This is a genomic window from Microbacterium marmarense (assembly GCF_037204165.1).
Taxonomy (GTDB): Bacteria; Actinomycetota; Actinomycetes; order Actinomycetales; family Microbacteriaceae; genus Microbacterium; species Microbacterium marmarense.
This window is the reverse complement of record NZ_JBBDGL010000003.1, coordinates 230,012-287,682: the sequence shown is the minus strand read 5'-3', so window position 1 is coordinate 287,682 and position 57,671 is coordinate 230,012. Positions and strand designations below refer to the sequence as shown.

General features: G+C 63.6%; 53 protein-coding genes and 1 riboswitch (2 of these 54 running past the window's edge). Of the genes, 35 read left to right on the top strand and 18 right to left on the bottom strand.

Going from position 1 to position 57,671, the window contains the following annotated elements; translation table 11 throughout:
• Positions 1-747 carry the 5' portion of a biotin--[acetyl-CoA-carboxylase] ligase gene (locus tag WDU96_RS11600; protein WP_337338673.1) on the bottom strand. 51 nt of this gene lie to the left of the window's left edge, so only the first 747 of its 798 coding nucleotides appear in the window; the start codon lies at positions 745-747; the stop codon falls past the left edge of the window.
• Between the two features lie 104 nt (positions 748-851).
• On the opposite strand from WDU96_RS11600, the gene WDU96_RS11595 reads away from it, so the two are divergent.
• Both WDU96_RS11595 and WDU96_RS11590 read left to right on the top strand, forming a co-directional pair.
• Complete coding sequence (locus WDU96_RS11595) at positions 852-2,441, top strand: acyl-CoA carboxylase subunit beta (RefSeq protein WP_337338672.1); 1,590 nt, start codon at positions 852-854, stop codon at positions 2,439-2,441.
• Positions 2,438-2,665 carry an acyl-CoA carboxylase subunit epsilon gene (locus WDU96_RS11590; protein WP_337338671.1) on the top strand — a complete coding sequence of 76 codons (228 nt, stop codon included), beginning with the start codon at positions 2,438-2,440 and terminating at the stop codon, positions 2,663-2,665. The genes WDU96_RS11595 and WDU96_RS11590 overlap by 4 nt, the downstream gene beginning before the upstream one ends.
• Before the next feature lie 240 nt (positions 2,666-2,905).
• Here WDU96_RS11590 and WDU96_RS11585 read toward each other — a convergent pair whose 3' ends face one another.
• Genes WDU96_RS11585 through WDU96_RS11570 form a run of 4 tightly spaced genes read right to left on the bottom strand, consistent with a single transcriptional unit; the run spans position 2,906 to position 7,195 of the window.
• Complete coding sequence (locus WDU96_RS11585) at positions 2,906-3,952, bottom strand: hypothetical protein (RefSeq protein WP_337338670.1); 1,047 nt, start codon at positions 3,950-3,952, stop codon at positions 2,906-2,908.
• Entirely contained in the window at positions 3,949-5,196 is a 1,248-nt protein-coding gene (locus tag WDU96_RS11580; protein ID WP_337338669.1) for a sensor histidine kinase, read from the bottom strand. The genes WDU96_RS11585 and WDU96_RS11580 overlap by 4 nt, the downstream gene beginning before the upstream one ends.
• The gene (locus tag WDU96_RS11575; protein ID WP_337338668.1) at positions 5,186-5,848 is read right to left on the bottom strand and encodes a response regulator transcription factor; all 663 of its coding nucleotides are present in this window, start codon (positions 5,846-5,848) and stop codon (positions 5,186-5,188) included. Before WDU96_RS11575 ends, WDU96_RS11580 begins: the two co-directional genes overlap by 11 nt.
• A gap of 9 nt (positions 5,849-5,857) precedes the next feature.
• Entirely contained in the window at positions 5,858-7,195 is a 1,338-nt protein-coding gene (locus WDU96_RS11570; RefSeq protein ID WP_337338667.1) for a class I SAM-dependent RNA methyltransferase, read from the bottom strand.
• A 23-nt stretch (positions 7,196-7,218) separates the two neighbouring features.
• Here WDU96_RS11570 and WDU96_RS11565 point away from each other — a divergent pair, with 23 nt between their 5' ends.
• Together WDU96_RS11565 and WDU96_RS11560 are read left to right on the top strand one after the other, a co-directional pair.
• Positions 7,219-7,899 carry a Maf family protein gene (locus tag WDU96_RS11565; RefSeq protein WP_337338666.1) on the top strand — a complete coding sequence of 227 codons (681 nt, stop codon included), beginning with the start codon at positions 7,219-7,221 and terminating at the stop codon, positions 7,897-7,899.
• Positions 7,900-7,977: 78 nt separating this feature from the next.
• Positions 7,978-9,744 (top strand): acetyl-CoA carboxylase biotin carboxylase subunit, encoded by a 1,767-nt coding sequence (locus WDU96_RS11560; protein WP_337338665.1) that lies wholly within the window; start codon positions 7,978-7,980, stop codon positions 9,742-9,744.
• A gap of 34 nt (positions 9,745-9,778) precedes the next feature.
• Here the strand turns inward: WDU96_RS11560 and WDU96_RS11555 are convergent, their stop codons facing one another.
• The gene (locus WDU96_RS11555) at positions 9,779-11,227 is read right to left on the bottom strand and encodes an NAD(P)H-quinone dehydrogenase (RefSeq protein ID WP_337338664.1); all 1,449 of its coding nucleotides are present in this window, start codon (positions 11,225-11,227) and stop codon (positions 9,779-9,781) included.
• Between the two features lie 101 nt (positions 11,228-11,328).
• Between WDU96_RS11555 and WDU96_RS11550 the strand changes: the two genes are divergently transcribed.
• The 3 genes from WDU96_RS11550 to WDU96_RS11540 all read left to right on the top strand — a co-directional run bounded on the left by WDU96_RS11550 (position 11,329) and on the right by WDU96_RS11540 (position 15,382).
• Entirely contained in the window at positions 11,329-12,162 is an 834-nt protein-coding gene (locus tag WDU96_RS11550) for a purine-nucleoside phosphorylase (RefSeq protein WP_337338663.1), read from the top strand.
• A complete protein-coding gene (locus WDU96_RS11545; protein WP_337338662.1) occupies positions 12,159-13,880 on the top strand; it encodes a phospho-sugar mutase in 1,722 nt (573 codons plus the stop codon). Before WDU96_RS11550 ends, WDU96_RS11545 begins: the two co-directional genes overlap by 4 nt.
• A 107-nt stretch (positions 13,881-13,987) precedes the next feature.
• Entirely contained in the window at positions 13,988-15,382 is a 1,395-nt protein-coding gene (locus WDU96_RS11540) for an MFS transporter (RefSeq protein WP_337338661.1), read from the top strand.
• Between the two features lie 17 nt (positions 15,383-15,399).
• Here the strand turns inward: WDU96_RS11540 and WDU96_RS11535 are convergent, their stop codons facing one another.
• Positions 15,400-17,319: a BglG family transcription antiterminator gene (locus tag WDU96_RS11535; RefSeq protein WP_337338660.1), complete on the bottom strand. Its 1,920-nt coding sequence runs from the start codon at positions 17,317-17,319 to the stop codon at positions 15,400-15,402.
• Between the two features lie 158 nt (positions 17,320-17,477).
• Between WDU96_RS11535 and WDU96_RS11530 the strand changes: the two genes are divergently transcribed.
• From WDU96_RS11530 to WDU96_RS11480, 11 genes are all read left to right on the top strand, one after another.
• Entirely contained in the window at positions 17,478-17,843 is a 366-nt protein-coding gene (locus WDU96_RS11530) for a PTS sugar transporter subunit IIB (RefSeq protein WP_337338659.1), read from the top strand.
• A 35-nt stretch (positions 17,844-17,878) separates the two neighbouring features.
• Positions 17,879-18,154, top strand: a complete 276-nt coding sequence (locus tag WDU96_RS11525; protein ID WP_337338658.1) for an HPr family phosphocarrier protein — start codon at positions 17,879-17,881, stop codon at positions 18,152-18,154.
• 5 nt (positions 18,155-18,159) lie between these two features.
• Positions 18,160-19,833 (top strand): phosphoenolpyruvate--protein phosphotransferase, encoded by a 1,674-nt coding sequence (ptsP, locus tag WDU96_RS11520; RefSeq protein ID WP_337338687.1) that lies wholly within the window; start codon positions 18,160-18,162, stop codon positions 19,831-19,833.
• Entirely contained in the window at positions 19,830-21,512 is a 1,683-nt protein-coding gene (locus tag WDU96_RS11515; RefSeq protein WP_337338657.1) for a PTS mannitol transporter subunit IIBC, read from the top strand. Before ptsP ends, WDU96_RS11515 begins: the two co-directional genes overlap by 4 nt.
• Before the next feature lie 85 nt (positions 21,513-21,597).
• A complete protein-coding gene (locus WDU96_RS11510; RefSeq protein ID WP_337338656.1) occupies positions 21,598-22,035 on the top strand; it encodes a PTS mannitol transporter subunit IIA in 438 nt (145 codons plus the stop codon).
• Positions 22,035-23,189, top strand: a complete 1,155-nt coding sequence (locus tag WDU96_RS11505; protein WP_337338655.1) for a mannitol-1-phosphate 5-dehydrogenase — start codon at positions 22,035-22,037, stop codon at positions 23,187-23,189. The genes WDU96_RS11510 and WDU96_RS11505 overlap by 1 nt, the downstream gene beginning before the upstream one ends.
• Positions 23,190-23,210: 21 nt before the next feature.
• The gene (locus tag WDU96_RS11500; RefSeq protein ID WP_337338654.1) at positions 23,211-24,002 is read left to right on the top strand and encodes an alpha/beta hydrolase; all 792 of its coding nucleotides are present in this window, start codon (positions 23,211-23,213) and stop codon (positions 24,000-24,002) included.
• 60 nt (positions 24,003-24,062) lie between these two features.
• Positions 24,063-24,785 carry a TSUP family transporter gene (locus tag WDU96_RS11495; RefSeq protein WP_337338653.1) on the top strand — a complete coding sequence of 241 codons (723 nt, stop codon included), beginning with the start codon at positions 24,063-24,065 and terminating at the stop codon, positions 24,783-24,785.
• Positions 24,786-24,890: 105 nt separating this feature from the next.
• Positions 24,891-26,243: a flavin-containing monooxygenase gene (locus WDU96_RS11490; protein ID WP_337338652.1), complete on the top strand. Its 1,353-nt coding sequence runs from the start codon at positions 24,891-24,893 to the stop codon at positions 26,241-26,243.
• Positions 26,240-27,217, top strand: coding sequence for a bile acid:sodium symporter family protein (locus WDU96_RS11485; protein WP_337338651.1), 978 nt, complete (start codon positions 26,240-26,242; stop codon positions 27,215-27,217). The genes WDU96_RS11490 and WDU96_RS11485 overlap by 4 nt, the downstream gene beginning before the upstream one ends.
• Positions 27,214-28,173 (top strand): SDR family oxidoreductase, encoded by a 960-nt coding sequence (locus WDU96_RS11480; RefSeq protein WP_337338650.1) that lies wholly within the window; start codon positions 27,214-27,216, stop codon positions 28,171-28,173. Before WDU96_RS11485 ends, WDU96_RS11480 begins: the two co-directional genes overlap by 4 nt.
• 1 nt (position 28,174) lies before the next feature.
• On the opposite strand, the gene WDU96_RS11475 is transcribed toward WDU96_RS11480, so the two are convergent.
• The 8 genes from WDU96_RS11475 to WDU96_RS11440 all read right to left on the bottom strand — a co-directional run bounded on the left by WDU96_RS11475 (position 28,175) and on the right by WDU96_RS11440 (position 37,646).
• A complete protein-coding gene (locus WDU96_RS11475; protein WP_337338649.1) occupies positions 28,175-29,290 on the bottom strand; it encodes an adenosine deaminase in 1,116 nt (371 codons plus the stop codon).
• Positions 29,291-29,334: 44 nt separating this feature from the next.
• Positions 29,335-30,627 (bottom strand): thymidine phosphorylase, encoded by a 1,293-nt coding sequence (locus tag WDU96_RS11470; RefSeq protein WP_337338648.1) that lies wholly within the window; start codon positions 30,625-30,627, stop codon positions 29,335-29,337.
• Positions 30,624-31,025, bottom strand: a complete 402-nt coding sequence (locus WDU96_RS11465; RefSeq protein WP_337338647.1) for a cytidine deaminase — start codon at positions 31,023-31,025, stop codon at positions 30,624-30,626. Before WDU96_RS11465 ends, WDU96_RS11470 begins: the two co-directional genes overlap by 4 nt.
• A 3-nt stretch (positions 31,026-31,028) precedes the next feature.
• Positions 31,029-32,285, bottom strand: a complete 1,257-nt coding sequence (locus tag WDU96_RS11460) for an ABC transporter permease (protein ID WP_337338646.1) — start codon at positions 32,283-32,285, stop codon at positions 31,029-31,031.
• A 20-nt stretch (positions 32,286-32,305) separates the two neighbouring features.
• Positions 32,306-33,616 carry an ABC transporter permease gene (locus tag WDU96_RS11455; RefSeq protein ID WP_337338645.1) on the bottom strand — a complete coding sequence of 437 codons (1,311 nt, stop codon included), beginning with the start codon at positions 33,614-33,616 and terminating at the stop codon, positions 32,306-32,308.
• Complete coding sequence (locus tag WDU96_RS11450; protein WP_337338644.1) at positions 33,613-35,130, bottom strand: ABC transporter ATP-binding protein; 1,518 nt, start codon at positions 35,128-35,130, stop codon at positions 33,613-33,615. The genes WDU96_RS11455 and WDU96_RS11450 overlap by 4 nt, the downstream gene beginning before the upstream one ends.
• Before the next feature lie 130 nt (positions 35,131-35,260).
• Positions 35,261-36,316, bottom strand: coding sequence for a BMP family lipoprotein (locus tag WDU96_RS11445; RefSeq protein ID WP_337338686.1), 1,056 nt, complete (start codon positions 36,314-36,316; stop codon positions 35,261-35,263).
• A 214-nt stretch (positions 36,317-36,530) separates the two neighbouring features.
• Positions 36,531-37,646 (bottom strand): mannose-1-phosphate guanylyltransferase, encoded by a 1,116-nt coding sequence (locus WDU96_RS11440; RefSeq protein ID WP_337338643.1) that lies wholly within the window; start codon positions 37,644-37,646, stop codon positions 36,531-36,533.
• A gap of 227 nt (positions 37,647-37,873) precedes the next feature.
• Here WDU96_RS11440 and sdhC point away from each other — a divergent pair, with 227 nt between their 5' ends.
• The 9 genes from sdhC to WDU96_RS11395 all read left to right on the top strand — a co-directional run bounded on the left by sdhC (position 37,874) and on the right by WDU96_RS11395 (position 46,193).
• Positions 37,874-38,308 carry a succinate dehydrogenase, cytochrome b556 subunit gene (sdhC, locus tag WDU96_RS11435; protein ID WP_337338642.1) on the top strand — a complete coding sequence of 145 codons (435 nt, stop codon included), beginning with the start codon at positions 37,874-37,876 and terminating at the stop codon, positions 38,306-38,308.
• A complete protein-coding gene (locus WDU96_RS11430) occupies positions 38,308-38,757 on the top strand; it encodes a succinate dehydrogenase hydrophobic membrane anchor subunit (protein WP_337338641.1) in 450 nt (149 codons plus the stop codon). Before sdhC ends, WDU96_RS11430 begins: the two co-directional genes overlap by 1 nt.
• Positions 38,758-38,803: 46 nt before the next feature.
• Positions 38,804-40,609: a succinate dehydrogenase flavoprotein subunit gene (gene sdhA / locus WDU96_RS11425; protein WP_337338640.1), complete on the top strand. Its 1,806-nt coding sequence runs from the start codon at positions 38,804-38,806 to the stop codon at positions 40,607-40,609.
• A complete protein-coding gene (locus tag WDU96_RS11420; RefSeq protein WP_337338639.1) occupies positions 40,609-41,397 on the top strand; it encodes a succinate dehydrogenase iron-sulfur subunit in 789 nt (262 codons plus the stop codon). The genes sdhA and WDU96_RS11420 overlap by 1 nt, the downstream gene beginning before the upstream one ends.
• Positions 41,398-41,465: 68 nt before the next feature.
• Positions 41,466-42,707 (top strand): YihY/virulence factor BrkB family protein, encoded by a 1,242-nt coding sequence (locus WDU96_RS11415; RefSeq protein WP_337338638.1) that lies wholly within the window; start codon positions 41,466-41,468, stop codon positions 42,705-42,707.
• Between the two features lie 43 nt (positions 42,708-42,750).
• Positions 42,751-43,608 carry an exodeoxyribonuclease III gene (locus tag WDU96_RS11410; protein ID WP_337338637.1) on the top strand — a complete coding sequence of 286 codons (858 nt, stop codon included), beginning with the start codon at positions 42,751-42,753 and terminating at the stop codon, positions 43,606-43,608.
• Between the two features lie 72 nt (positions 43,609-43,680).
• Entirely contained in the window at positions 43,681-44,685 is a 1,005-nt protein-coding gene (gene trpS / locus WDU96_RS11405) for a tryptophan--tRNA ligase (RefSeq protein WP_337338636.1), read from the top strand.
• Positions 44,686-44,719: 34 nt separating this feature from the next.
• Positions 44,720-45,283, top strand: coding sequence for a GNAT family N-acetyltransferase (locus WDU96_RS11400; protein ID WP_337338635.1), 564 nt, complete (start codon positions 44,720-44,722; stop codon positions 45,281-45,283).
• Between the two features lie 37 nt (positions 45,284-45,320).
• The gene (locus WDU96_RS11395; RefSeq protein ID WP_337338634.1) at positions 45,321-46,193 is read left to right on the top strand and encodes a DNA-formamidopyrimidine glycosylase family protein; all 873 of its coding nucleotides are present in this window, start codon (positions 45,321-45,323) and stop codon (positions 46,191-46,193) included.
• 23 nt (positions 46,194-46,216) lie between these two features.
• Here WDU96_RS11395 and glpK read toward each other — a convergent pair whose 3' ends face one another.
• From glpK to WDU96_RS11380, 3 genes are all read right to left on the bottom strand, one after another.
• On the bottom strand, positions 46,217-47,731 hold the full coding sequence (gene glpK, locus WDU96_RS11390) for a glycerol kinase GlpK (RefSeq protein ID WP_337338633.1): 1,515 nt from the start codon (positions 47,729-47,731) through the stop codon (positions 46,217-46,219).
• A 93-nt stretch (positions 47,732-47,824) separates the two neighbouring features.
• Positions 47,825-48,556 carry an MIP/aquaporin family protein gene (locus WDU96_RS11385; RefSeq protein ID WP_337338685.1) on the bottom strand — a complete coding sequence of 244 codons (732 nt, stop codon included), beginning with the start codon at positions 48,554-48,556 and terminating at the stop codon, positions 47,825-47,827.
• Positions 48,557-48,679: 123 nt separating this feature from the next.
• Positions 48,680-50,374, bottom strand: coding sequence for a glycerol-3-phosphate dehydrogenase/oxidase (locus WDU96_RS11380; RefSeq protein WP_337338684.1), 1,695 nt, complete (start codon positions 50,372-50,374; stop codon positions 48,680-48,682).
• 182 nt (positions 50,375-50,556) lie between these two features.
• Between WDU96_RS11380 and WDU96_RS11375 the strand changes: the two genes are divergently transcribed.
• The 8 genes from WDU96_RS11375 to WDU96_RS11340 all read left to right on the top strand — a co-directional run.
• Entirely contained in the window at positions 50,557-51,510 is a 954-nt protein-coding gene (locus tag WDU96_RS11375; protein WP_337338632.1) for a sugar-binding transcriptional regulator, read from the top strand.
• Positions 51,511-51,599: 89 nt separating this feature from the next.
• A riboswitch (FMN riboswitch) is annotated at positions 51,600-51,760 on the top strand.
• 59 nt (positions 51,761-51,819) lie between these two features.
• Positions 51,820-52,842: a bifunctional diaminohydroxyphosphoribosylaminopyrimidine deaminase/5-amino-6-(5-phosphoribosylamino)uracil reductase RibD gene (ribD, locus tag WDU96_RS11370; protein WP_337338631.1), complete on the top strand. Its 1,023-nt coding sequence runs from the start codon at positions 51,820-51,822 to the stop codon at positions 52,840-52,842.
• Positions 52,842-53,486, top strand: a complete 645-nt coding sequence (locus WDU96_RS11365; RefSeq protein ID WP_337338630.1) for a riboflavin synthase — start codon at positions 52,842-52,844, stop codon at positions 53,484-53,486. The genes ribD and WDU96_RS11365 overlap by 1 nt, the downstream gene beginning before the upstream one ends.
• On the top strand, positions 53,483-54,760 hold the full coding sequence (gene ribA, locus WDU96_RS11360; protein WP_337338629.1) for a GTP cyclohydrolase II: 1,278 nt from the start codon (positions 53,483-53,485) through the stop codon (positions 54,758-54,760). The genes WDU96_RS11365 and ribA overlap by 4 nt, the downstream gene beginning before the upstream one ends.
• Positions 54,757-55,239, top strand: coding sequence for a 6,7-dimethyl-8-ribityllumazine synthase (gene ribH / locus WDU96_RS11355; protein ID WP_337338628.1), 483 nt, complete (start codon positions 54,757-54,759; stop codon positions 55,237-55,239). The genes ribA and ribH overlap by 4 nt, the downstream gene beginning before the upstream one ends.
• Before the next feature lie 53 nt (positions 55,240-55,292).
• Complete coding sequence (locus WDU96_RS11350) at positions 55,293-55,646, top strand: Fe-S protein (RefSeq protein ID WP_337338627.1); 354 nt, start codon at positions 55,293-55,295, stop codon at positions 55,644-55,646.
• Positions 55,647-55,724: 78 nt separating this feature from the next.
• The gene (locus WDU96_RS11345) at positions 55,725-57,074 is read left to right on the top strand and encodes an ion channel protein (RefSeq protein ID WP_337338626.1); all 1,350 of its coding nucleotides are present in this window, start codon (positions 55,725-55,727) and stop codon (positions 57,072-57,074) included.
• Between the two features lie 44 nt (positions 57,075-57,118).
• On the top strand, positions 57,119-57,671 hold the 5' portion of the coding sequence (locus WDU96_RS11340) for an ABC transporter ATP-binding protein (RefSeq protein WP_337338625.1). The gene runs 1,376 nt beyond the window's last position; only the first 553 of its 1,929 coding nucleotides appear in the window; it begins with the start codon at positions 57,119-57,121; its stop codon lies beyond the right edge, outside the window.

Genomic DNA, 57,671 nt, shown 5'->3' with positions numbered 1-57,671 from the left:
GCTCGTCACCACGACGAGACACCCGTCTGACGCGATCCGTTGCGCTCGTCCGCGCAACACCGATTCGTCTGGCAGAGACACCGCGACCTGACGCGAGAGCGTCGTGCAAAGCGCCTCGACCTGCCCCACGATGCCCGCTGCACCCGCATCGCCCGCAGCCGCTGCCAGTGCGCCTAGAGTCCCATCCAATGCAGCCAGGTAGTCTGCGACCAGCGCGTCGTCGTCGCAGTCGACTGCAAGCACGGCGAAAGAGGTCGCGCTCGGTACGGGCAGCTCATCACGCGCCATGAGCGTGTTCACTCCGACCCCCACCACGATCGAATCAGGGTCGCCGAGAACGACTTCAGCCAGAACGCCACTGATCTTCGCTCCATCGACCAGAACGTCGTTCGGCCATTTGAGTCCCGCGCTATGAGTGCTGCCCCGCAGCTGAGCTGCGACGGCCCTCGCCATCGCGGCGCCAGCAAGCAATGGCACCCACCCCCGTGCCGCTGCGGGAATGTCTGCAACGCGCACGAGAGTAGAGATCGCCAATGCTGTTCCCGCGGGGGCGGACCATTGCCGACCCCGCCGGCCGCGACCGGCGCGCTGATCTGTCGTCAGCAGCACGCCGAGGTGCGGCCACTCGCCGGGCGCCGCGATCACCCCTGAAACCAACTCCGCATTGGTCGACGCGCTGAAGGGCAGCACCTCGACACGTGGGCTGATCGCGGCAGTGCGCGGATACGACGAAACGCCATCTGACATAGCCCCCACGCTACTCGCGGGTTAGGCCATCCCACAGCCGGATGCACCAGCCCTTGTTGAATATCTCCAAGTCATCCGGCGTCACCGCCGATAGTGTGGAACGCGTGACCGATCAGCCCGACCTCTTTACCACCGCCGGCAAGATCGCCGACCTCCGCGCTCGCTATCAAGAGGCGGTCGTAGACGCCGAGAAGCTGGCACACGACAAGCAGCACGCCAAAGGCAAGCTCACCGCGCGCGAGCGGGTTGAGCTGCTCGTCGATCCCGGCAGCTTTGTCGAGCTCGATGAGTACGTGCGACACCGCACAACAGCGTTCGGCATGGATCGCTCGCGTCCCTATGGCGACTCGGTCGTCACCGGAATCGGCACGATCCACGGACGCACCGTCGCGGTCTATTCGCAAGATTTCTCCACCTTCGGCGGTTCGCTCGGCGAGGTCGCCGGCGAGAAGATCATCAAGGTCATGGAATACGCGCTGCGCAGCGGCATCCCGATAATCGGAATCCTCGACTCCGGCGGCGCCCGTATTCAAGAGGGCGTTGTTGCGCTCGGCAAGTACGGCGAGATCTTCCGGCTCAACACACGCGCCTCGGGCGTGATCCCGCAGATCTCGATCATCATGGGCCCTGCCGCGGGCGGCGCCGTGTATTCACCCGCACTCACCGACTTCGTCATCATGGTCGACAAGACGAGCCAGATGTTCGTGACCGGACCCGACGTCATCAAAACCGTCACCGGCGAAGACGTCGGCATGGAAGAGCTCGGCGGGGCTTACACCCACAACACCCGCTCGGGCGTTGCGCACTACCTTGCCGATGACGAAGACGATGCAATCGACTACGTGCGCACCATGCTCGGGTTCCTTCCCGACAACAACATGGCTGAGCTGCCCGTCTATGAGAACGGTTTCGAGTTCGAAACGACGGATGCTGATCGCGCACTGAACTCAATCATTCCCGACTCTGCCAATCAGCCCTACGACATTCACACGGTCATTCGCGGGATTGTCGACGCCGAAGATTTCCTTGAGGTGCAGCCGCTGTTCGCGCCCAACATCGTGATCGGGTTCGGCCGCGTCGAAGGTCGTTCGGTTGGAATCATCGCCAACCAGCCGTCGCAGATGGCGGGCACCCTCAATATCGAGGCGGGCGAGAAGGCAAGCCGCTTCGTCAGGTTCTGTGACGCGTTCTCTATTCCCATCGTCACGCTCGTCGACGTGCCCGGCTACCTTCCCGGCACCGATCAGGAATGGACCGGCGTGATTCGCCGCGGCGCAAAGCTGCTCTACGCGTACGCGGAAGCAACAGTGCCCCTCGTCACGGTGATTCTGCGCAAAGCATACGGCGGCGCCTACATCGTCATGGGATCAAAGCAGTTGGGCGCAGACATCAACCTGGCGTGGCCCACCGCCGAGATCGCAGTCATGGGCGGGCAAGGCGCGGTGAACATTCTGTACCGCGGCGAGATCAAAAAGGCCGAAGAAGCCGGTGAAGACGTCGCGGCAGTGCGCACCCGCCTTGCGAACGAGTACACGTACAACGTCGCATCCCCGTTCTTGGCAGCCGAGCGTGGCGAGCTCGATGGGATCATCGAACCCGCGCAGACTCGCGTGTCAGTCGCTAAGGCGCTGCGCTCCCTTCGCGGCAAGCGCGCGAGCCTTCCCCCCAAGAAGCACGGGAACATTCCGCTGTGACCGAGCACGAAGCCGCAGCCGAGACCGGTCTCACGATCGACATTCTTCGAGGCACGCCGAATGACGCTGAGCTTGCAGCGCTGATGGCCGTCGTGAGCGAGGCGTACACTTCGGAAGCCGCGGCAGCAGTCGTCGAAGTCGAGCCCGCCCGCAGCGCCTGGTCGCTCTCTCAGCGTGGCCTGCGAGAGCCGTTGCGCCGCGAGTGGGGGTGGGCGCGGGGCTGAAGTCGCCGAATCGGTCGAAATCGGACCGATTTGTCCCCCAAAGTACCTACATACAAATACCCAGCGGCCGGGTCATACTTGAACTGCTGGAACGCTTCTGCGTTCGGCCGACCTGCTTCACCGCACTGCGTGAAGCCCAGGTTCGGCCCTTGCGGACGGTTTTCGGGTAACTGTCTGCTCTCAAGATGAGGGGCGGGCGGCTTCGCCGCCCCTCATCTTTCTCTCTAGCTCGTTGCTCTTCTAACGCGTGGCGTCAGCGTGCAGAATCTCGTGCCAGAGGTCGACAGCGTCTTCGTCGCTCGGGCCTTGATCAGACGCGGAACGGCCCACCACCGTCACGGCAACCGTTGCGTTTCGAGAGGTGCGCACGTACAGCCGATCAGATGTCGATGTGTGCAGGATCGTCGCGAGCTGCGCTCGAATCGCCTGCAGTGCGGTCTCGTCAAGTGCGTCGAGACCACCCTCGTCAAGCACAGTCACGGTCGCGCCTCGGCGCCGTGCGCGCTCAAGCTCCTGCTGCACAGCGTCATCGATCAGTCGCGGACCGCGCATTTCATCGCGCAGCCGGCCCTCTGCCACACGAGCTTCCACGCGCTCTTCCTCGCTGAGATCTCCGCCGGTCTTCACCGTGCGACCCAACACCGGGCCCGCAACGGCGAGAGCCCGCTGCACCTGCACACGTCGCTCGCGCTGCCGCACGAGGTGCGAGGTCTGCCACGCTGACGCTGCACGCTGCAACTGAGCGAGCCGATCAGTGTCACGGGCGGCACGGTCCAGGGAACGCACGAGAAGCTGCGCGACAGCAACCCAGACGATCGAGCCGACCAGACCCAGGCCCAGCGCCGCTGGCGCGCCCATCCAAGCAATGGATCCTGCCGCAAGCAACGCAATCCCGAACCAAGCAACCCATGGGCTGTGCCGAGACATCACGACCGTCATCAGCGCACCAATGCCACCGAGGTACCAGGTCGCGAAAGATGCTGTCACCAAGTCAGGCCCCGCTGCCACCGCCACGGCAGTCGGAACCACTCCCGCGCAGGTCAGCGCAAGCACCCTTGCCAGCAGCGGAAGCCGGTTCGGAGGAATCGATCGACCTGAGCGCGAGAGCTTGCTCGACGAGCGAGGCATCCACAGAATACAGAGCAACGCTGTCGCGAGGTAGAACGCCAACACGGCGATCGCGAGAATCGGCTCGGCAGGTGTCGACGTCCACCACATTCCGCGCACAGCCAGATACACGGTGAACGCCAGCCCGAGCGTCGTGAGCACATTGCGCACGCTGATCATGCGACGCCCCTCCGCCAGGTGATGAGAACCGAAGTTCCTTCCTCGGTCGAATGGATGTCCGCGCGACCGCCGACCGCGGCCACCCTCGCGATGATCGAGGCCTTGATCCCCAATCGATCATTGGCGACGTTGTCAAGATCAAAGCCACCGCCGTTGTCATGCACCGATATCTGCATCTCGCCCTTGCGGTCTTGCACGCTCACCGCCAGACCTACTCCGTCAGCATGCTGCAGAGCGTTGGCGATGCCCTGAGTGGCGGCGAGAGTGAGCGCTCGGCAGATGCGGCCAGGCACCGGCTCGGGGTTCTCGGCGGCAATGAGGGTCACCGGTACATTAGCGCCAAGATCGCTCACAGCAGCTTCGAGATCGTGCGCGATCGTCGCGGCATCTCCGGGCGCGTCGCTTCCTTCGCGGGGATCCTGCTCGGTGTTCGCCAAGCGCGTGAGGGCGTCGCGCGCCATACCCGCTGAAAGCGTCTGCTCGCGGGGCGTGTGTGCGCGCTCAGCGGCGATCAATGCCGCAAGCACGCTGTCGTGCATGAGGGCGGCGAGCTCGGCTCGCTCTTGCTCGACGGCTTCGGTCGCCGCAGCATCCGCGTATGACGACACGGCGCGCGCCCGCGTCTCATCGACATTCGCGGCCATGGAGCGAAACAACCATCCGAGTGCGAGCAGCACCCCGCCAAGAATGAGTGCGAACGATACGTCAAGGCTGGTGGCGAAGAAATTCTCGCGCGAGAACTCGCCCTCGATCACGCGCACTACGCCGAACATCAGCGGCACCAGAATCGTCCAGACGATCTGTAGTGGGAGCGGAAAGGCGATCACCGCGGCCAGCGTCGCAACGTTCACAAGAAACCAGATCCACGGCTGCACCGTTGGCGGTGGCACGATACCGTCAGTCGCTACCGGCCACAGAGCCAGCAGCACGACGTAGGCCACCGCGAACAGGGCGCCACCGGCCCGCATGCCTCGGCCGATCAAACAGGTGAGAATCAGCACCGCGAGCGGGACGAATGCCAGCAGCATCAAGGGCAAATGCCACTGGGGAAGCTGATCTGTCGAATCGATCGCGAACAGAAACGACTGCAAACCCAGTACGAGCGACCCAAGACCGGCGGCGAACGTGATGATTCGCTCCACGCGGGTGCGTGTGAACGACCCGATACCCTGCGTCGCTTCGCGTGTCGAGGGAATCTGCTCCCACGCGCCGTCCAGCATCGATGATGAAGTGTCAGCGGCCACTCGCGGCCTCAGAATCCATCAGTATTCCGTCTTCCATCGCGCGACGCAGCAGGTCGACTTTCGTCGGTGCGGGGCGACCCACTTCGACATATTTAACCCGCACTCTCGTGATGTTCTCTTTCGCCGTCGAGTAGGCGATCCCCAGACGATCGGCCACTGCTTTCAACGGCAACCCGGCGGCGTAGAGGCGCAGCACATCACGTTCGCGCGCTGAGAGTTGAGCGTCAGCAAAATCGATGTCACCTTCGATCGCGCTTGCCCATTCCACGTTGTGGAGAAGCTCACCCAGGGCGACTGCGCGAATCGCCGCAGTGACGTCATCAATGGGCGACGACTTGCTGACAATGCCCGCGGCGCCCGCGGACAGCGCCTCGCGAACTGCGGCAGGGCGATCCGCCACGCTGTGGATGATGACGTGAGACCCGTCGCCGACAAGTTGGCGCACATTCTCGGTCACCGTCGTGCCGTCGCCCAGGGTGAGATCCAATACCACCACGTCGGCGGGTAGGGCGGTGTGGCTCTCGCACCAGCGCAAATACTCGGGCACAGAGCTGCCCGAGAACACGACGCGCTCGGTACCACCGCGCGCGCAGGCGGCTTCAAGCCCGAGTCGCACGGACTCGTGATCGTCGATGAGTGCAACGCGTGTCATGCGGTCACTCTATCGAGGCGCGGCAGTGCGCGTGAGCGTGGCAATCGCCTCGACGTGGTGCGAGTTCGGAAACAGGTCGAGCGCGTCGACGCGCGGGGTCTCGTAGCCCGCTTCACGGAAGGTGGCGAGATCACGAGAGAGTGCCACTGGATCGCACGCAACATAGACGATTGCTGTCGGCGAAAGGTCGGCCACTCGCTGCACGACTTCGCGTCCGGCACCCGCACGCGGCGGATCGAGCACCACGACGCCCCGCGAGAGCTGCTCGCGGTCGGCGGCGGTGGCGCTGGCCTGAAGGGCTTTGAGCCAGCGATCCACCCGGCCGGTTTCGGCGCGCGCGCGAGAGAGTCCCGAGAGGTTCGCAGCGGCATGTTCAGTGGCACGCGCGCTGGATTCAACCGTGGTCACCCGAGTTGACTTTCCGCCGAGAGCTGCGAGGGTCGCGGCAAACAGTCCCACGCCGCCGTAAAGGTCCAAGTGATGCGCGTCAGGGTCTATGGCTGCGCCTTCGGGCTGGATGCTACGCAGGGCGTTCTGCAACGCCAATGTCAGCGAGTGCGCCGCCAGACGGTGCACTTGCCAGAACCCGACCGCGTCGACTTTGAAGTCCTTGCCGTTGACGCTCTCGACGACGACTTCGCGCACGGCGCGTGCGTTGGCTCCGGAACGGGGGCGGGGCGCTCGCTCATCGGGGCGTGCCACAACGCGCACCCGCCCGTCTGCGGCCTGAACCAGATCGATGCGACCCGGTGCGCCATCCGACAGTTCTTTGGCCGCTTGCTCGATCGCTTCGGTGGCGAGGGGGTATGAATCGACGTGCACAACGCTGTGGGTGCGCGCCGCGTACGGCCCTACGCGCCCGTCAGCGTCGACATGCAGGCTCACGCGAGTGCGCCACCGAGTGCCATCGGGTGTTTCTTCGTCGCGCACGACACCGTCGCCATCGAGAATGGGGGTAGCGGGAACAATCGACGCTGGCACGTCGAGCCCCCCGAAACGCTTCAGAGAATCGGTGAGCACCTCGAGCTTCAACTCGCGCTGATGAGCGAGCTCAATATGACCGAAATCAGCGCCACCCGGGCGCTGCTCGGGGGCGAACTCGATGTCTGCCTGGCGCCACACGTGCGACTGGCGGTGCGGCGAAGCATCCAAGACTTCAAGCGCTTCTGCCCGCCAGAACGACTTCTTGCGGGTGTCGACAAGTCGCGCACGAATCCTTTCGCCGGGAAGAGCGTCGGGAACGAAGATAACTCGCCCCTCATGGCGGGCGACGAAAACGCCGCCGTGGGCGACGCCCGACACATCAAGGTCGATAAGGTCGCCAGCGTTCTTTGTCGATTCAGTCACGACTAGAGCCTACGGTGGGTCACATGCGTGTATGCCTTGCTTCCACCTCGCCTGCTCGCCTGATGCTGTTGCAGCAGTTCGGCATTCGACCGCTGACCGTGGCTCCCGACGTCGACGAAGAAGCCGTGATCGCCGCGGTCGAAGCGAGCGAAAGCCGCATTCTTGCCCCCGACGAGCACGTCTTGCTTCTCGCTCGACGCAAAGCAGCCGATGTTGCCGCTCGTCTGGCCGACGACATTCCCGACTTCGACGGCATTGTGATCGGGGGTGACTCAATGTTCGAGTTGAACGGCGAGGTACTCGGAAAACCGCACCTTGCTGCTCGCGCACGCGAACGCTGGCTTGCCATGCGGGGGCAGACCGGCGTGTTGCACTCCGGCCACGCCGTCGTGCGCATCACACCAGACTCGGCACCACACGAAGTACACGCGGTCGCCGAAGCCGCTGTCACGTTCGCCTCGGATGTGAGCGACGACGAGATCGACGCCTACGTCGCGACCGGAGAGCCACTCCAGGTCGCTGGAGCGTTCACGGTGGACAGTCTGGGCGGCGCGTTCATCACTCACATCGCGGGTGACCCCTCGACGGTCGTCGGCATGTCGGTTTCGACCCTTCGAGCGCTCGTGCGCGAGCTGGGAGTGTCGTGGACTGACCTCTGGCACACCGTTGACCCTTCGGTGCGCCAGGGACACGCCGAGTTGTAGCTACCCGCAAAGGTTATCTGCCGCTTCTTGTACGAACCAGTGAAAAACGAACGGCATACCCTCGGTAGGCTGGCAATCATGCCTCAGATCGCCAAGGTGCTCATCGCAAACCGCGGCGAGATCGCCGTCCGTGTCATCCGTGCCGCCCGCGACGCGGGCAAATCCTCGGTCGCCGTCTACGCCGATCAGGATCGCGACGCCATGCACGCCCGCCTCGCGGACGAAGCATATGCACTTGACGGCAGCACCAGCGCCGAAACCTACCTTTCGGTAGAGAAGATCCTCTCGGTCGCTCGGCGCTCTGGCGCAGACGCCATTCACCCTGGCTACGGCTTTCTGGCTGAGAACGCCGACTTCGCCCGCGCGGTGATCGCCGCTGGCCTGGTGTGGATCGGGCCCTCCCCCGAGGCGATCGAATCACTCGGCGACAAGGTCACTGCCCGCCACGTGGCCGAAAAGGTGGGTGCCCCGCTCGCGCCCGGCACTCCCGGGCCTGTCGCCGATGCATCCGAAGTACTGGATTTCGTCGCCGAACATGGTCTTCCAATCGCGATCAAGGCCGCGTATGGCGGTGGCGGTCGCGGCCTCAAGGTTGCCCGCAAAATCGAAGAAGTGCCCGAACTGTTCGAGTCCGCAACCCGTGAGGCGATCACCGCCTTTGGACGCGGCGAGTGCTTCGTCGAGAAATATCTCGACAAGCCCCGCCATGTTGAAACCCAGTGCCTCGCAGATGCCGCTGGCAACGTCGTCGTGATCTCGACGCGCGACTGCTCGCTGCAGCGTCGCCACCAGAAGCTGGTGGAAGAGGCGCCAGCCCCCTTCCTCACCGACGAACAGAACACCCTGCTTTACGAATCGTCAAAGGCGATCCTGCGCGAGGTCGGCTACGTGGGCGCTGGCACGTGCGAGTTCCTCATCGGCGCCGACGGCACCGTCTCATTCCTAGAGGTCAACACGCGACTTCAGGTGGAGCACCCTGTCTCTGAAGAGGTCACCGGCATCGACCTCGTACGCGAGCAGTTCCGCATTGCCGAGGGCGAAGAGATCGGCTACGGCGATCCAGTCGCTGAGGGACACTCCATCGAGTTCCGCATCAACGGCGAAGACGCCGGCCGAGGGTTCCTTCCCCAGCCCGGTCCCATCCATGTATTCAAGACATTCGGTGGGCCCGGCATTCGTCTTGACTCAGGAGTGACCGCAGGCGATTCTGTCAGCGGCGCGTTCGACTCACTGCTCGGCAAGATCATCGTCACCGGACGCACCCGCGCCGAAGCGCTGGAACGCTCACGTCGAGCACTGGACGAGTTCGAAGTGGCCGGCATGCCGACGGTCTTGCCGTTTCACCGCAAGGTCGTCCGCGACCCCGCTTTCACGGCAGAAGCTGGCCAGTTCGGTGTGTTCACCCGTTGGATCGAAACAGAGTTCGTCAATGACATTCCGGCTTGGGACGGCGAGCTCGAGGCCCCCCAACCCGCCGAAGCACGGCACACGGTTGTGGTGGAGGTGTCGGGTAAGCGGCTAGAGGTCAGCCTGCCTGATCGCGTCGCGACGGCGAGCGCAGCGCCAGGCCGCCCGGTTGCGGTGCCGCCCTCGCGGCGATCACACGAGAAGTCTGCCACCGCTGGCGCGTCCGGCGACGCCGTGAAGTCTCCGATGCAGGCGACCATCGTCAAGATCGCCGTTCAAGACGGCCAACAGGTTGTCAAGGGAGATCTTGTCATCGTCCTTGAGGCGATGAAGATGGAACAGCCGATTCAAGCGCACAAAGACGGTGTCATCGGCGCCATCAACGCGGCTGCTGGCACCACGGTGGCAGCAGGACACCAACTGCTCACGATCAGCTGACCGCGCAACGCGTCGCGGCGGTCCGCCGCCGCACTCACGGTCCGTATATCGCGTGATCCACCACGTGCATGGCACGGGCGGCGTCGGTGATGCTGCCCGAAAGCGATGGGTAGACGGCGAAGACCCTCGACATTTGATCGACGGTCAGACGCCGTTCAACGGCAATAGCGACCGGATAGATCATCTCTGATGCGCGCGGGCCGACGATGACCCCGCCGACCACGCTGCCACTGCCCTGGCGAGCAATCAGCTTGACGAAGCCATCTTTGATGCCCATCATCTTCGCGCGCGGATTCGCCGCGAGAGGAAGCTTGTGCACGACGGCATTGATCAGACCGTCTTCGATGTCTTTCTCTTGCCAGCCGACAGTGGCAATCTCTGGCGCGGTGAAGATGTTTGAGGTGATCCGTCGCCGCTCCAGCGGGATCACGACGTCGCCGAGGGCGTGAAACACCGCTGTGCGCCCCTGCATCGAGGCGACCGAAGCGAGGGGTACGAAAGTCGTGCAGTCACCGGCGGCGTAAATGTTGGGCACCGAGGTGCGTGCAACGCGGTTGACTTGGATGTGACCTGAGGAAGTCATCTGAACGCCCGCTTCTTCGAGCCCGATGCCCGCGGTGTTCGGGATCGAGCCGACTGCCATCAGACAGTGACTGCCTTCGATCTGACGGCCGTCGCTGAGCGTGACCAAAACACCATCGCCCTGCCGCTCGACCTTGTCTGCCCTCGACTTCGACAGCAGCGTCATGCCGCCGCGCTTGAACACTCGCTCGATGACCGCCGCTGCGTCCTTGTCTTCTCCCGGCAGAACCTGGTCACGGCTCGATACCAACGTCACTTTCGAACCGAGGTTCATGTATGCCCCGGCAAACTCAGCGCCGGTCACGCCGGAGCCGACGACGATGAGATGCTCAGGAACGGATTTCATGTCATACAGCTGAGTCCAGGTGAGGATCCGTTCACCGTCAGGCATTGCGCTCTCTAGCTCGCGCGGCGACGCGCCCACAGAAACGACGAGCGTGTCAGCTTCGATCCGGTCGAAATCAGTTCCGCCGCGCTCGGTCGAAACGACTACCGCGTTGTCGTCTTCGATGCGCCCGTAGCCCGACACGATGCGCACACCCGCCTCAGCGAGCGATGCCCGCATGTCGTCGGATTGCTGACGAGCAAGTGAGAGCAGTCGCTTGTTGACCGCGGAGAGGTTGATCGCAATCTCAGGCTTGAGCGGCCTGCCGTCGCTGCCCTTCGCGAACAGCTGCACGCCGAGGTCACCGGCACCCATGATGGATGCCATCGCATCGGCTGTTGCAATCAATGTCTTCGACGGCACCACATCGGTGATCACCGCAGACCCGCCGATGCCCGCCCGTTCGACAATCGTCACCTCGGCTCCCAGTTGAGCAGCAGCGAGTGCTGCTTCGTAGCCGCCGGGGCCGCCACCGATGATCGCGACGCTCTGTGTGCGCTCGAAGCTCAAAGACATGCCCCCTATTCTCCCCCGTCGGGCAGGGCTCGTGAACCAGCATGCCCACCCAATTGCGCGTCGTGCTGGCCTAGGCCGCTCACAGTTCCTAAAGTGGGGGCATGTCCGACATCCTCAGCCACCCGCTCGACGACCCTCACACCGACCCTTTTGAGGTTGCTGCGACGGCGGCGAGTGACATCGCGCGCCTCACCGGCATCGAGCGCCACGACATTGCGCTCACCCTAGGCAGTGGATGGGGGAAAGCCGCCGATCTCATCGGCGAGACCAATGCGATGTTCCCAGCCACCGAGGTGACGGGCTTCAGCGCACCCGCACTTGCCGGCCACGCCGGCACCCTGCGCAGCGTCACGACGCCCAAGGGCAAGCACGTGCTCGTCATCGGCGCCCGCACCCACTATTACGAAGGCCACGGCGTCCGCCGGGTCGTTCACAGCGTCCGCACCGCGGCCGCAACCGGCGCGCGCACCATGGTGCTGACCAACGGCGCTGGCGGAATCAAACCCGCGTGGAATCCCGGTCAGCCGGTTCTCATCAGCGACCACATCAACCTCACCGGCGACTCTCCCCTTGAGGGCGCCACCTTCATCGACTTGACCGACCTTTATTCGACTCGGCTACGCGACCTCGCACGCACCGTCGACGCGAGCCTCGACGAAGGCGTGTACTGCCAGTTCCGCGGACCGCAGTACGAGACGCCTGCAGAAGTGCGCATGGCTAAGACGATCGGCGGCCACATCGTCGGCATGTCAACCGCACTCGAAGCCATCGCGGCGCGACAGGCCGGCATGGAGATTCTCGGGTTCTCGCTGATCACGAATATGGCCGCAGGCATCCAGACGACTCCACTCAGCCATCAGGAAGTCATCGATGCGGGCCGTGAAGCAGAACCCGTTATCTCGTCGTTGCTCGCACGTGTGATCGGTGCGCTGTGAGCGACTCGGGGGCTGGCGAACCGACGAGCATCGACGGCCCGGAACTTCTCGAACGCGCAGCTGCCTGGCTCGCGCAAGACCCTGACGGCGAGACTCGCGCAGAACTGCGAGGCATCATCTCCGCCGTCGAGTCCGGCGATGCCACTGCCACCGCTGACCTTGCCGATCGTTTTGATGGGCGGCTGGCATTCGGCACCGCAGGACTGCGCGGAGAACTCGGCGCTGGCAGCAACCGCATGAACCGTGTGCTTGTCAGCCAAGCCGCCGCGGGCCTGGCCGCGTACATCCTCGAAAAGGCGGGGACGGATGCTGATGCCGCCCTGGCGCCCATGGTTGTGATCGGCTACGACGGACGCCGCAACTCCGATGTGTTCGCGCGAGATTCTGCAGAGATCTTCGCGGGCGCGGGCCTGCGCGTGATGCTGCTGCCGCGCATGCTTCCCACTCCGGTGCTCGCCTTCGCGGTGCGCGCGGTGGGCGCTGCCGCGGGAGTAATGGTGACTGCAAGTCACAACCCGCCGAATGACAACGGGTACAAGGTGTATCTGGGCGGCGAAAGTGACGGGTCTCAGATCGTGGCGCCAGCGGATGCTGAGATCGCTGCCCATATCCAGCGAGTTGCCGACACCACTGCCGTAGGAGATCTCCCTCGCTCTCTCGCGATCGAGACCGCGCCAGAGTCACTCATCGACGCCTACGTTGCTGCGACGGCAACGGTCGCAACCGCCCCTCCCAGCGCCGAGGGGATGCGCTGGGTGTACACCGCTATGCATGGCGTCGGGTGGGAGACGCTCTCTCGGGTTCTCGATGCCGCTGGCTACCCCGCCCCTACTCCTGTTCCGGCCCAGCTCGAGCCAGACGGCACCTTTCCTACCGTGGCGTTCCCGAACCCTGAGGAGCCCGGCGCGATGGATCTTGCGTTCGAAGCGGCGCGCGACTCAGAGGCCGAACTCATTATCGCGAACGACCCCGACGCCGATCGGCTCGCGGTGGCCATTCCCGATCCGACCGCTCAGAGCCGTTGGCGACGTCTCAGCGGCAACGAGATCGGGCTGCTGCTCGGCTGGCGCGCCGCCAAGCGTGCAAGCGGTGCCGAGGGCGAGTCGCTGGCATGTTCGCTTGTCTCTTCACCGGCCCTCGGCGCTGTAGCCGAGCACTACCAACTCGACTTTCACACGACGCTGACCGGCTTCAAATGGATCTCGCGCGCTCCGGGCATGATCTACGGCTACGAAGAGGCACTCGGCTACCTCGTGAATCCCGGCACTGTGCGTGACAAGGACGGCATCTCGGCGGCGGTGGCAATGCTGGGCATGGCCGCCGAGGCTCGCGGCGAAGGCAGGAGTGTTGCTGATCTTCTCACCGAGTTTGGCGAGACTTTCGGGTGGTTCGCCAGCGACCAAGTGTCAATCCGCGTCGACGACGTGTCGACGATCGCTCGCATCATGTCGGCCCTGCGCGCCGAGCATCCAAGCAAAATCGCTGGAACCGGAGTGGTTCGAGTCGATGATCTGCTCACCGGAGTGGACTCGCTCCCCAGGGGCGACGTATTGCGATTCTGGCTCGATGATGGATCAAGAGTGATTGTGCGCCCGAGTGGCACCGAGCCCAAGCTGAAGGCCTACCTCGACGTGCGTGCCGACTCGCAGGATGCCGCGAATGAGCGCGTCGCTGCGGTTGCGAAGAGTGTACGAAAACTCTTCGGCAAGCTGAGCTGATTCCCTCAGCCAGCGGTGTCTGAACGCCGTGATAATGTCAGCGTCGCGATCTCACGCGTGTCGCTGGCAGGCAGCCGTGCGCTCTGATCCCTGAGCGAGGAGAAGTCATGGTCGACGGCCCAAGAGACGAAGCCTCGCCCGACCCCGCCGCCAGCCACGGCGTGAGCGCGGAACACGATCCACCCCACTGGCTCAAAAAGGTCGTTCTGTTCCTGAGCGGGCAGACAGTCAGCCTGTTCGGTTCGATGGTCGTGCAGTTCGCGGTGTTTTGGTACCTGACGATCACCTACCAGTCGGGGTGGATCATGATGCTCGCCGCGGTGTTCGGCTTTCTCCCGCAGGCCGTCGTATCGATCTTCGGCGGCGTATGGGCTGACCGACACAATCGCAAGTTCCTGATCATGGGTGCCGATTCGGCCATCGCGCTGACGACCCTTGCGCTCGCCCTCATCATGATGACCGGGTACGACGACGTGTGGCTCATCTACGCTGCACTCGCGATCCGCTCGGCTGGTGCCGGTATCCAAATGCCCGCCGTCTCGGCGTTGATCCCCCAGATCGCTCCGAAACGCAACCTCATTCGGGTGAACGGCATCAATGGTTCGATCCAGAGCGCCATGACATTGCTAGCGCCGGCAGCGGCGGGCGCGATCTATGCCTGGGCTTCAGCTGAAGCAGGCGGCTCCGCAGCATCGCTCATACCGATCTTCTTCGTCGATGTCGCCACCGCCGTGATCGGTGTGGGGATTCTGGCGTTCATCCCAGTGCCCACCATTCGTCGAGCCGCCGACACGCACACCGGTTACTTCGCAGATCTCGCCGACGGCGTTCGCTACGTCGCTCACCACGCGTTCGTCCGCTGGGTGCTGGTGCTGTTCGCGATCATCTTTGTGCTCACCGTGGCGCCGTCCAACCTCACCCCCCTCATGCTCGTGCGCTCGTTCCCGGCAGGCGAGGAGCAAGATGTCATCAACCTTGCCGTGCTCGAAGTCGCTTTCAGCGTGGGCATGATGCTGGGCGGAATCCTGGTAGCGTCATTCTTCGCCAAACGCAGTCGCATCGGCCTCATCGTTGGTTCTTCGCTGGTCTTCGGCATCCTCGCCATCGGGCTGGGCCTGTCCCCCAATATCTGGGTGTTCTTCGCATTCATGTTCTTGGTAGGACTCGCCGTGCCGTTCTTTGCAACTCCGTCGATGACGCTGCTGCAAGAAACTGTCGAGCCCGAGCGCCAAGGTCGCGTCTTCGGATTCTTGGGCATCGTGATGGCCGTTGCCATGCCCCTCGGAATGGTCGTGTTCGGCCCGCTCGCAGACGTTGTGTCGATCGAAACGCTGCTAGTCGCTTCGGGGATCATCACCTTCATCGTGGTCGGCGCGGCGATATGGCTCCCTGCCGGCAAGCGCGCAATCGCCGCCGCCCGCGCTGCGTCGCAAGTCGATTCAGCCGACCCTGCCGTGGTGGCTCAAACAGTCGAGGCCGTCATGAACGACGACGAGCTCTAGCGGCACGCGGCTGAGTGCTAGCCGTCGATGACGGCGACAAGTTCGTCGAGAAACCCGCTGAAGTCAGAAGCACGCCGAAGAATCCGCTGAACGCTGTCTCGCTCGCTGAAGACTTCTACGAGCTGCTCGAAAACGGTCTGGAATGCTTCGCGGTCGGATTCAGAGAAGGCCACGAGCGCCACCACCTGAACGCGCGTGTCACCCCATTTCATCGACGGATCAGCGATGCCGATCGCGATTGCCGTGCGCGTGGCCGTCATGCCAAGGGCATGCGGCACGGCAAGCGCATCCGTAAATGCGGTGGAAGACAGCCGCTCGCGGTCAATCGCACGCTCAACGTAGTCGTTATCGATCACGCCTTCGCTGACGAGCTTGTCGCCGAGTTCGCGAATGACTCCCTCGGCACCGGGGGCCGCATCCACCCCCCTGACGAACGCAGAGGGAACGAAGTAACCCTCGATCTCAGACCGCAACCGCGCAAGGCGTTTCGTGCGCCTGATTCGGGCGACCGCTGCCTGCACGTGTTCGACGTCAGACTCGGTCAGGAAGGGCTGGATGCGCACGATTCGATCTGCCGATATCGGCGGATCGATTGTCGTCAGCACCAGGTCGGTGCCCATGGCGGCCCAGTCAGGGTCAACGCGCGTCTCGACGCCGACCACCTCGATGGTCTGGCCGAGCGAGCGATCGACGCTCGAGCGCAACAGTTCGTGCAATTCGAAGAAACCTGGGCAGACGATCGTCGCCGTAAGGTGCTGATCAGCGCGTCGCATCCGCTCCAGACGACCGCCAATATGCATGGCGATGTATGCCACTTCGTCATCGAACAGGGGAATTCCGAGGCGTTCGTGCACACCGTTGGCGATATACACCGCGACTTCGAAGATCATCGGAAACGTGGATTTCAGCGAGCGAGTGAGCGGGTTGCGTGACCACGCCTGCTCCTTCGATCGATGCAGCAGGTTCTCGGTGTGCAGCGCGAGCCGCTCGATGAAGTCGTCGTGGGCGATATCGACGAGAAACTCCGATGCCGCTTGCTGCACCACTTCGCGCACCGCGTGTTCAACCCGCTGGTCGATGGATGCTGCCGGCTCGCCACTCGGAGGGCGTGAGCCGGGTGCGACAACCCTCGTCAAGACGAGCCTCGCGAGATGCTGCAGGTCGCCGTCACCCAATCGCACGCCGAGATGCTTCTCTGCGAGATTGGAGATGACGGCGGCAACCTCTTGCTGGTCTGCCGTCGGTGTCGCTGCAACGGCGTCTAGCGATCGACCGCGCGAGACGCGATCTGCCGCGATGGCGAAATGAGTGACGACGTCGGCGATGCCGAACTCGTTGACGAACCATCCCGCTGCCCCGAGACTCGCGACCAGGTCGGTCTTGAACAGAGCGAGGGTATCGGCCCCGGCGGCGTTGTCGCCCAGGGTTCGTCGAAGCGCGACGAGGTCAAACGAGCCTGCATCCATCTCGTCATGCACAAGTTTGCTCAGCAAGCGTCGCTGCGCTGATTCGCTTCCTACGAGCCGAGCACGAGATGCGGAACGCTCGAGCGTGAGCTCCGTTCCGCCAAGCAGGCCCCGCACTCGAGCCAGGTCTGCATCGAGAGTCGCCGAACTCACATGAAGCTCATCTGACATCTCGTACACGTCGAACCCATCGGCCGAGTCCAAGAGTTCGCGAATGACGGTGTGCAGTCGGTCACGCGGGGTACCGGCATCTCCGCCGGCCTGCTGCGCATCAGCGACGTGCGGCCCTGGCCGATAGCCGAGCGGGCCAGATTCAACCGCGATGCCTTCAACGCGTGCATTGATTGCTGTCACATAAGAGCGCACGCTTCGCGGAGTGACGCCGAGCACATCGGCTAAGGTCGCGGCAGTGACCCAGTCGCCCTCGCGGACGAGCAGGCTGAGCACCCGATCCTGTCGCGCTCGGGTCATTCGATTCTCCTTCGACTGCGTCCAGCGCATGGGCGGACGCGCGGCCAACTCCAGTCAACCATGCACAGCGCTCCGCAGTGCGTTTCCGCCCCTGCGGAAAAATGATTGGTTGTCGCGTTGCGCTTGGCTCACCAGAATGATTACCAGGAGGCGAGTCGATGAAGATTCTCGTGGTGTGTGGGGCAGGTGCGTCGAGCACGTTTGTGGCGCAGCGTCTGCGGCACGCTGCGCAAGACCACGGATTCGCGTGGACAGCCTCCGCTGGCACCGAGCAGTCGCTCCCCATCGACCTCGATGCCGCAGACGTCGTTCTCGTGGGAAACCACCTCGCGTCAGTGCTCGAGCACATTCGGCGCGCGGCGGAATCCCGTGGAACGACGGTGGTGCTGTTGCCGACCGATATCTACACGGATCACGATGGCACGCGAACGCTCCAGCTCGTTCGCGACGCGGTCGCCGTTTCGCAGGAAGTCACGCCGACCGCCAGCACCGCCGCACCCGAACCCATCAGCTCACTCGAATGACACACGCCGCACGACACGACAGAGAGGTCACCCCAATGTCCGCCATATCTCGAACGGTACGGATTGGCTCATCCCACGGGTTGCACGCACGGCCGGCCAAGCTGTTCACCCAGGCAGCAAAGTCCGCGGGCTCGCCGGTGACCATTTCGAAAGGCTCCGGACAACCGGTCAACGCTGCGAGCATTCTCAGCGTGATCGCACTCGGGGTCGAGTATGGCGATTACGTGACACTGTCGACCGAGGGTGCCGGCGCCGAAGCCACGCTCGACACATTGAGCGAGCTGCTCACGACCGATCACGACGAGGCATGAGCGCCATGACAGAGATCCGTGGTGTAGGAATCGGCCTGGGCGTCGCACAGGGCCCGGTCGCGCGCATGGCCGAGCCATTGCCCGCTCCCAGCGATGCGCCGAGAACGTCGTCGCAAACCGAAGAAGCCGCGCGAGTCGCCGACGCTGTAGCGGTGGTTGCGCGTGAGCTCGAACAGCGCGGTGCTCAAGCGGGTGGCGCGGCGCAAGACGTGCTCGAAGCGCAGGCAATGATGGCTGAAGACCCCATGCTCGCCGATGAAATCACCGCCCGACTCGCTCAGGGCAAGACCGGCGAGTGGGCAGTCTTCGACGCTTTCGCGGCTTTTCGCGATCAGTTGACCGCCGTTGGCGGCTATCTCGGCGAGCGCGCCGCTGACCTCGACGATGTCGCCCAGCGTGTGATTGCACACTTGCGGGGCGTGCCCGCCCCGGGTGTTCCCGATCCCGGCCACCCGTTCGTCCTGGTGGCAAAAGACCTCGCACCGGCCGACACTGCTCTTCTCGACCTTGACAAGGTGCTGGCGCTCATCACTACCGACGGGGGCCCCACCTCTCACACGGCAATCCTCGCTCGAGAGAAGTCGATCGTCGCCGTAGTAGGTGCGGTGCAAGCGGTCTCGCTCGTCGAGGGCGAAACGGTCATCGTCGATGCGGCCGCTGGCGTTGTGACCACACAGCCGTCCGACGCAGACCTCAAGCGAGCCGCCAATCGCGCGGCCGACCGCGCCGAAGCTGCATCCGCTCCCATCACCGACGGCGCCCTGAGCGACGGCACTCCGGTGCCGCTGCTGGCCAACCTGGGAAACCCTGCCGGCGCCGCTGACGCGGTGGCTCTCGGAGCCGAGGGGGTTGGTCTGTTTCGCACCGAGTTCTTGTTCCTGAGTTCTTCGCAGGCACCCACTGTCGAAGAGCAGCGCGCGTCGTACACTGAGCTGCTCGAGGCTTTTCCGGGCAAGAAAGTTGTCGTTCGAGTTCTTGACGCTGGCGCCGACAAACCTCTCGCTTTCCTCAACGACAGCCACGAAGAAAACCCAGCTCTTGGTGTGCGCGGCATTCGTGCGCTTCGCGCGAGCGAAGACATTCTGCGCGAGCAGCTGACCGCGCTGGCCCAGGCAGACGCGGCAACAGCTGCCGACCTCTGGGTGATGGCGCCTATGGTGGCCACCGTCGAAGAAGCGTCGTACTTCACCGAGATCGCGCGAGACTATGGCATCAAGACCGCCGGCGTGATGGTCGAGGTCCCCGCGACCGCGCTGCTCGCCGACCGGGTGCTCGCTGTCAGCGACTTTGCGTCGATCGGCACCAACGACCTCACGCAGTACACCATGGCCGCCGATCGCCTCTTGGGATCGACGGCCGGGTTCCAAGACCCGTGGCACCCCGCGGTTCTGAGACTCATCCGTGAGGTGGGCACCGCCGGTCAGACCACCGGCAAGCCCGTCGGCATCTGCGGCGAAGCAGCTGCAGATCCGCTACTCGCAGTGGTGCTCGTCGGACTCGGCGCGACCAGCCTGTCGATGGCACCCACAGCGCTCGCTGATGTGCGCGCCACCCTGCTTCAGTACAACTTCGACGATGCCCGAGCAATCGCCGAAGCCGCGCTAACCGCCGACAGTGCGGATGGCGCCCGAATCGCGGCGCAGCAAGCCGCGGCACCCAAAAAGGAGACACAGCCATGACGACGACGTCAGCACCCGCTTCGAGCGGGTTGAATAAGGCGCGAGTCGGAGTTCAACGCTTCGGCACGTTCCTCTCGGGCATGATCATGCCCAACATCGCAGCCTTCATCGCGTGGGGCTTCATCACGATGCTCTTCATTCCGGCGGGATTCTTCGGTGCCGCTAGCCCCTTCGGCTGGCACTGGTACCCCGTCTCCGAGATGATCGGCGGTGGCGGCGATGCCGGCACCATCGGCTGGGAAGGCGCGATGCTCTCGCTCTCTGAGAGCGACGGTGGCAACATCTTCACTTACGTCGGTCTAGTCGGCCCGATGGTGATCTACCTGCTTCCGCTGCTGATCGCGAACACCGCTGGCCGCATGGTCTACGGCGAACGCGGCGGCGTGGTCGCCACGATCGCCGTCATGGGTGTCATCGTGGGTACCGACATCCCGATGTTCCTCGGCGCGATGATCATGGGCCCGATTGCGGGTTGGATCACCAAGCAGATGGACAAGCTGTGGGACGGCAAGATCAAGCCCGGCTTCGAAATGCTGATCAACAACTTCTCGGCTGGAATCTTGGGCATGATTCTCGCCATCGTCGGCTTCTTCGTCTTCGGTCCGCTGATGCTCGGCATCAGCACCGTTCTCGGTGCTGCGGTCGCATGGCTTGTGTCGCTGAACCTGCTACCCCTGCTGTCGATCATCGTGGAGCCTGCCAAGGTGCTGTTCTTGAACAACGCCATCAACCACGGCGTATTCACCCCGCTCGGCATCGAGCAGGCCGCAGAGACCGGCAAGTCGATCCTGTTCCTCATCGAAGCGAACCCTGGCCCCGGCCTCGGTCTGCTGCTGGCGTTCACATTCTTCGGCGTCGGCGCTGCAAAGGCGTCGGCTCCGGGTGCGATCATCATCCAGTTCTTCGGTGGTATTCACGAGATCTACTTCCCGTACGCACTCAGCAAGCCGCTGACGATTCTCGCTCTGATCGCCGGTGGAGCCACCGGTGTCGCAACCAACATGCTCCTCGGTGGCGGTCTCGCCTTCCCCGCGGCGCCTGGCAGCATCATCGCCGTCACCGCAGCAGCAATCGGACCTGGTTTCGGCAACCTGATGGTGGTGTACTTGTCGGTCGCATTGGCCGCGCTCGTCACCTTCCTCGTCGCCGGCATCATCCTGCGCGCCTCGCGCAAGCGTGACCTCCTCGCAGAGGCTGACACGTTCGGCGCTGCTATCGCGCAGACCGAAGCGAACAAGGGCAAGTCGTCGGCAGCCATGGATGCGCTGCGCGCATCTGACGGCAACGACCGCACCGCGGTGCGCGATGCCGAACAGGCAGTGGACATGCTCGAGACCGAAGCGGAGACTGCTGGCCTTGCCAGCGGTGGGGCACTGACGACCACGCAGATCAAGAACATCGTGTTCGCTTGCGATGCCGGGATGGGGTCGTCGGCCATGGGTGCCAGCGTGCTGCGCAACAAGATCAAGAAGCTCGGTGTCGAAGATGTGACCGTCGTCAACAAGGCGATTGCGAATCTCGACGGCTCTGCCGACCTGATCATCACTCAGAACCAGCTCACTGATCGGGCCAAGAAGCAGGCACCGGATGCAATTCATGTATCGGTGGACAACTTCATGAACTCGCCCAAGTACGACGAGGTCGTGGCGATCGTGCGCGACCAGCACCCCACCGCCTAGCAGCGGACCACGAGACCGCCGCAGGGCTGGACGGCGCGACGCCTCCGGTCCTGCGGCGCTTTTACTCACATCGAAAGGCAAAGAAATGGCACGTGAAGTACTCAGCATCGGTCAGGTTCGCATTCACTCGGGCAGCGCAACCCGCGAAGAAGCGATGAAAGAAGCCGCCGACATACTCGAAGCGGTCGGCTCGGTGACCAGCGCTTACTTCGACGCGATGCAACAGCGCGAGCAGACAGTCTCGACCTACATGGGCATGGAACTTGCGATTCCGCACGGCACCAACGAGACCAAAGAAGCGATTCTCGAGTCGGCTCTGTCGGTTGTGCGTTACGACGGTGGCGTCGACTGGGGCGGAGAGCCCGTTGTGTTCGTTGTGGGCATCGCAGGCAAGGGCGACGAGCACCTTGAGATTCTCTCGAAGATCGCCATTCTGTTCTCGGACGACGACGAAGTCGCCAAGCTGAAGGCTGTTGCGACCGCCGAAGAGCTGTTCGCTCTCGTCTCGGAGGCAGGGGTCTGATGAAAGCCGTCCACTTCGGCGCCGGCAACATCGGGCGTGGCTTCGTCGGCTTGCTGCTTCACCAGGGTGGCTACGATCTCGTCTTCTCCGACGTCGCCGCCTCGCTGGTCGACGCGATCAACGCCGTCGATTCCTACACCGTCCACGAAGTGGGCGAGGGCGGCACAGATACCATCGTGACTGGTTTTCGCGCGATCAACAGCGCTGAGCATCCGGAACAGGTCGTCGCTGAGATCGCCACCGCCGAGATCGTCACGACCGCTGTCGGTCCGACAATTCTGAAGTTCGTCGCGCCCCACATCGTGCAGGGCCTATCGCAGCGAGACCCCGGGTTGCCCGCGTTGCAGATCATGGCCTGCGAAAACGCGATCAATGCCACGGATCTGCTGCGTGAACAGATCCGCGAGCTTGCTGGCGAGGACTGGGCATCGCTCGAGTCTCGGGCCGTGTTCGCGAACACTGCGGTTGACCGCATCGTTCCTGGGCAACCGGAAGGTGCTGGCGTCGACGTCACCGTTGAGCCGTTCTTCGAGTGGGCGATCGAGAGCCCGCCCTTCGACGGCAACCTGCCTGACATTCCCGGCGCACATTTCGTCGACGAGCTGGGACCATACATCGAGCGCAAGCTCTTCACGGTGAACACCGGACACGCAACGACGGCATACTTCGGCGCGCAGGCAGGCATCGACACCATCGCCGGAGCACTCGCGGAACCGTCTATCGCCGACCATGTAGCTGCTGTGCTCGAAGAAACGTCATCGCTGCTTGTGGCCAAGCACGGGCTCGATCCCGACGCTCAGGCCGAGTACCGCGCCAAGATCCTGCGGCGCTTTCGCAACACCGAACTGCCAGACACGGTGTGGCGTGTGGGCCGGCAGCCGTTGCGCAAGATCTCGCGGCACGAGCGCTTCGTCGGTCCAGCTGCTGAAGCCGCCGAACGCGGGCTCAGCGTCGACGCGCTCGTCTCTGCCATCGGCGCGGCACTCGAGTTCGACGATGCCGAAGACGCGCAGTCCGTAGAACTGCAGCAGATGATCCGACAACACGATGCGGCTTCCTTCACCGCAACGACCACTGGCCTTGATCCGCAGCATCCATTGTTCTCGAAGATCGAGACTGTAGTCGCCGCACGCCAAGCTGCCCTCGCCGGCTGACGGCGGGGCTACGCTCACTATGTGAGCGCGCCAGACCCCAACGAGAACGTGAACGTCAGCAAGACTCGCCGTCCCCGAGGGCGGCGAGTCTTCTGGTGGGTGCTCGCATCGTTCGGTGCGCTGGTCGTGGCCGGCATCGTCGGCCTGGTTATCTGGAGCCAAGTTGGCGTCTATCAAGCCGAGCCACAGCCGCTGGCCGCGGTGAAGGCCAACCCCGCGGTCACATTCACCGACACCGATTCGGCCATCATCATGGCACCCGCCGAAGGCAACGCAGAGCTAGGGCTTGTCTATATTCCGGGCGCGAAGGTGGAAGCAGCCGCCTACGCTTTCAAGATGTCGGGAGTCGTCGAAGAAGAGGGCATCACCGTCGTCATCACCAAGCCGTGGCTCAACCTCGCCTTTTTCGATCTGCGTCCACTCTCTGCGTTTACTGAGCTCGCACCCGAGGTCGACGCCTGGGCGGTTGGCGGGCACTCTTTGGGTGGTGTGCGTGCCTGCATGCTCGCGTCTGACGCCGACGCGCTGGCGCTGTTCGGCTCCTATTGCGCGGCAGATCTCGCGCACTCTGAGTTGAGCGTGCTCAGCCTCAGTGGAAGCGAAGACGGCCTTTCGACACCCGAGAAAGTCGATGACGCTCGATCGCTGTTGCCGCAGGATGCGACGATGTACGAAATCGCAGGAGCAAACCATGCATCCTTCGGCGACTACGGCCCGCAAGCAGGCGACGGCATCGCATCGATCTCTGACGACGATATGCGCGACGAGATCACCGAGTGGCTGACTGCGTTCGCTGACGAAACGGTGAACTAGCCAACGACGCGTTTCGAAGAGATTCGAGCGTCACCACCCCTGCACGTAGACTCTCCCCCCGTGACTTTGGTATTCGCCCTTCTTGCGGCCTTCATCGCCGCCGTCATCCAGCGCATCACTGGGCTCGGCTTCGTGCTGGTGCTGGTCGGCCCGATCGTCTTGCTCTACGGACCGCTCGAAGGCATCACCATCGGGGTGCTGCTTGCACTCATCGCCTCGCTCGCGGCTATTCCGCTGGTATGGCGCCAGGTGGAATGGAAGCGCGCCTGGTGGCTCATCTGGCCCGGTCTCATCGCCGCCCCGTTCGGTGCGATGCTCGTGAACGCGCTGCCAGAGGCCGCACTGCTGCTTCTCATCGCAGCAATGGCATACTTCGCGCTCGTGGCCGGCTGGATTCCCTTTCTCGCCGCGTCGCTGCAGGGTAAGACTGGCGCCGTCGTAGCGGGCTCGGCGGCAGGTTTCATGCATGTCGCCAGTGGCCTGTCCGGGCCGCCGCTCGCTGCCTACGCTGTGGGAAACAAGTGGGAGCAGCGCAACTTCGCCGCGAGCGTGCAGGTGATCTTTGCCGTATTCAGCGTGGTGTCGGTGCTGCTGCGTGGTCTGCCGACGTCGCCCGTCGGCGATGTCTGGTCGCTCATCGGCGCAACAGTCATAGGAATCATCATCGGCACCTTGCTCACGCGCTTTGTTTCGCCGCGCATCGCGCGGCTCGGAATGCTCAGCATTGCGTGGGTCGGTGCGACAGTGGTGCTAGCGCGAGGCATCCTCGCTCTGGTTTTCTAGTACAGCAATCGAACGCCTCGCGAATTTCAGTTAATACCAACTAACCCTTAGCATTGTTCGCTGGCGGACACCGCCACCGTCACACTGTCGTGCGAAAGAGGACATATGGAGCACCGCTACGCCATCATCGGCGCAGGACCCTCGGGCCTTTCTGCCGCCCGTGCGCTACAGAAAGCGGGTATCGCTTTCGACGCCTACGAGGCCTCCAAGAGCGTTGGCGGCCTCTGGGACATTGAGAACCCTCGCTCCACGATGTACGAATCGGCTCATCTGATCTCATCGCGGACCACCACCGAGTTCAAAGAGTTTCCGATGAATTCCACTGCTGACTACCCGAGCCACCGCACACTGGTGCAGTATTTTCGCGACTTCGCCAACCACTTCAACCTCACCGAGCACTTCCGCTTCGAGACGAAGGTCACCGCCGTCGAAAGAGAAGACGACGGACGATGGATGCTGCGCGCTGACACACCTGACGGTGCGATCGCCGAGCGCTACACCGGCGTGATCCTCGCCAACGGCACACTCGCGGAGCCTCACGTCCCCGCCTTCAAGGGCGATTTTTCCGGCGAGATCATGCACACCAGCGCGTACAAGAGCGCCAAACAGCTCGCCGGAAAGCGCGTGCTGATCATCGGTGCGGGCAATTCCGGGTGCGATATCGCGGTCGACGGTGTGCACCACGCAGCATCCGTCGAGATGAGCGTCAGACGCGGCTATTACTTCGTGCCTCGCTACCTTTTCGGAAAGCCGGCCGACACTCTCAACCAGGGCAAGCCGCTCCCGGCACGCATCAAGCAGTTCGTTGACAAGCGAGTACTGCGCGCGTTCACCGGCGATCCGGTGAACTTCGGCTTTCCCAAGCCCGACTACAAGATCTACGAGTCGCATCCCATCGTGAACACGTTGATCCTCAACCACCTGGGCCAGGGCGACCTTCAGATCCGCGCCGACATCGACCGCTTCGACGGCAGCACCGTGCACTTTCGCGACGGATCCAGCGGTGAGTATGACCTGATCCTGCTTGCCACCGGCTACACCCTCGACTACCCGTTTGTCGCTCGCGAGGCACTGAACTGGACAGGGTGGTCGCCCAAGCTGTTCCTCAACGTGTTCCCCCCATCGTTCAACGGTCTCTACGTCATGGGCATGATCGAGGCCTCCGGCATCGGGTGGCAGGGGCGGTACGAGCAGGCTGAGCTCATCGCCGAGTATCTGCGTGCGTGCGAAGACGCGCCCGAGCGTGCCGAGCACTTCCGCGCGCGGGTGACGACCGAGCCTTGGCCGGATCTCACCGGCGGCTATAAGTATCTGGGCCTTGAGCGTATGTCGTTCTACGTAAACAAAGATGCCTATCGCGGCGCGGTGCGCTCGGCAGTTTCCGCCCTTCGCGGGCCAGACGTTCACGGCACCCGCACTCCGCTCGTCAAGGTGCAGCCGAAGCGAGTCAAGGCATGAATCCTGACGACGTCCTGCTGAACTTCAACCCGGGCTCACTGCTGGTGTTGAACGTGGTGTTGGGGCTGGTGATGTTCGGCATCGCGCTCGACACCACGGTCGACGACTTCAAGATCGTGCTCAAGAAGCCCAAGACCTTTGTGGTCGCGATCCTCGCTCAGCTTGTGATTCTGCCGGCCGTCACTTTCGGCCTGACGCTCATTCTTCCGGTCACACCGTCAATGGCGCTCGGGATGCTGCTGGTCGCATGCTGCCCGCCGGGGAACGTCTCACAGGTACTGACTCACCGCTCGGGGGGCAACGTGGCTCTCTCCGTGTCGATGACAGCGGTGGGCAACGTCATCTACATCTTCATGCTGCCGCTGTCGATCGCGTTCTGGGGTTCGCTGCATCCCACGGCGAGCACTCTGCTCGAGACGGTGGCGATCAACCCGTGGCAGATGCTGCTCGACATCTTCTTGATCATCGGGTTGCCATTCGTGCTCGGCCTCGTGATCCGCAACAGATTCCCGAAGTTCTCCCGCACAGTGCAGCCGTTCGTGAAGTGGTTCTCGCTGCTCGCACTCGTCGGCTTCATCGTCGCCGCGCTGATCGGCAACTGGACCTACTTCGTCGCCTTCCTCGGCATCATTCTGGTCGTCGTCGCAATTCACGACGCCGTCGCCCTTGCCATCGGCTACGGCACCGCTGTCGCTGGCGGCCTCGGCACCCGGGAGCGCAAGGCGATGACGTTCGAAGTCGGCATTCGAAACGCCGGGCTGGGACTCGGTCTGATCTTCGCCTTCTTCGGCGGTCTCGGCGGCATGGCAATCGTTGCTGGCTGGTGGGGAATTTGGGACATCATTGCGGGGCTCATCGTCGCCAGCCTGTGGGCGGTCAACACGAAGCGCCGCACGGGCTCAGCCAAGGGCGACGCGAGCCGCCATGCTCTGAGCGCAACCGGCAGCGACTCCAACGCTGAGGGTGCGGCATGAGCGGCGCGCGTGTTCTCATCACGGGCGGTGCGGGGTTTCTCGGTTCGCACGTCGCTGCGGCACTGGTCGCACATCCCGCCGTTGCATTGGTCGTCGCCGGCGACGTACGCCGCCCCGAGCACCCCATCGACTCGGTCGTCTACGACGATTGCGACGTCACCCGGGAAGGCTCGGTCGCCCCCTTGCTGCAACGCCACGACATTGACGTTGTCGTGCACCTCGCAGCGATCGTCAGCCCCGGTCGTGACCACGAGATGGAGTACCGCGTCGACGTCGATGGCTCGCGCAATGTTCTCGAAGCCTGCGTAGCTGCCGGGGTGAAACGCATCGTGGTGTCGTCTTCGGGAGCGGCATACGGCTACCACCGCGACAACCCGCACTGGCTCACCGAAACCGACCAGCTGCGTGGCAATGACGCCTTTCCTTATTCAAAGCACAAGCGATTGGTGGAGCAGCTGCTCGGCGCATACCGCGAGACGCATCCCGAGCTCGAGCAGGTAGTCTTTCGGATTGGCACGATCCTCGGACCGACCGTGCAGAACCAGATCACTCAACTCTGGGACTCGAAGCGGCTGCTTGCCATCAAGGGATCAGCGTCGCCGTTTGTGTTCATCTGGGTTGACGATGTCGCCGCCGCTATGGCGCGCGCGGCTACCGACGGGCCCGCAGGCATCTACAACGTCGCTGGCGACGGGCGACTGACCGTTCAACAGATTGCCGACCGTCTGGGCAAACGGCTGCTGAGCATTCCTGCGTGGGCGCTCGCCCTTGCTCTGCGCGTGGGCCAGACGCTTCGACTCACCGTGCACGGCCCCGAGAAGGTCCTGTTTCTGCAGTATCGCCCCGTGCTCGACAATGCGTCACTCAAACGTGATTTCGGCTTCACCCCGTCGATGACCAGCGCCGAGGTGTTCGAGGCGTACCTCGAGACTCACCCCGGCGTGGCCGTGCGCTGACTCAGCGCTCGAATCCGTCTGCGATCAGCTCGATGAGCTCTTCACGCTCTTCAGTCGGCAAGAAGGCGGCGGCGGCGGCGTTGAGCTGGAACGCCTCAAGGTCGTCGAGGCTGTAGTCGAAGGTCTCGACGAGCAGCGCCAGCTCACGAGTGAGCGAGGTGCGGCTCATTGTGCGGTTGTCGACGTTCACCGTCACTGAGAAGCCCAGCTGGTAGAGCAGGTCGAACGGGTGATCTTCGAGCGTGTCGCCCCACGCGGCGACCGCGCCGGTCTGCAGGTTGGACGACGGTGAGAGCTCGAGGGGGATCTCACGGTCGCGCACCCATCGAGCAAGGTCGCCGAACTGCACCAGCACGTCTTCACCGGCGCGCGAAACCACGTCGAGATCTTCAGCGATGCGCACCCCGTGCCCCAGTCGCAGTGCACGGCCGTCGATCAGGGCCGAGCGGATCGAGTCGAGACCTGCCGCTTCGCCCGCGTGAACCGTGGTCGGAAAGAACTGCGAGGCGAGATAGTCGAACGCTGCTCTGTGCTTGGAGGGCGGAAAACCGTCTTCGGGGCCAGCGATGTCGAAACCGACCGCTCCGCGTTCACGCCAATCGACCGCGAGGCGTGCGATCTCGAGCGACCGATCGGTGTGGCGCATGGCCGTGATGAGCTGACCGACACGGATGTCTTGGCCTGCCTGCTCGGCAGCATCCTCGCCCTCTTCGATCCCTTCTTGCACCGCTTCAACAACCTCTTCAAGCGATAGCCCACGGCCAAGATGCTGCTCCGGCGCCCAGCGCACTTCGCCATAGATCACGCCGTCGGCGGCGAGATCTTCAACAAACTCGCGGGCAACGCGCGTCAGCCCCTCGCGGGTCTGCATGACGGCGGTGGTGAGATCGAACGTCTTCAGATACTCGACAAGCGAACCCGAATCACTCTTGTCTGCAAACCAGTCAGCGAGTTCATCGGCGTCGTCTTCGGGCACTTCCAGGTCGATTTCATCGGCCAACTCGATGATCGTGGCGGGGCGCACTCCACCGTCTAGGTGGTCATGAAGCGACACTTTCGGCAGTGAGCGAATCGACAGCCCCTCGAGTACGGCGTCGCCGTGCTGATCAATGGCCATGTGGATCTCCTCGAGAGATAAAAGGGTGGAGGTGGGGGAATCAATCAGGCCGTGATGCGCTCGAGAACGAGCGGAGTGGATGCTGGCGCCTCGGCACCAATCTCCCACGCACCCTCAACTGCATCAAGAGCACGTTCGAAGCGTGTTCCATCTTGCCCGAGCAAGGTGAACAATGGTTGTCCGATTTCAATGCGATCGCCCGGTTTCACGTGCAGATCGATACCCGCTGCGTGCAGTACAGGGTCTTGTGCTCGCGCACGACCAGCGCCCAGTCGCCAGGCTGCGATGCCGAACGGCAGCGCTTCAAGACGCGTGACATATCCCGCCTGCGCAGCGGTGACCGTGTGGGTCTCGTTGGGGGCAGGCAGAGCCGCGTCTGGGTCACCATCTTGCGCACGAATCATCTGGCGCCACGCGTCCATGGCACGTCCATCGGCCAGGGCGGCTTCAACATCCGCATCGGGGTGACCAGCAAGCGCAAGCATTTCACGCGCCAACGCGATGGTCAGCTCGACGACGTCGTCGGGACCGCCACCGGCGAGCACCTCGACCGACTCGCGCACCTCGTTGGCGTTGCCGATCGCCAGCCCGAGCGGGGTGTTCATGTCGGTGAGCAGCGCAGTGGTTGACACCCCGGAATCGGTGCCGAGTGCCACCATCGTTCTCGCCAGCTCGCGCGCCTTGTCGACGTCGCGCATGAACGCGCCCGACCCGAACTTCACGTCGAGGACCAGCGAATCGGTGCCCTCGGCGATCTTCTTCGACATGATGCTGGATGCAATCAACGGAATCGCCTCGACGGTTCCGGTGACGTCACGCAGCGCGTAGAGCTTCTTGTCGGCGGGTGCGAGGCCAGAGCCCGCGGCGCAGATCACCGCGCCCACGTCTCGCAGCTGAGCGAACATCTCGTCGTTCGACAGCGCCGCGCGCCAACCAGGAATAGCCTCGAGCTTGTCGAGCGTGCCGCCAGTGTGGCCGAGGCCACGGCCCGAAAGCTGCGGGACCGCAACACCGAAGGCCGCCACCAGGGGCGCCAATGGCAGCGTGATCTTGTCTCCCACTCCCCCGGTGGAGTGCTTGTCGACGGTCACCTTGCCGAGGCCGGCGAAGCTCATCCGCTCACCTGAAGCGATCATCGCGTCGGTCATCACGCGAATCTCGTCGCGCTCCATGCCGTTGAGCAACACGGCCATCGCAAACGATGCCATCTGCGAATCGGCAACGTAGCCGCGGGTGTAGGCGTCGACCATCCAGCGCAATGCCGGTTCGCTGACCGCTCCGCCGTCTCGCTTCATGCGAATCACGTCAACGGCATCGAATGCCTCCACGGCCGTCATCGTGCAGCCTGCTCGAGGTCGCGCGGACCGAAGGCGTCGGGTAGCACTTCGTCGATGGTGCGAATGCCCGAGACCGTTTCAAGCAGCATTCCCGGAAGAGCGAATTCGTAGAGCAGCTGACGGCAGCGCCCGCACGGCATGATCGTCTCGCCGTTGCCGTTCACGCAGACAAAGGCAACCAGCTCGCCTCCGCCCGACATGTGCAGATCACCCACCAGCGCGCATTCCGCGCACAGGCCGACCCCATATGAGGCATTCTCGACGTTGCACCCGGTCACCACTCGTCCGTCAGAGACGAGAGCTGCCGCGCCGACCTTGTAGTGCGAATATGGCGCGTACGCGTGCTCCATGGCTTCCGTTGCTGCGGCGCGCAGCTCGTCCCAGTCGATGGCGTTCATCCCTCAACCCTTCACATATGGCTGGCCAGCAGCCGCTGGCCCTCGAGAACGACCCACAACTCCGGCCACAACGAAGATCGTCACCACGTAGGGCAACATCAACATGAATTCGCTGGGCACAGGTGAGCCAATCACGCTGAGCGTGTTCTGCAGACTTGACGCGAATCCGAACAGCAGCGCCGCGAGGGTCGCCTTGATCGGATCCCACTGACCGAAGATCACGGCGGCGAGCGCAATGAAGCCCGCGCCAGCCGTCATCTCTTTGTTGAAGGCGATGCCGTTTCCGATGGTGAACACCGTGCCGCCGAGACCTGCGATTGCACCGGCGAGCAGCACGTTCCAGAAGCGGGTGGGGTTCACACGGATTCCCACGGTGTCTGCGGCCTGAGGGTGTTCTCCCACTGCCCGCAGGCGCAAGCCCCAACGGGTGCGTGTCATCCCGAACCACACGACCGCCACAGCGATGTACATCAGGTAGACGATGATCGTCTGGCGAAAGAACACCGGCCCGATCACGGGGATGTCGCTGAGAAGCGGAATGTTGATGCGGTCGAAGCGCGGGGGTGAATTGAGCAGCGCCGCGTTGGGTTGCAGCACCTGCGAGTAGAAGAAGCTCGTGAGCCCGACGACAAGAACGTTCAGCACCACACCGACGATGACCTGCTCGACGAGGTACTTGATCGCGAACGCGGCGAGCACGAAGGCAACGAGCATGCCGGCCACCATGGCGGCGATCAGGCCGAGCACGGGGCTGCGGGTGAGAGAGGCGACCACGGCAGCGGTGAAAGCACCCGCAAGCAACTGACCTTCGATGGCGATGTTCACCACGCCCACCCGCTCGCCGATCACACCCGTCAAAGCACCGTAGATGAGCGGAATGGCGAGCGCGACCGCGCCAGCGAGCAAGCCGGTTACCGGAATCGTGGCACCGGCTGCCGCCCACGCCAGAAAGCCGTAGATCATGATGATGATGTACGCGGCGAGAAGCCAAAGCGGGGTCTTGCCTGCGCGCTGAACCAGCAGCGCAGCCAGCGCAGTGAGCACCACCAGGAGCGCGCACACCACCCACACCGTCAGGGTCACCGGCACTGTGATCTCACCCAGCTGCACCGGATCCGCAGCTGTCGACAACCGGAAGGTCGTGCTGCCCTCACGCGGTGCTACGGCGATCATCAGCGTGTACAGTGCGGCGAACACGGCGAGCGCAATCGGCGCCTTCCAGCTGCGAACTTCCGCCTTTTCAAGCGCCTGGGTAGCCATCGCGCCTTCGGTAGCCGCGGTCACTTCGTCACACCCATCATCTCGGCCTTCAGTTCTTTGGCTCGTGCCTTGTCTCGCTTGCGCTGGTCACGCTCGGGCGAGGGCAAGAAGAAGATCGTGCGCACCAGAGGCGGCGCCGCAATGAACAGAACGATCAGCGCTTGCACAACAGTCACGATCTCGATCGGCACGCCCTCGCCAGCCTGCATTGCGAAGCCACCGGCCTTGAACGCGCCGAACAGAATGCCCGCAGCGAAGGTTCCCCACGGGGTGGATCGGCCGAGCAACGCAACGGTGATCGCATCGAAGCCGATGCCCGCGTCGATGTCGGCAGAGAAACCGGTCGTGATGGTGCCGAGCACCTGGCTCACGCCCGCGAGACCAACCAGCGCACCCGCGATGAGCATGGCGTAGACGTACATGCTCTTCACGTTGATGCCGGCAACACGGGCCGCGTGTGGGTTCTCACCCACCGCCCGGAACTTGAAGCCAAGGCTCGAGCGCGAGATGATCCACCACACCAGAATCGTGGCGAGAATCGTCAAGACGAAGCCGAAATGCAGGTTGTACTGGTCACCCAGCAGCAGCGGGAACACTGCCGTGTCAGCCATCGCTGGTGTCTTCGGGTTGTTCGAGCCCGGTGCCTGCAGCAGGCCCGGGGTGCGCAGCATCCACGAGACGAAATAGAACGCTATGTAGTTCAGCATGATCGTCACGATGACTTCGTGCGCTCCGGTGCGAGCCTTCAGCAAACCGGCGATACCCGCCCACAGTGCACCAGCAGCCAATCCAGCCACCAGCGCCACGATCATGTGGATGCCCCACGGCAGGTCAAGCGAGAAGGCGACCCAGCCGGCAGCTGCCGATGCCATGAGCATCTGGCCGCGGCCACCGATGTTGAACATTCCGACGCGGAAGGCGAGAGCCACACCGAGCCCCGCGGCGATCAGCGGGGTGGCGAAGGTGAGCGTCTCTGTCAGCGGTCGAATCGCGCGAGCGAATGTCGGTGCGCCGAAGTTGTAGATCGAGCCTTGGAAGAGCGCGATGTATGCGCCGGTGACCGATTGCCACACTGCGACGATCAAGTCACCAGGCCGAGCGAAGAAGTACCTCGAGGCTGCCTGCACAGTCGGGTCGGTGAATGCGATCATGATGCCGCCGACCAAGAGCGCCAGGAACACCGCGAGCACAGAGATGAGCGCGTTGCCCTGGGTGATCTTCAGAAATGTCTGATGCCACTTCGAGGGCTCGGCCGTCTCAGGCGTGGTGGACTTGCGCGGTTCGATGGGGGGATCTGGTTGTGTTCCCCCGGCGGTCAGGTCGACGCTCATGCCGCTTCCTCCCCGGTTGGGGCTTCGCCAGCCATCATCAGGCCAAGCGTTCCTCGCGCGGTGTCTCCTGGCACAATGCCAATGATTCTGCCTCGGTACATCACGATGATGCGGTCAGCGAGGGCGGTGACTTCGTCAAGCTCGGTCGACACGACGATGACTGGAATACCCGAGTCACGCGTCTCAACGATGCGCTTGTGAATGAACTCGATCGAACCGACGTCGACGCCGCGAGTGGGCTGCGCTGCGACAAACAGCGAGAGGTCGCGACTGAGCTCACGAGCCAGCACGACTTTCTGCTGATTTCCACCCGAGAGCGTGCCGACAGCCGCGTCGATACCCGGCGCGCGCACGTCGAACTCGGTGAACTTCTCTTGAGCAAAATCGGCGATGTACCCCAGCCGAAGTCCGGCACGCTTGACGAACGGCGGGCCAGTGGTGCGATCAAGCACCAGGTTCTCGGCGATCGTCATCTTGCCGACCAGCCCGTCTTCCTTGCGGTCTTCAGGGACGAAACCCACTCCTTCATCAAGGATGCTTCGCACCGACGCGCCCACGAGTTCCTCACCATTGAGGGTGATCGATCCACTCACGCGCTCTTGCAAGCCCACGAGCGCTTCTGTCAGCTCGGTTTGGCCGTTGCCCTGCACTCCCGCGATGGCGACGATTTCACCGGCACGCACATCGAAACTGACGTTGTCGACGACGATCTGGTCTTTCGCGTCGACCACACGAAGGTTGTTGACCACGAGCGACCGCTCGCCCAGAGCCGGTTCGCCTTTGTGCACGGTCAGCTCAACAGCGCGCCCCACCATGAGTTCGGCGAGCTCGGCATTCGTCGCGGTGGGCGATGCTTCGCCCACCACCTTCCCGAGGCGGATCACAGTGATGCGGTCGGCGACTTCTCGCACTTCGCGAAGTTTGTGGGTGATGAACACGATCGATGTGCCCGCATCTTTCAGCTGGCGCATGATCTCCATCAACTCGTCAGTCTCCTGGGGTGTGAGAACTGCCGTGGGCTCATCGAACACGAGCACCTTGGCGTCGCGAGACAGCGCCTTGATGATCTCAACCCGCTGCTGCACTCCGACGGGAAGATCTTCCACCAGAGCGTCGGGATCGACGTCGAACCCGAAGCGGGCCGAGATCTCTCGCACCCGGGTGCGGGCGGCTTCCAAATCAAGAATGCCACCGGCCTTCGTCGACTCGTGCCCCAGCATCACGTTCTCGGCGACCGTGAAAACAGGAATCAGCATGAAGTGCTGATGCACCATGCCGATGCCGGCGCGCATGGCGTCACCGGGCCCTTGGAAATTCTGTACCTTGTCTTCGAGCAGAATCACGCCCTCGTCGGCGCGATAGAGGCCGTAGAGCACGTTCATCAGGGTCGACTTGCCGGCACCGTTCTCACCGAGCAGGCAGTGAATCTCACCGGGCGCAACCACAAGATCGATGTGATCGTTGGCGACGAGACTGCCGAACCGCTTGGTGATGCCGCGGAGTTCGAGCTTCATGTTTCAGATTCTACTGAGGACGCTGCGTCAACACACGAGCCAAGCCCGAGGTCTGCCAATGCAGCGCCAAAATGAACACGCGTGTGGGGAGACCGGGAACCCGGCCTCCCCACACGCGTCACTGAATAGGTCAGCTAGCCAGGTACGACGCGACCGGAATCGATCCGTCGACGATTCCTGCGGCGATTTCGTCGAGCTCAGCCTGCAGTTCAGGTGAGACCTTGTCTTCGAAATCGTGGAACGGCGCGAGGCCGACACCGTCGTTTTCGAGCGTGCCGACAAACGGCGCCGCGTCGAACTCGCCCTGGCCGGCGGCCAGAACTGCATCTTCAACACCGACGTCGATGCCCTTGAGGATCGAGGTCAGCAGCAGGTCGGCGACGGTCGGGTCGGTCTCGTACAGGTCAGCGTCAACACCCACGAGCGCGATTTCGCGACCCGAGTCGCGGATCACCGAAGCGGCGCTCTGGTAGATGGGACCGCCGACGGGCAGCAGCACGTCAACACCCTGGTCGACAAGACCCTGGGCTGCGTTGATGGCGTCTTGGTTGGCGGCGAAGCCACCGGTGAAGACACCGTCGGTGCCGTCCCAGCCGAGAACCTCAACCGAGGCGTCGTTTGCCTCGTTGTAGTACTCCACGCCCTGCTTGAAGCCGTCCATGAAGATCGAGACGGTCGGGAAGTTCATTCCGCCGAAGGTGCCGACCTTCTCGGCGGTCGAGTACGACGCCGCGGCGTAGCCCGCAAGGAACGCGGCCTGCGAGGTGTCGAACACGATGGGCTTGATGTTCGGAGCGTCGGTTTCGCCGTCGAAGTCGTTGTCGACAACGTCATCGATCGAGACGTACTCGACATCGGGGTTCGCCACTGCCGACTCGCCGGCTGCCGAGGCGAGCGCAAAGCCGACCGTGATGATGACCGTGCAGTTCTGGTCGATCAGAGCGGTCAGGTTGGGTGCGAAGTCGGACTCAGAGTCGGACTGAACGGTGACGGGCTCCACGCCCAGTGCGTCAGAGGCAGCCGTCAGTCCCTCGAAGCCGAGCTGGTTGAACGACTTGTCGTCGAATCCACCTGCGTCAGAAACCATGCAGGGCTTGAAACCGTCGATCGCGGTGATGCCGCTTTCTTCGGGGGCGGCGGTTTCCTCGGGCGGTGCTTCAGAGCAGCCTGCGAGTGCGACGATCATGCCGGCGCCGATCAGGCCGCCGAGCAAACGCTTACGGGTCGAAATGGTGGTCAACTCAGCCTCCACGTGCAATGACCCGCGTACCTCGCGGGTGCTGGAGAAAAGTTACCCCGTATGACGCCGACTATGTGACGCGAAGGCCGCGAACTGGCGAATGGTTACAAAGACGCAATGTCTCAGGTCCTTGGACGCAATGTCGAGCGATCGTTGCGGGTCAGAGCACGTCTCCGCGCCCGGTGAGCTTCAGAGCGTCGACAACTCCCTTGACACGCTGCGCATGCTCGCTCGTGGTGACCAGCAGCGCGTCGGGGGTATCGACAACAACGATGTCGCGCACGCCTACCAAGCTGATCACACGGCTCGTCTGGCTGACCACGATGCCGCTGGCCGCGTCTGAGAGCACGCGGGCGTTCTCGCCGAGAATTGCGAGATCGTTCTTGCGGCCGTGAGAATTGAGCTTCGCGAGGCTGGCGAAATCGCCGACGTCGTCCCAGTCGAAGTGGCCCGGGATCACCGCGAGGTGACCTTTGGCTGCCGCCGGCTCTGCCACCGAGTAGTCGATCGCGATCTTCTTGATGGTCGGCCAGATTCGATCGACGGCGGGCCCACGAGCTTCGCGGTCGTCCCATGCGGCGGCGAGTTCCAAAAGGCTTGCGTGCAGTTCGGGCTCTTGTTCGGCGATCTCGGCAAGCAGCACATCAGCTCGCGAGATGAACATGCCCGCGTTCCACAGATACGAGCGATCGGCAAAGTAGGCCTTCGCGGTGTCCAGGTCGGGCTTCTCAACGAAACTGCCCACCAGCGCCGCTTCAGGGGCGCCGTCTATGACGAGCTCTCCGCTCTTTCTGATGTATCCGAATCCCACCGACGGTTCAGAGGGCTGGATGCCGATGGTGCAGATGTAGCCCTTGCGCGCGGTCTCTACCGCTTGACGCACTGCCCACTCGAACAGATGAGGAACGCGAATAACGTGGTCTGCAGCAAACGAGCCGATGATGACCTCAGGTTCACGGCGCACGAGAATCGCCGCCGCAAGTCCGATCGCCGCCGTCGAGTCGCGGGGCTCCGACTCGAGAATCACGTTCATGTCGGGGATGCCGGGCAGCTCGTTCTCGACGGCCGCGCGGTGCGCGCGACCCGTGACTACGGCGATGCGCCCCTCGCCGGCGAGTGGCTCAAGGCGATTCCAAGTGTCGCGCAGCAGCGTGTGACCCGAACCGGTCAGATCGTGCAAGAACTTCGGTGCATCCGCTCGAGACAGCGGCCATAGCCGACTGCCGATGCCGCCCGCTGGAATCACTGCATAAAAGTCATCAATCGCCGTGGCCATGGCCCCAGGGTAACGGGGGCAGATCACGTGCTCGTGCACACCGCAGAAGAATGGCGACATTTGTCTCGATGTCAAGACAAGCGAAGTTAGGCAGGCCTTCGTCGCCCGGTACGCGAAGCGGGCAATAGTATTGAACAAGCGCCCGTGTGACGCCAGGTTTCAATTGGAACCACCCTTCGGGGCATCGAACTTCGCCCCCACCATGTTTCGATCCAGGGAGGACGACCGTGTCTGCACCAGCACGCGTCATACCGTCGGTATCCGAAACCACTTCCAAGGCGCCCCGCGGCACGCTGTATCGCGGGAACGAAGGAATGTGGTCATGGGTGCTTCACCGCATCACCGGCATCGCTATCTTCTTCTTCTTGCTTGTCCACGTGTTGGACACCGCGCTGATTCGTGTCTCGCCTGAGGCCTACAACGCGGTCATCGGCACGTACAAGAACCCGCTGATGGGCGTCGGCGAGGTCGCCCTCGTTGGCGCCATCGCCTACCACGCGTACAACGGATTGCGCATCATCGCGGTTGACTCATGGACCTGGGCAACCCGCCACCAGCGCCAGCTCTGGTGGGGTGTTCTCGGCCTCTGGGTCGTGACGATGGCTGGTTTCACACCGCGCCACCTGATCAACGTGTTCTCTGAGATGGCGGGGGGCCACTGATGAGTACAGCAATCGCTGACCCACGCGCACCGCAAGCCGCCGTTCGCCGCAAGGGCCCGAACCTCGAGAAAGCGGGCTGGATCTACATGCGCGTCTCGGGCGTCGTGCTGGTCGTGCTGATCTTCGGCCACCTTTTCGTCAACCTGATGCTCGGCGAAGGCATCCACGGCATCGACTTCGCGTTTGTGGCGGGAAAGCTCGCCTCACCGTTCTGGCAGTGGTGGGACGTTCTCATGCTCTGGTTGGCGCTCATTCATGGCGCCAACGGCATGCGCACGATCGTCAACGACTACGTCGCCACCGAGACCACGCGCCGCGTGCTGATTTGGGCCCTCTGGCTTTCCGCCGGATTCCTCATCGTGCTCGGCACGCTGGTCGTGTTCACCTTCGACCCGTGCCTCGGCCTCAGCGACACGAGCGCCGACTGGCTGCTGGAGCAGTGCGCGTAGGCGCCCGCTCCCCCGACGAGAAATCAAGAAACCGAGAGCGCCAAGAGTGACTACCGAAACGATCGACAGCTACGTCAAAGACGGCGTCCATTATCACCAGTTCGACATTGTGATCGTGGGTGCTGGCGGAGCTGGCATGCGCGCGGCTATCGAGGCTGGCCCCGGCGCGAAGACCGCTGTCATCAGCAAGCTGTACCCCACCCGCTCGCACACGGGCGCGGCGCAGGGCGGCATGGCCGCGGCGCTCGCCAACGTTGAAGAAGACTCATGGGAGTGGCACACGTTCGACACCGTCAAGGGTGGCGACTACCTCGTCGACCAGGACGCTGCCGAGATCCTCGCGAAAGAGGCGATCGATGCGGTCATCGACCTCGAGAACATGGGCCTGCCGTTCAACCGCACGCCCGAGGGGAAGATCGACCAGCGCCGCTTCGGCGGTCACACCGCAGATCATGGCAAGACGCCGGTTCGTCGCGCGTGCTACGCGGCTGACCGCACCGGCCACATGATTCTGCAGACGCTGTTCCAGAACTGCGTCAAGCTCGGCATCAACTTCTTCAACGAGTTCTACGTGCTCGATGTGCTCACCGTGGATAAAGCAGACGGCTCGAAAGAGGTCGCGGGAGTCGTCGCCTATGAGCTCGCCACCGGAGAATTGCACGTCTTCCAGTCCAAGGCGATCATCTTCGCCACCGGCGGTTTCGGCAAGATCTTCAAGACCACCTCGAACGCTCACACCCTCACCGGCGACGGCGTCGGCATTCTGTGGCGCAAGGGCTTGCCGCTCGAAGACATGGAGTTCTTCCAGTTCCACCCGACCGGGCTCGCCGGACTCGGCATCTTGTTGACCGAGGGTGCCCGAGGTGAAGGTGCCATTCTGCGCAACGCCTCAGGCGAGCGCTTCATGGAGCGCTACGCCCCCACCATCAAAGACCTCGCACCGCGCGACATCGTCAGCCGCTGCATGGTGCAAGAGGTCGCCGAAGGCCGCGGCGGTGGCCCACACAAGGACTACGTCTTTCTCGACTGCACCCACCTCGGTGCCGAGGTGCTCGAAACCAAGCTCCCCGACATCACCGAGTTTGCGCGCACCTATCTCGGCGTCGACCCTGTCGTCGAGCCCGTGCCCGTCATGCCGACCGCGCACTACGCGATGGGTGGCATCCCGACGAACAACGACGCCCAGGTGCTGAGCAACAACACCACCATCGTTCCGGGGCTGTACGCCGCCGGTGAGTGCGCGTGCGTCTCGGTGCACGGCTCCAACCGTCTCGGCACTAACTCGTTGCTCGACATCAACGTGTTCGGCAAGCGCGCGGGCAAGAACGCCGTGGAATACGTTCAGACGGCTGAGTTCGTCGATCTGCCCGAAGACCCGGCAAAAGAGGTGCGCACTCTCATCGAGGGCTTGCGCAACAACCAAGGCACCGAACGCATCGCCGTGCTTCGCAAGACGCTGCAAGACGAGATGGACCGCAAGGCCCAGGTGTTCCGCACCGACGAGTCACTCGGCGAAGTGATGACGGTGATTCAAGAACTGCGCGAGCGCTTCAAGAACATCCACGTCGATGACAAGGGCAAGCGCTTCAACACCGACCTGCTCGAAGCTGTCGAACTTGGCTTCCTGCTCGACATCGCCGAGGTCGTCTGCGTGACCGCCCGCAACCGCAAAGAGAGCCGCGGCGGACATATGCGCGACGACTACCCCAAGCGCGACGACGAGAACTACATGCAGCACACGATGGCGTACCTGTCGGGCGATGCGCAGTCATCGCACCCCGAAGACCATATTCGCTTGGATTGGAAACCCGTCGTGGTTACCCGCTACCAGCCGATGGAGAGGAAGTACTGATGACGTCGTTCGCGGCAGTCGATGCGCCCGAAACTTCGGCGCAAGAGTCTGAGACTCCGGCAGACACCGGCATCCAGTCGTTTCTGATCACCTTCATCATCCGTCGCTTCGACCCCGAGGTGGACGAAGAGCCGCGCTGGGTTGACTACGACGTCGAGCTTTACGCCACAGACCGCGTTCTCGATGCGCTGCACAAGATCAAGTGGGAAGTCGACGGCTCGCTCACGTTCCGTCGCTCGTGCGCGCACGGCATCTGCGGCTCTGACGCGATGCGCATCAACGGTCGCAACCGTCTCGCGTGCAAGACGCTCATCAAAGACCTCGACATCTCGAAGCCCATCTACGTGGAGGCCATCAAGGGCTTGCCGTTGGAGAAGGACCTCGTTGTCGATATGGAGCCGTTTTTCGCGTCATTCCGCGAGGTGCAGCCGTTCCTCATCGCCAACTCGACGCCCGAAAAGGGCAAGGAGCGGGTGCAGACGATCGCGGATCGCGAGATCTTCGACGACACCACCAAGTGCATCCTCTGCGCCGCGTGCACCTCATCGTGCCCGGTGTTCTGGACCGACGGGCAGTACTTCGGCCCCGCCGCTATCGTCAACGCCCACCGCTTCATCTTCGACTCGCGCGACGATGCGGGCGATGTGCGACTCGACATCCTCAATGACAAAGAGGGCGTGTGGCGCTGCCGCACCACCTTCAACTGCACCGAGGCATGCCCGCGCGGCATTGAAGTGACCAAGGCTATCGCCGAGGTAAAGCAGGCTGTGCTCCGCGGCAAGGCCTGAGGTCCTGTCGACGCAGGTTGCGGGGCGTTTGCGTCTCGCCGATGCGAATCGCTCGGTACTCTGACGTTGTGAGCAAAAAAGTGGCTGCCGACGACCATAACGCCAAACGGTCGATTGCCGAAGCGGCGGCGCGCGAAGAAGAGACGCTGCGCGCGCGGTGGGAGGCAACTCAAGCATCGCTGCGGGTGAGGTTTGACGAGCCGATCTCGCGAGCAACGAGGCTGACGCAGCAAACTCTCGCGTGGTTTCCGGTGCGCGTGTGGCGCCACTTTCTGCAGCGGAATGGCTTTCTTCTCGCCGCCGGTGTGAGTTACCAAGCCCTGTTCGCGATCTTTGCGGCGATTTACGTGGCCTTCGCTATCGCGGGAATCTGGCTCGGTGGCAGCCCAGAGTCAGTCCAAGCCATGATCGACTTGATCAACGGCTACATTCCAGGGCTGATCGCACCCACCGGCGGCATTGTGACCCCCGATCAGGTACAAGAAATCGCCGCCCAGACGGCCGGCGTACTCGGCGTCACCGGCTTGATCGCGCTGGGTACCGTCATCTGGACCGCGATCGGCTGGGTCACTTTTTCGCGACGCGCGGTTCGGGACATCTTCGGACTCGATCCCGATCGTCGAAACTACTTCGCGCTGAAAGCCCGTGACCTTCTCGGCGCCGTCGTATTCGGTGCCGCGCTCGTCGCTGGAGCGGTCGCAAGCCAGGCAGCCACGTGGGGCTTGGGTCTGGTCTTCTCCATGGCTGACTGGAGCACGAACTCTCCGCTGTACAACGGCATTGCGCGCGTCGCAGCTGCTTTGGTCTCTTTTGCCATCAACTCGGCCGCTCTCGCGGCCATGTTCAAATACCTCACCGGCACGACACTGCGCTGGCGCAGAGCATGGCCCGGCGCCCTCATCGGCGGCGCTGCACTCACGGTGCTGCTTCTAGGCGCCGGCCTGCTGCTCGGCTACACACCGTCGAATCCGCTGCTCGCGACCTTCGCTATTTTCATCGGTCTGCTGCTGTGGTTCCGACTGAACGGCATCGTGATTCTGGTGGCGGCCGCGTGGGTCGCGGTGGCCACCGCAGACCGAAACGTCGCTCTCGTGCCGCAGACCGCTGAAGACCGGGCGCGCGCTGAGCACGAAGCACTGCTCGTTGCCGCCCACGTACGCGTGCGCACGGCGGTGAGCGCACTCGACGCCGCGCCCTGGTATCGCAAACCCTCGGCCGAACGTGCCATCCGAGCGGCACGACGGGAGCTCTCCGAAGTCGAGGCCTCAGCTCCGCCCGTCGCGGGCAAGCCCGGAACACTGTTCGAATAGGCGCCGCCGTCGGGTGTCGATGCCGCCGGTTAGGCTAGCGGGCGTGTCTCGTCGAGTTCGTATTGCATCAGTCAACGTCAATGGCGTTCGCGCCGCCGCCCGAAAGGGCATGCTCGATTGGCTCGAGAACGCCGACGTCGACATCCTCACGCTGCAAGAAGTTCGCGCCCCAGAAGCTGAGCTGCGCCTGGCGCTCCCGGGCTGGGAGATCGTCAATGACGAAGCGCTCGCCAAAGGTCGCGCCGGCGTCGCCATCGCGTCACGTCTGCCAGCTGCCAGCGTGCGAAAGGTACTGGCTCCCGAACCCGTCGACGCCACTGGCCGCTGGGTTGAGGCTTCGTTCGACATTGACGGAGAGACGCTCACCGTCATCAGCGCCTACGTGCACAGTGGCGAGGTCGGCACCGCAAAGCAAGATGCGAAGTGGGGCTTTCTTGACGCGATGCAAGAACGGATGCCGCAGATTGCAGCCGAAACGCCGCTGACCGTCGTCACTGGTGACATCAACGTCGGCCATCGCGAACTCGACATTCGAAACTGGAAGGCCAACAGTAAGAAGGCCGGCTTCCTTCCGCGTGAGCGCGCCTACCTCGATCGAATGCTGGGCGAGTTGGGTACCCCTGTCACCTGCGCCGACGGCACTGAGGGAGTCGGCATGGGGTGGGTTGACATCGGGAGACGCCACCACGGCGAGGTTGATGGCCCGTACACGTTCTGGTCGATGCGCGGGCGTGCCTTCGACAACGACACGGGCTGGCGCATCGACTACCACTTTGCGACCGCGCCGCTCGCGGAACGTGCCTCCAACTACACCGTCGTACGGGCCGACTCCTGGGACACCCGCTGGAGCGACCACTCACCAGTGATCGTCGACTACGCACTCGGGTCCACCGCTGGCTGACAGCCCACGCTACGATCCCCGCGCTCGCTTCGCTCGTGCGGGCGCAGCATCCATCGCCCGTAGGATTGACGGGTGAACAAACCGCGCCTCTATTCCGGAATGCAGCCCTCTGCCGACTCTTTGCAGGTCGGCAACTACATCGGCGCGCTCATGCAGTGGCGCGATATGCAGCAGTCCTACGACGCGTTCTTCTCGGTTGTCGATCTGCACGCCCTCACCACCCCCAACGATCCGGCCGAGCTGCGCGAGAAGACGCGCCGCACGGCCGCGCAGTACATCGCCGCTGGCATCGAGCCCTCGAAGTCGACCCTCTACGTGCAGTCGCACGTTTCGGCCCACGCAGAGCTCGCGTGGGTGCTTTCGACCGTGACCGGTTTCGGCGAAGCCGGCCGCATGACCCAGTTCAAAGACAAGTCGACACGCTACGGCAGCGATGTCACCTCGGTGGGCCTGTTCACCTACCCGGTGCTGATGGCTGCCGACATTCTGCTTTACCAGACTGACCTCGTGCCGGTCGGTGACGACCAGAAGCAGCACGTCGAGCTCACGCGCGATATCGCAGAGCGTTTCAACAGCCGCTACGGCCAGACATTTCGCGTGCCGACTCCCGTGATCCAGCAAGACACCGCCCGCATCTATGATCTGCAGAACCCCACGGCCAAGATGTCGAAGTCTGCCGAGTCCGACGCGGGTGTGCTCTGGCTGCTTGACGACCCGGCGAAGAGCGCGAAGAAGGTCATGCGCGCTGTCACCGACAGCGAGGGTTCGGTTCGATACGACCGAGAGAACAAGCCCGGCGTGTCGAACCTGCTCGTCATCTATGCGGCGCTTTCGGGTCGCCAGATCCCCGCGATCGAAGACGAATATGCCGGTCGCGGCTATGGCGACTTCAAGAAGGGTCTCGCCGAGGTCGTGGTGAACGAGTTCGGCCCCGTGCGCGAACGAGCCCTCGAACTGCTTGACGATCCCGCAGAACTCGACCGCGTGCTGGCGCACAACGCGACCAAAGCCGAGACCGTCGCGAACAAGACTCTCGGCGACGTCTACGACAAAGTCGGCCTGCTCCGCCGCAAGTAGCGGCGTCACGCCACCGCTCACGTAAAGTATCCGAATGGAACCCGTCGTGCTGCGCACCCCGCGCCTCACACTCGCCGCGCCGACCGAAGCCGATATCGAGGCGATCTACCAAGCCTGTCAAGACCCCGAGATTCCACGCTGGACGACCGTGCCCAGCCCATACGCTCGCTCCGACGCCGAAGACTTCGTCGCCAAGACCGCTGAGTGGTGGCTCGCCGACAGCGAGTACACCTGGGCTATTCACCATGAAGGCATGCTCGCGGGAGTGATCGGCATGTACCGCATGGTGCGAGCGGGATCTGGCGAGATCGGCTTCTGGATGTCACCGTCGTCGCGCGGCAAAGGCATTCTCACCGAAGCGGCGCGCGCGGTCATTGACTTCGGCTTCTCTGATGCTGTCAGCCTCAAGCGCATCGAGTGGCGCGCGGTGGTGGGCAACATCGCTTCGGCCAAGACGGCACGAGGACTGGGTTTTCAGTTCGAGGGGATGCTGCGCCAAGCCCTGGCCAGCCCTCGGGGCCGAGACGACGGCTGGGTTGCAGGCTTGTTGTCGAGCGATGACCGCACCCCGAAGGCGTGGCCTGTTCTCGAGGACTAGCTGCCCGTACGATCCGCCAGCGTGCCAAAATGGGCACATGCCGGAGATGCCGGAAGTTCAGGGGCTCGTTGCCTTTCTGCAGAGCCGCATTGTCGGCGTGAGCGTGACGAGGGTGGCGGTGGCGAACATCGCTGCGCTCAAGACCTTCGATCCACCAATCGAAACTCTCATCGGTGCCACGATTACGGGCGTTGAGCGGCACGGCAAGTTCATTGACGTGCACACGCAGACTCAGGATGCAGCCCCGCACCTCATCTTCCACCTCGCCAAGGCGGGCTGGCTGCGCTGGTACGACACGATCCCCCAAACCATCATTCGTCCTGGCAAGACGCCGATCGCGCTGCGCATCGCGCTTTCTGACGGCTCAGGTTTCGACCTCACCGAAGCTGGCACTAAGAAATCTCTGGCGTTCTACGTCGCTCGCAGCTCTGTCGATGTGGCGGGCATCGAGCGGTTGGGTCCCGATCCGCTCGATGCCCGTTTCACCCGCGCCACGCTCGCACAGATCGTGGCGGGCCGCCGCACCCAGATCAAAGGCGTGCTGCGCGACCAGTCGATCATCGCGGGGATCGGCAACGCCTATTCCGACGAGATTCTGCACGTAGCGAAGATGTCACCGTATGCGCTTGCCACCAATCTCGGCGATGACGAGATCGACAATCTGTTCGCCGCGCTCACCGCCACCCTCGCCGAGGCCGTCGCGGCAGCATCCACCAAGCCTCCCGCCGCGCTCAAAGATGCCAAGCGGCGCGGAATGCGCGTGCACGGGCGCCGCGGCGAAAGCTGCCCCGAGTGCGGTGACACCGTTCGCAGTGTTTTCTTCGCCGACAACTCACTCGAATACTGCGCGACCTGCCAGACCGGCGGCAAAGTGCTCGCTGACCGCAGACTCTCGCGACTGCTCAAGTAGCGCAGCGCCCCGCACGGGGCGGTTTACTCCACATCGTCGTCGACCCAGTCCAAGGTCTTGGTGACGGCCTTTTTCCAGTTGCGCAGCAGTCGTCCTCGCTCCGCGTCGTCCATCGCCGGAGTCCAGCGCTTGTCTTCGACCCAGTTGTCGATGACATCCTGCTCACCCTGCCAGAAACCGACAGCGATACCCGCAGCGTAGGCGGCGCCCAACGCGGTGGTCTCGGCGACCTTCGGGCGCACGACGTCGACGCCGAGAAGGTCTGCCTGAAACTGCATGAGCACGTCGTTGGCTACCATGCCGCCGTCTACCTTGAGCTCGGTGAGGTTCACCCCCGAATCGGCGTTCATCGCTTCAAGCACTTCGGCCGATTGAAACGCTGTGGCCTCGAGCGAGGCGCGGGCGATGTGGCCGATGTTGACGAACCGGGTGAGGCCCACAAGGGCACCGCGAGCGTCGCTGCGCCAGTGCGGTGCGAACAGACCAGAGAACGCCGGCACGAAGTACGCCCCGCCGTTGTCTTCGACCGTCGCGGCGAGCTTCTCGATTTCGGGCGCCGCAGAGATCACCTTGAGGTTGTCACGCAGCCACTGCACGAGCGAACCTGACACCGCGATTGATCCCTCTAGTGCGTACACTGCGGGCTGGTCGCCGATCTTGTAGCACACGGTGGTGAGCAGACCGTTCTCGCTCGGTACGATCTCGGTGCCGGTGTTGAGCAACATGAAATTGCCGGTGCCGTACGTGTTCTTGGCCATGCCGACTTCGAAACACGCCTGCCCGAACGTGGCAGCCTGCTGGTCGCCGAGAATGCCCGCGATCGGCACCTTGGGCAGCATCCCCTTGGGGCGGCCTTCGCCGTAGACCTCGGACGACGACCGGATCTCGGGAAGCATCGACAGCGGAATTCCCATGTCAGCGGCGATATCCTCGTTCCAGGTGAGCGTATCGAGGTTCATCAGCAGGGTGCGCGACGCGTTCGTGACATCGGTGATGTGCACTCCGCCTTGCGTGCCGCCGGTCATGTTCCACAACACCCACGTGTCGATCGTTCCCATGAGCAGGTCACCGGCTTCGGCTGATTCTTTTGCGCCGTCGACGTTCTCGAGGATCCAGGTGACCTTCGGGCCCGCGAAGTAGGTAGCGAGCGGCAGGCCGACCTTCGCCTTGTACTTGTCGGCGCCTTCATCGCCGCCGAGGCGATCACAGATCTTCTGCGTGCGAGTGTCTTGCCAGACGATGGCGTTGTAGACGGCCTTGCCGGTGTTCTTGTCCCAAACCACCGCGGTCTCACGCTGGTTGGTGATGCCCACCGCGGCAATATCGGTCGACTGCAGGCTCGCCTTTCCTAGCGCGGAGCCGACCACATCGCGAACGTTGGTCCAGATCTCAGCCGGGTCGTGCTCGACCCAGCCTGCTTTGGGAAAGATCTGCTCGTGCTCCTTCTGCCCGGAAGCGACGATGTTTCCTGTCTTGTCGAAGATGATCGCGCGAGAACTGGTGGTTCCCTGGTCGATGGAGAGTACGTAGTCGGCCACGATGTTTCCTTTCACTGCGTTGTGTGGGGTGGAGTAATTGTGCGGGTGGAATGTTCTGTGGGGATGAAGGAGTCGCTGGTTCAGATCGACAGATCAGGCGACGAGAGCGGCGCCAGCGATGCCGCCGATCACACCTCCCACGAGGGGGCCGACGATCGGCACCCACGAATAGCCCCAGTCTGAGGTGCCTTTGCCCTTGATCGGCAACACGGCATGGATGATTCGCGGTCCGAGATCGCGGGCTGGGTTGATCGCATAGCCGGTCGGGCCACCGAGGCTCGCGCCGATGCCGACCACCAATAGCGCAACGGCGAGAGGCCCGAGTCCGGATGGCGTACTGCCGAACGCGATGACGGTGAACACGAGCACGAAAGTGCCGACGATCTCGGTGAGGAGGTTCCATCCGTACGAACGGATGGCCGGGCCGGTCGAGAACACTGCGAGTTTTGCGCCGGCGTCGTCTTCGGCATCGAAGTGCTGCTTGTAGACGAGATAGACCAGCACCGCACCCGCCATCGCGCCAAGCACCTGCGCCACGATGTAGATGAGCGCGTTCAGCGGTGTGGCGGGAATCGCAGCGAGTCCAAGCTCCGGATTGCCCGCGAAGAAGTCGTTGCCGCTGGCCCAGAGACCCACCGTCACAGCGGGATTGATATGCGCCCCGGATTTGAACGCCGCATACACACCGACGAACACACCGAGACCCCAACCGAAGTTGATCAACAGCCATCCGCCGCCGAAGCCCTTCGTGCCCTTCAGCACGACGTTGGCGACGACGCCGCCACCGAGCAGGATGAGTAGTGCGGTACCCACAAACTCGGACATGAATATGGTGCTCACAAAAGACCTCTCTTCACTTCATTGTGATGGTGACACTGGCGCGCCACCAGGGTTTGGTGCGGATCAACGTCTCCCCCACCGGGAAGGCGTTGATCCGCACCGGGCAGGTTATGACTGTGCGTGAACCGTGAGTGGCTGGAGCGGGGCGATATCGCCCGCGGCGAGTCGTTCCGCTTCTGCTTCGGCGTCGGTGGTGGTGCGCGCGGCAGCATCTGTTGCTTCACAGCGGGCGATGTACGACGCCTTCTCTGCGGCGATCTTCGCGTCATCCCACCCCGCGACCTCTCCGACGATTGCGGCGATCTCATCGAGGGCTGCTCGCCCGGCGTCAGCCACTTCGTACGTGAGGCGGGTGCGATGCAGCATCACGTCTTCCAGGTGGAGCACTTGTTCGTGGGTCGCTGCGAAATGGATCTCGGCACGCAGGTATGCCGGCGCATGCTCGAGCGGAGCGGCCAGATCGGGCTTCAACTCGATCGCGTCGATCAGGTCGCGTATGCCCGACCCATACCGGTGCAACAGGTGGTGAATCATCACCGAAGACCACCCGAACCGCTCTTTGAGCCGAGGCGCCTGACGTCTCATCGCATCAAGCCCGACGGCTCCGAGCAAGGGAATGCGATCTGTGATCGATGGCAGCGTCGTGGCGCGGTTGCCGAGCGCGAAGTCAACCGCATCTTTCGCCATCACCCGATAAGTCGTGAGCTTGCCACCGGCAATCACGACAAGTCCGGGCGCGGGCGAGGCGACGGTATGTTCTCTCGACACCTTCGCCGACGACGTTCCCTCTTTGGTGCCCGGCTGCAGCAGCGGACGAAGACCCGCCCAGGTGCCGATCACGTCATCGCGTGAAATGGGTTCTGCCAATACGGCGTTCGCGTGGTCGATGACGTAGTCGATGTCGGACGCCGTCGCGACGGGGTGCACGGGGTCGCGCTCGTATGGTGTGTCGGTTGTGCCGATTACCCAGTACCGCGACCAGGGGATGACGAACAGCACCGACTTCTCAGTCTGCAGAATGAGTCCTACGCTGCCGCGAATCCGTTCGCGGGGCACGACGATGTGAATGCCCTTGGATGCGAGTACCTTGAGCCCGCCCTCGGTGCCGGCGAGCGCTTCGGTGTCTTCCGTCCACACACCGGTGGCGTTGATGACGCGGGCGGCCTTGATGGTGTGCTCAGTGCCGGTCTCAAGGTCCAGAACGACCGCGCCGTTGACCTGGCCAGCATCGGACTTGGTCAGTTCGATCAGCTGCGTGCGCGGCGCCGCCAGTGCGCCGTAATCGACGGCGGTGCGCACGAGCGTGAGCACGAGGCGGGCGTCGTCGACCGAAGCATCCCAATACTGAATCGCGCCAAGAGCCGAGTCGGCACTCAGATCGGGAAAGGCGCGGTGCAGCGCCTTCTTCGACAGGTGCTTGTGAAACGGCATGGCACGTCCCTTGCGGCTGCCGATTGTCGCGAGCACGTCGTAGAGCGCGATTCCCGCCCCCACGATGGGCCGCTCCCAGTGTTTGACCACCGGATACAGGAACGGAACACGTTCAACGAGGTGCGGCGCGATCTCTTTGATGAGCAGATCACGTTCAGTCAGGGCTTCGTGTACGAGCGAGAAATCGAGCATCTGCAGATAGCGCAAGCCGCCGTGCACGAGTTTGCTCGACCGGCTCGATGTTCCGCTCGCCCAGTCCTGTGCCTCGATGATGCCCGTTCGCAGTCCTCGGGTTGCGGCATCGAGTGCGACGCCCGCACCGGTAACCCCGCCACCAATCACAAGGATGTCAAGCCCCGCGTCGTCGCTCATAGCGGCGAGAGCCTCGGCTCTGGTCTGGTCGGTGATCGCGTTCGTCACAGTTCCTCCTGCGCGTTGTGCTCGACCCGTCCGATGTGGCGGGGGGCCTGAATAGCGGCCCGATCTCTACTTTGCGTGCGTTGGCACGTATGCGCAATAGTGGTGCACAAACGTGCAGCAGGTGAGGAGTTCGAGTGGACGATCGTGACGAAATGATGCACGAGGCAGCGACCTTGTACTACCTGCAAGACGAGACAATGGAGTCGATCGGCCGCCACCTCGGCATCTCTCGCTCCGGGGTGAGCAGGCTGCTCAAGCTCGCGCGCGACCGCGGCGTGGTGCAAGTGCAAGTGCGCCCGCCGGGGGCAGGTGGCGCCATCGCCAGCCAGGTGTCGTCGCTGTTTCGCGTGCGTGCGCACGTGGTGCCGGTTCGCACGGCGCTCACCGAAGACAGCCGTCTCGACAATGTCGCCCGCTACGCCGCCCAGCTGACGCAGAGCTGGTTCACCCACGGCATGACGCTTGGACTCGCGTGGGGAACCACGGTGGCCGCCGTCTCAGCCCACCTCACCCACACCCCGCTTCGCGAGGCGACGGTCGTGCAGCTCAACGGAGCGACCAACACATCGACCTCGGGGCTTGCGCACGGATCAGAACTCGTCACCCAGTTCGCCCAAGCTTTCGACGCGAGTCCCCAACACTTTCCCGTACCGGCTTTCTTCGATCTGGCCGAGACGCGCGATCTGATGTGGCGCGAACGGAGCGTGCGGCATGTACTGAGCGTTCAAGCCCGCGCAGATATTGCCGTCTTCGGCGTTGGGGCACTCGCGGCCCCTGTGCCCTCTCGCGTCTACATCTCGGGATACCTCGAATCGACCGACCAGGCAGCGCTCGCTGCCGATGGGGTCGTCGGCGACGTCTGCACCGTCTTCTTGCGTGAAGACGGGTCATGGGAAGACATCGCGATCAACAAGCGGGCGACGGGCCCCACGCCGCGGCAGCTGCAGGCGATCGATCGACGTGTGTGCGTCGTGTCAGGCGACGCCAAGGTCGTGCCACTTCGGGCGGCACTGCGCGCCGGCGCCGTGACAGACCTCGTCATCGACGAACCCACGGCGGCCACACTCGTGCGAGGCACACCGCGCTAGCTCACGGTGCTCGAGAGCCGTCAGGCCAGCGCAAGCCACTGACCGGGAATGAAACCTTTGGCGCGGCGTTGGGTAGACTTGTGAGCATTAGCATGCTCCGGGGTCGGTGAGAATCCGAACCGGCGGTGACAGTCCGCGAACCAAAGCACCAGCATCTCTTAGGTGCCGCTGCGGTTGATCTGGTGAAATTCCAGAACCGACGGTGATGTGACGAGAATTCGTCGCTAGTCCGGATGAGAGGAAGCATGGCGGTGCGACCTGCACCGTTGCGTCTGCAACCCCGGAGAACCGAGGGTAAGGACGAACGAGATGGCGGTCACCGACATCGAGCGCGGCGCAATGCGCCGCGCGCTGGCTGTCGCCCTCAACGGCCCGCGTGGAGTAAACCCGCAGGTCGGCGCCGTCATCCTCTCGCCCGGCGGCGAGATACTCGCTGACGGCTGGCATCGCGGCATCGGCACCGCACACGCCGAGGTCGATGCGCTGTCGAAACTCGCGGCGGATGCCGCTCGCGGAGCGACCGCGGTTGTGACTCTCGAGCCCTGCAACCACACCGGCCACACCGGCCCCTGCTCTGAGGCCCTCATCGCCGCGGGCATCGCGCGCGTGGTCTATGCCGTCGCAGACCCGGGCGAACACTCGGCCGGCGGCGCGCAACGTCTTCGCGACGCGGGCATCGACGTCGACGCACGCGTTTTGGAAGAGGATGCTGCGCAGCTGCTCGATTCCTGGCTCACCGTGCAACGACTCGGCCGGCCACACGTCACCGTCAAGTGGGCGCAGAGCCTCGACGGGCGTGCCGCAGCCGCCGACGGTACGAGCAAGTGGATCACAGGACCCGCGGCGAGAGCCGATGTGCACCGTCGCCGCTCCCAGACGGATGCGATTGTCGCGGGCACCGGTACCGTGCTGGCCGATGATCCCGCCCTGACCGCACGAGACGAGAGCGGTGAGCTGTTCGGGCACCAGCCACTGCCGGTGGTGATCGGCTCGCGCGCCGTTCCCGACGCCGCGGCCCTGCGTCGGCATCCGCACTCCTTCGAGCAGTATGCGAACCCGGCTGAGGCGCTCGACGCCCTCGCTCGTCGTGGTGTTCACCGTGTGTTCGTAGAGGGCGGCCCGACGCTCGCGAGCGCGTTCCTGCGCGAAGGGCTCGCCGACGAAGTACTCGCCTATGTCGCCCCCGTGCTGCTCGGCGGCGATCGCCTCGCAGTCGACGACATCGGCGTCGCCACGATTTCGCAGGCACGGCGACTTGCCGTCGCATCCATTGAGAACCTCGGTGATGATCTGCTGGTCATCGCCCATCCCACCGGCGAAAGCGAGAACTGATGTTCACCGGAATAGTTGAAGAGATCGGTCGCGTCACTGCCGTGGCACCGTCGGGCGACGGCGTACGCGTAACCGTGCAGGCGCCCAAAGCGATCTCAGACGCCGAGCACGGCGACTCGATTTCGGTAAGCGGAGTGTGTCTCACGGTTGTGGATCAGGGCGAGGACTGGTTCACCGCCGACGTCATGCAACAGACCCTCGATATGTCGACCCTGGCGGGCGTCTGCGCGGGTCGCGCGGTCAACATCGAACGAGCAACCGCGGCACACGGACGCCTGGGCGGACACATCGTGCAAGGCCACATCGACGGCACCGGCGAAGTTCTCGAAGTGCGCCCCGGTGCGCAGTGGCAGGTCATTCGCATTTCGCTCGCTCCTCAACTCGCCCCTTTAGTCGTCGACAAGGGGTCCATCGCTGTCGATGGCGTCTCGCTCACCGTCAGCGCGGTGAGCGACGCGGCCGATAGCGCCCAATGGTTTGAGGTCTCGTTGATCCCCGAAACGCTTGTCGCCACCACGCTCGGCGCGCGCCAGCTGGGCGAAAGCGTCAATCTCGAAACAGACATTCTGGCGCGTCATGTACAGCGCCTACTCGCTTTTTCTTCTGCGGCATCGGCCGCAAACACGGAAGGAGGCTCGCGATGAGCCTTGCCACGATCCCCGAGGCGCTAGCAGCCCTCGCTGCCGGCCGACCCGTCATCGTCGCTGACGATGAGAACCGGGAGAACGAGGGTGACGTCATCATCTCGGCCGAACTCGCCACTCCCCAGTGGATTGCATGGACCGTTCGCTGGTCGAGCGGCTTCATCTGCGCGCCGATGCCCGCGGACTGGGCAGATCGGCTCAATCTGCCGCCCATGGTTGAGGCGAACGAAGACGCCCGCGGCACCGCCTACACCGTGAGTGTGGATGCTGCGCAGGGCGTCACCACCGGCATCAGTGCTTCCGATCGCTCCCACACGCTCAACGTGCTTGCCAACCCGGATTCCGGGCCGACCAGCGTGATCCGCCCCGGGCACGTGCTGCCACTGCGTGCGGTCGATGGTGGGGTGCGCGAGCGCGGAGGACACACCGAAGCCGCCGTCGAGCTGATGCGCCTTGCCGGCCTTCAGCCGGTCGGTGCGATCGCCGAGGTCGTTGACGAAGATGGCTCGATGATGCGACTGCCCGGCCTGATGGATCTCGGAGAGCGCGATGGCGTTCACGTGATCACCATCGAGCAGCTGATCGCGTATTTGAACGAGATCGAGCCTCTGGATGCGGCCGTCCAGCCAGCGCATCGTCGCCGGGTCAGCCTTCGCGCCGAGGCGAATGTGCCGACCGCGCACGGGGAGTTTCGTTTCTTGGCTTACAAAGATCGCGTGACCGGCACCGACCACGTCGCGGTTGTCGCTGGTGAGATCGGCTCTGAGCCGCCTCTCGTGCGCGTGCACTCCGAGTGCCTCACGGGCGAGGCCTTCGACTCGCTCAAATGCGAATGTGGTCCACAGCTGGATGCTGCGCTTGACGCTATCGCCACGCAGGGCGGCGTCGTCATCTATATGCGCGGGCATGAGGGCCGCGGCATCGGGCTGATCAACAAGCTGCGTGCCTACAGCCTGCAAGAGCGCGGACTCGATACCGTCGACGCAAACCTCGCGCTAGGGCTGCCGGCAGATGCCCGCGACTATGCCGCTGCGGCAGGAATTCTTGCTGACCTGGGGATTGACAGCATCCGACTGCTCACCAACAACATCGACAAAGTGACCCAGCTTCGAGGCTTCGGCCTCGACATCGTCGAGCAGGTTCCGCTTCTCGTCGGAGTAGGCCCCAACAACCACCAGTACATCGCCACCAAGCGAGACCGCATGGGGCACATCATCAATTCCGACGACCTGGCAGATGCGGTCGCGAAAATGCACGAAGGAGCCCAACGATGAGCGGTACCGGAGCACCCACGCCCAGCGGTCACGTCGACGCCACGGGCCTGAACGTCGCGGTCATCGCCGGCACATGGCATGACGTGATCACCGACGGACTGATCGCCGGCGCGGAGCGCGCCCTGAAGCAATACGGGGCGACGTGGCGGCTGGTTCGCGTTCCCGGCTCATTCGAGCTTCCGGTCGCCGCGAAGACCGCGCTTGACGCCGGCGCCGATGCCGTCGTCGCGCTCGGCGTGATCATTCGCGGTGGCACTCCGCACTTCGAATTCGTATCGTCCGCCGCAACCGATGGCCTCACCCGGGTCGCCCTCGACGCCGGCAAGCCGGTCGGCTTCGGTGTGCTCACACTCGACGACGAAGCCCAGGGAATCGACCGCGCGGGTCTCGAAGGATCGAAGGAAGACAAAGGCTTCGAAGCGGCGGATGCTGCGGTGCGCACCGCCGTGTTGCTGCGCGAGCTTCGAGCCACTCGCTGAGGTGAGGACGGCCTTGCTAGCGCGAGCGCGCGTTTGCGCCTAGGTTGACGATTATGGAGACCCTGCGCCACATCGTCTTGTTCGTTCACCTGATTGGTTTCGCTGTGCTCTTCGGAGCATGGGCCGTAGAGGCGGTCAACGGCCACCGGGGAATCACCCGACTGATGAGCTGGGGCTTGGCGCTCGCCGCTGTGGCAGGCCTCGCGCTTGCCGCACCCTGGGGAATCGACTACGACCTCAACTACGCGAAGATCGGCACCAAGCTCGTCATTCTTATCGTCATCGGTGCACTGCTGGGCATCGGTTCCGGCCGTCAGCGCAAGTCCGGCTCGGTACCCCCTGGCATCTTCTGGTCGATCGGCATTCTGACCGCGGCCAATGCGGCGATCGCCACGATCTGGCGCTGATCGCTCGAACACCGCATCGCAGAGCTTCTTCTATCCTTGCCATGAGGCTTGGCAAGCAGATCAGAGGGAAGGCTGCACATGACAGCGAACGATCCAGACCACGCTGGGCCGACCACGGAGTTCGGGCGTAGCCATATTCAGGCAGTACCCGCAGACCCGTCGCCCACGCGTCGGCTCTTGATGTTGTCGGGGCCAGCGCTGCTCATCGGCATCGCCAGCGCCCTCGGGCTCATAGTGCTTGACCTCATCGCGGAGGCGTTGGAGAACCTGCTGTGGGACGGGCTTCCGGCTCTTATCGGATTCGACCAATACGCACCGTGGTGGATTCTCGTCGTGCTGACGTTGGCTGGCTTCGCCACCGGTCTGATCGTGCGGTTCGCCCCGGGGCACGCAGGCCCCGATCCCGCGACCGAGTCGTTCTTTCCTCCCGCCGTTCCGCTCATCACTCTCCCGGGCCTTGCCCTGGCCGCCATCATCACTCTTGCCACGGGTGTGAGTCTGGGCCCTGAGGCGCCGATCATCACCTTGAATGTTGCTCTTGCCGTCTGGGTCTGCAAGAAGGTCATCCCGGCTGTTCCCACCAAGCTGATCATCCTCATGGTGGTTACCGGCACCTTCGGCGCACTCTTCGGATCTCCCCTGGGCGCTGCGCTTCTGGCGACCTCAGTGGCGGCGGCCACAGCCTCCAAAGCGCTGTTGTGGGATCGCCTGTTCCTTCCGCTGGTATCTGCGGCGTCGGGTTCACTGGTGATGATGGTCTTCAGCGGCCACACGATGTCGCTTACCCTCCCCGAATACACCCCCGCGGTGTTCGCTGATCTCGGTGTCGCGTTGGCGGTGGCTGCCGTCGCAATGGGCGCAGGTTTGTGCCTGCTGTTGCTGTTTCCACACGTGCACCGGCTGTTTCACCGGTGGCGCGGCCCGGTCATACCGCTGACGGTCGCCGGGGTGCTGCTGGGTGCGCTCGGAGCGCTCGGTGGCGAGGTCACCCTCTTCAAGGGCGTGGATCAGATGGCACAGCTGGCAGCAGCGGCCGACGATGTCGAAGCATGGCAGGTTGCAATGATCGTCGTGATCAAACTCGCCGCGCTTCTGATCGCAGGCGCAGCGGGCTTCCGCGGCGGACGGGTGTTTCCCACGGTGTTCATCGGAGTGGCCGTCGGTGTGCTCGCCTACGCCATCTTCCCCAGTATTTCGCTGACGGTAGCGCTCGGCGCTGGTGTGCTCGGGATCTGCCTCGTGGTGGTGAGAGACGGATGGCTTTCGCTGTTCATCGCCGCCGTCGTCGTCGGAGATGCCACGCTACTGCCGATTCTGTGCATGGTGGTGTTGCCCTGCTGGCTCGCTGTCGCTCGACTGCCACAGATGCAGATCACGGAGCCCGGCGCGGTCGCGCACGACACGGATAGCAAACAAGCCGCACAGTAGAAGTACGGTTCTATATAGCCCCGTCTCACAAAGTAGGTTTCGCCGTGTCTTCCCCCGCTACCCCCGCCACGACTGCCCGCCCGCCGCGTGGTCGACGCCGCAAGCAAGAAGGGCCTCGCGCCAGCTTCAGACAGCTGCTGCCGTTTCTGTTCGAACACCGCGGTGTTCTGATCGTGGTTGCGATCCTCAGCGTGCTCGGGGCCATCGCGACGCTCGCGCAGCCGCTCCTGGTTGGGCAGGTCATCTCTCTGGTGCAGGCTGGCGACCCGCTCGGCTCGCTCGCCTGGATCATTGCGGCACTCGTCGTCGTGGCATCGCTGATCTCGGGCTATCAGCACTATCTGCTTCAGCGCACCGGAACCGCCGTCGTGCTCTCAAGTCGACGTCGCCTCATCTCGCGGATTCTTCACCTGCCGATCAGTGAGTTCGACTCGCGCCGAACCGGCGATCTGGTGTCGCGCGTCGGAACCGACACCACGCTCCTTTACGCCGTGCTGACGCAGGGCCTTGCCGACGCCGTCGGCAACGGCCTGATATTCGTCGGGGCGCTGATCGCCATGGCGGTGATCGACCCGCTGCTGTTGCTGCTCATCGTGG

What these genes read in the sequence shown, in the direction of transcription:
- WDU96_RS11345 (WP_337338626.1), top strand. Translation starts at nt 55,725, where the DNA reads ATGACAGCGAACGATCCAGACCACGCTGGGCCGACCACGGAGTTCGGG.
- WDU96_RS11420 (WP_337338639.1), top strand. Translation starts at nt 40,609, where the DNA reads ATGACGTCGTTCGCGGCAGTCGATGCGCCCGAAACTTCGGCGCAAGAG.
- WDU96_RS11565 (WP_337338666.1), top strand. Translation starts at nt 7,219, where the DNA reads ATGCGTGTATGCCTTGCTTCCACCTCGCCTGCTCGCCTGATGCTGTTG.
- ribH (WP_337338628.1), top strand. Translation starts at nt 54,757, where the DNA reads ATGAGCGGTACCGGAGCACCCACGCCCAGCGGTCACGTCGACGCCACG.
- WDU96_RS11575 (WP_337338668.1), bottom strand. Translation starts at nt 5,848, where the DNA reads ATGACACGCGTTGCACTCATCGACGATCACGAGTCCGTGCGACTCGGG.
- WDU96_RS11430 (WP_337338641.1), top strand. Translation starts at nt 38,308, where the DNA reads ATGAGTACAGCAATCGCTGACCCACGCGCACCGCAAGCCGCCGTTCGC.
- WDU96_RS11515 (WP_337338657.1), top strand. Translation starts at nt 19,830, where the DNA reads ATGACGACGACGTCAGCACCCGCTTCGAGCGGGTTGAATAAGGCGCGA.
- WDU96_RS11470 (WP_337338648.1), bottom strand. Translation starts at nt 30,627, where the DNA reads ATGACGGCCGTGGAGGCATTCGATGCCGTTGACGTGATTCGCATGAAG.
- WDU96_RS11560 (WP_337338665.1), top strand. Translation starts at nt 7,978, where the DNA reads ATGCCTCAGATCGCCAAGGTGCTCATCGCAAACCGCGGCGAGATCGCC.
- WDU96_RS11465 (WP_337338647.1), bottom strand. Translation starts at nt 31,025, where the DNA reads ATGAACGCCATCGACTGGGACGAGCTGCGCGCCGCAGCAACGGAAGCC.
- WDU96_RS11445 (WP_337338686.1), bottom strand. Translation starts at nt 36,316, where the DNA reads ATGATCGTCGCACTCGCAGGCTGCTCTGAAGCACCGCCCGAGGAAACC.
- WDU96_RS11460 (WP_337338646.1), bottom strand. Translation starts at nt 32,285, where the DNA reads ATGGCTACCCAGGCGCTTGAAAAGGCGGAAGTTCGCAGCTGGAAGGCG.
- WDU96_RS11475 (WP_337338649.1), bottom strand. Translation starts at nt 29,290, where the DNA reads ATGGCCATTGATCAGCACGGCGACGCCGTACTCGAGGGGCTGTCGATT.
- WDU96_RS11350 (WP_337338627.1), top strand. Translation starts at nt 55,293, where the DNA reads ATGGAGACCCTGCGCCACATCGTCTTGTTCGTTCACCTGATTGGTTTC.
- WDU96_RS11530 (WP_337338659.1), top strand. Translation starts at nt 17,478, where the DNA reads ATGAAGATTCTCGTGGTGTGTGGGGCAGGTGCGTCGAGCACGTTTGTG.
- WDU96_RS11450 (WP_337338644.1), bottom strand. Translation starts at nt 35,130, where the DNA reads ATGAAGCTCGAACTCCGCGGCATCACCAAGCGGTTCGGCAGTCTCGTC.
- WDU96_RS11585 (WP_337338670.1), bottom strand. Translation starts at nt 3,952, where the DNA reads ATGATCAGCGTGCGCAATGTGCTCACGACGCTCGGGCTGGCGTTCACC.
- ribD (WP_337338631.1), top strand. Translation starts at nt 51,820, where the DNA reads ATGGCGGTCACCGACATCGAGCGCGGCGCAATGCGCCGCGCGCTGGCT.
- WDU96_RS11385 (WP_337338685.1), bottom strand. Translation starts at nt 48,556, where the DNA reads ATGTCCGAGTTTGTGGGTACCGCACTACTCATCCTGCTCGGTGGCGGC.
- WDU96_RS11365 (WP_337338630.1), top strand. Translation starts at nt 52,842, where the DNA reads ATGTTCACCGGAATAGTTGAAGAGATCGGTCGCGTCACTGCCGTGGCA.
- WDU96_RS11555 (WP_337338664.1), bottom strand. Translation starts at nt 11,227, where the DNA reads ATGTCTTTGAGCTTCGAGCGCACACAGAGCGTCGCGATCATCGGTGGC.
- WDU96_RS11400 (WP_337338635.1), top strand. Translation starts at nt 44,720, where the DNA reads ATGGAACCCGTCGTGCTGCGCACCCCGCGCCTCACACTCGCCGCGCCG.
- WDU96_RS11480 (WP_337338650.1), top strand. Translation starts at nt 27,214, where the DNA reads ATGAGCGGCGCGCGTGTTCTCATCACGGGCGGTGCGGGGTTTCTCGGT.
- WDU96_RS11440 (WP_337338643.1), bottom strand. Translation starts at nt 37,646, where the DNA reads ATGGCCACGGCGATTGATGACTTTTATGCAGTGATTCCAGCGGGCGGC.
- WDU96_RS11550 (WP_337338663.1), top strand. Translation starts at nt 11,329, where the DNA reads ATGTCCGACATCCTCAGCCACCCGCTCGACGACCCTCACACCGACCCT.
- WDU96_RS11490 (WP_337338652.1), top strand. Translation starts at nt 24,891, where the DNA reads ATGGAGCACCGCTACGCCATCATCGGCGCAGGACCCTCGGGCCTTTCT.
- WDU96_RS11540 (WP_337338661.1), top strand. Translation starts at nt 13,988, where the DNA reads ATGGTCGACGGCCCAAGAGACGAAGCCTCGCCCGACCCCGCCGCCAGC.
- WDU96_RS11535 (WP_337338660.1), bottom strand. Translation starts at nt 17,319, where the DNA reads ATGACCCGAGCGCGACAGGATCGGGTGCTCAGCCTGCTCGTCCGCGAG.
- WDU96_RS11525 (WP_337338658.1), top strand. Translation starts at nt 17,879, where the DNA reads ATGTCCGCCATATCTCGAACGGTACGGATTGGCTCATCCCACGGGTTG.
- WDU96_RS11485 (WP_337338651.1), top strand. Translation starts at nt 26,240, where the DNA reads ATGAATCCTGACGACGTCCTGCTGAACTTCAACCCGGGCTCACTGCTG.
- WDU96_RS11455 (WP_337338645.1), bottom strand. Translation starts at nt 33,616, where the DNA reads ATGAGCGTCGACCTGACCGCCGGGGGAACACAACCAGATCCCCCCATC.
- ptsP (WP_337338687.1), top strand. Translation starts at nt 18,160, where the DNA reads ATGACAGAGATCCGTGGTGTAGGAATCGGCCTGGGCGTCGCACAGGGC.
- WDU96_RS11510 (WP_337338656.1), top strand. Translation starts at nt 21,598, where the DNA reads ATGGCACGTGAAGTACTCAGCATCGGTCAGGTTCGCATTCACTCGGGC.
- WDU96_RS11380 (WP_337338684.1), bottom strand. Translation starts at nt 50,374, where the DNA reads ATGAGCGACGACGCGGGGCTTGACATCCTTGTGATTGGTGGCGGGGTT.
- WDU96_RS11505 (WP_337338655.1), top strand. Translation starts at nt 22,035, where the DNA reads ATGAAAGCCGTCCACTTCGGCGCCGGCAACATCGGGCGTGGCTTCGTC.
- WDU96_RS11395 (WP_337338634.1), top strand. Translation starts at nt 45,321, where the DNA reads ATGCCGGAGATGCCGGAAGTTCAGGGGCTCGTTGCCTTTCTGCAGAGC.
- ribA (WP_337338629.1), top strand. Translation starts at nt 53,483, where the DNA reads ATGAGCCTTGCCACGATCCCCGAGGCGCTAGCAGCCCTCGCTGCCGGC.